Source organism: Pseudomonas sp. 13B_2.1_Bac1 (assembly GCF_025466155.1).
Lineage (GTDB): Bacteria > Pseudomonadota > Gammaproteobacteria > Pseudomonadales > Pseudomonadaceae > Aquipseudomonas > Aquipseudomonas aylmerensis.
This window is the reverse complement of the sequence record NZ_JANLOH010000092.1, coordinates 1-54784: the sequence shown is the minus strand read 5'-3', so window position 1 is coordinate 54784 and position 54784 is coordinate 1. Positions and strand designations below refer to the sequence as shown.

54 protein-coding genes and 1 pseudogene (1 of these 55 cut by a window edge) are annotated in these 54784 nt (G+C 62.7%); 26 read left to right on the top strand and 29 right to left on the bottom strand.

What is annotated here, in order from left to right; genetic code table 11:
- The 4 genes in view from argE to NTD80_RS22885 are tightly spaced (at most 25 nt apart) and all read right to left on the bottom strand, a layout consistent with a single transcriptional unit that may run on beyond the window.
- Positions 1–135, bottom strand: the beginning of a protein-coding gene (gene argE / locus NTD80_RS22900; RefSeq protein WP_262135108.1) for an acetylornithine deacetylase. Its footprint begins 1011 nt before the window's first position; only the first 135 of its 1146 coding nucleotides appear in the window; its start codon is at positions 133–135; its stop codon lies off the left edge, out of view.
- Positions 132–809: a DUF1028 domain-containing protein gene (locus NTD80_RS22895; RefSeq protein WP_106803538.1), complete on the bottom strand. Its 678-nt coding sequence runs from the start codon at positions 807–809 to the stop codon at positions 132–134. The genes argE and NTD80_RS22895 overlap by 4 nt, the downstream gene beginning before the upstream one ends.
- 10 nt (positions 810–819) lie before the next feature.
- Positions 820–1230 carry a RidA family protein gene (locus tag NTD80_RS22890; RefSeq protein WP_010171793.1) on the bottom strand — a complete coding sequence of 137 codons (411 nt, stop codon included), beginning with the start codon at positions 1228–1230 and terminating at the stop codon, positions 820–822.
- Between the two features lie 25 nt (positions 1231–1255).
- The gene (locus tag NTD80_RS22885) at positions 1256–2587 is read right to left on the bottom strand and encodes a flavin-containing monooxygenase (RefSeq protein ID WP_410017429.1); all 1332 of its coding nucleotides are present in this window, start codon (positions 2585–2587) and stop codon (positions 1256–1258) included.
- 216 nt (positions 2588–2803) lie between these two features.
- Between NTD80_RS22885 and NTD80_RS22880 the strand changes: the two genes are divergently transcribed.
- Entirely contained in the window at positions 2804–3238 is a 435-nt protein-coding gene (locus tag NTD80_RS22880; RefSeq protein ID WP_262135105.1) for a GNAT family N-acetyltransferase, read from the top strand.
- Here the strand turns inward: NTD80_RS22880 and NTD80_RS22875 are convergent.
- Entirely contained in the window at positions 3235–3837 is a 603-nt protein-coding gene (locus tag NTD80_RS22875) for a LuxR C-terminal-related transcriptional regulator (protein ID WP_106803541.1), read from the bottom strand. The genes NTD80_RS22880 and NTD80_RS22875 overlap by 4 nt on opposite strands.
- A 114-nt stretch (positions 3838–3951) precedes the next feature.
- On the opposite strand from NTD80_RS22875, the gene NTD80_RS22870 reads away from it, so the two are divergent.
- Positions 3952–5565, top strand: coding sequence for a hybrid sensor histidine kinase/response regulator (locus NTD80_RS22870; RefSeq protein ID WP_262135104.1), 1614 nt, complete (start codon positions 3952–3954; stop codon positions 5563–5565).
- Here NTD80_RS22870 and NTD80_RS22865 read toward each other — a convergent pair.
- Positions 5555–5890: a hypothetical protein gene (locus NTD80_RS22865; RefSeq protein ID WP_262135103.1), complete on the bottom strand. Its 336-nt coding sequence runs from the start codon at positions 5888–5890 to the stop codon at positions 5555–5557. The two genes, NTD80_RS22870 and NTD80_RS22865, sit on opposite strands and share 11 nt — an antisense overlap.
- Positions 5891–6065: 175 nt before the next feature.
- Here NTD80_RS22865 and NTD80_RS22860 point away from each other — a divergent pair, with 175 nt between their 5' ends.
- On the top strand, positions 6066–6536 hold the full coding sequence (locus tag NTD80_RS22860) for a GNAT family N-acetyltransferase (protein WP_213553773.1): 471 nt from the start codon (positions 6066–6068) through the stop codon (positions 6534–6536).
- A gap of 98 nt (positions 6537–6634) precedes the next feature.
- Here the strand turns inward: NTD80_RS22860 and NTD80_RS22855 are convergent, their stop codons facing one another.
- Positions 6635–7564, bottom strand: coding sequence for a LysR family transcriptional regulator (locus NTD80_RS22855; RefSeq protein WP_106803544.1), 930 nt, complete (start codon positions 7562–7564; stop codon positions 6635–6637).
- 117 nt (positions 7565–7681) lie between these two features.
- Between NTD80_RS22855 and NTD80_RS22850 the strand changes: the two genes are divergently transcribed.
- Positions 7682–8896: a cation:dicarboxylate symporter family transporter gene (locus NTD80_RS22850; protein ID WP_262135101.1), complete on the top strand. Its 1215-nt coding sequence runs from the start codon at positions 7682–7684 to the stop codon at positions 8894–8896.
- Between the two features lie 32 nt (positions 8897–8928).
- Here NTD80_RS22850 and NTD80_RS22845 read toward each other — a convergent pair whose 3' ends face one another.
- The 3 genes from NTD80_RS22845 to NTD80_RS22835 all read right to left on the bottom strand — a co-directional run bounded on the left by NTD80_RS22845 (position 8929) and on the right by NTD80_RS22835 (position 12074).
- Positions 8929–10551 (bottom strand): argininosuccinate lyase, encoded by a 1623-nt coding sequence (locus NTD80_RS22845; protein WP_262135100.1) that lies wholly within the window; start codon positions 10549–10551, stop codon positions 8929–8931.
- 450 nt (positions 10552–11001) lie between these two features.
- A complete protein-coding gene (locus NTD80_RS22840; protein ID WP_065907662.1) occupies positions 11002–11469 on the bottom strand; it encodes a copper chaperone PCu(A)C in 468 nt (155 codons plus the stop codon).
- Positions 11469–12074 (bottom strand): SCO family protein, encoded by a 606-nt coding sequence (locus NTD80_RS22835; RefSeq protein WP_065907664.1) that lies wholly within the window; start codon positions 12072–12074, stop codon positions 11469–11471. The genes NTD80_RS22840 and NTD80_RS22835 overlap by 1 nt, the downstream gene beginning before the upstream one ends.
- 164 nt (positions 12075–12238) lie before the next feature.
- Between NTD80_RS22835 and NTD80_RS22830 the strand changes: the two genes are divergently transcribed.
- Both NTD80_RS22830 and NTD80_RS22825 read left to right on the top strand, forming a co-directional pair.
- Positions 12239–12622, top strand: coding sequence for a DUF2946 domain-containing protein (locus NTD80_RS22830; protein WP_065907665.1), 384 nt, complete (start codon positions 12239–12241; stop codon positions 12620–12622).
- 62 nt (positions 12623–12684) lie between these two features.
- A complete protein-coding gene (locus NTD80_RS22825) occupies positions 12685–13230 on the top strand; it encodes a putative natural product biosynthesis protein (protein WP_262135099.1) in 546 nt (181 codons plus the stop codon).
- Here the strand turns inward: NTD80_RS22825 and NTD80_RS22820 are convergent.
- Complete coding sequence (locus NTD80_RS22820) at positions 13205–14107, bottom strand: aromatic alcohol reductase (RefSeq protein WP_262135098.1); 903 nt, start codon at positions 14105–14107, stop codon at positions 13205–13207. The two genes, NTD80_RS22825 and NTD80_RS22820, sit on opposite strands and share 26 nt — an antisense overlap.
- Before the next feature lie 91 nt (positions 14108–14198).
- On the opposite strand from NTD80_RS22820, the gene NTD80_RS22815 reads away from it, so the two are divergent.
- Together NTD80_RS22815 and NTD80_RS22810 are read left to right on the top strand one after the other, a co-directional pair.
- A complete protein-coding gene (locus NTD80_RS22815; RefSeq protein WP_065907670.1) occupies positions 14199–14594 on the top strand; it encodes a winged helix-turn-helix transcriptional regulator in 396 nt (131 codons plus the stop codon).
- Between the two features lie 203 nt (positions 14595–14797).
- Positions 14798–16114, top strand: a complete 1317-nt coding sequence (locus tag NTD80_RS22810; protein ID WP_262135097.1) for an OprD family porin — start codon at positions 14798–14800, stop codon at positions 16112–16114.
- A gap of 4 nt (positions 16115–16118) precedes the next feature.
- Here NTD80_RS22810 and NTD80_RS22805 read toward each other — a convergent pair whose 3' ends face one another.
- The 4 genes and pseudogenes from NTD80_RS22805 to NTD80_RS22790 all read right to left on the bottom strand — a co-directional run bounded on the left by NTD80_RS22805 (position 16119) and on the right by NTD80_RS22790 (position 17979).
- Positions 16119–16397 carry a hypothetical protein gene (locus tag NTD80_RS22805; RefSeq protein WP_410017428.1) on the bottom strand — a complete coding sequence of 93 codons (279 nt, stop codon included), beginning with the start codon at positions 16395–16397 and terminating at the stop codon, positions 16119–16121.
- A gap of 80 nt (positions 16398–16477) precedes the next feature.
- Positions 16478–16585 (bottom strand): annotated as a pseudogene (locus tag NTD80_RS31440) (general stress protein); the annotation flags it as partial.
- Positions 16586–16755: 170 nt separating this feature from the next.
- The gene (locus NTD80_RS22795) at positions 16756–17232 is read right to left on the bottom strand and encodes a hemerythrin domain-containing protein (RefSeq protein WP_262135094.1); all 477 of its coding nucleotides are present in this window, start codon (positions 17230–17232) and stop codon (positions 16756–16758) included.
- A gap of 189 nt (positions 17233–17421) precedes the next feature.
- Complete coding sequence (locus NTD80_RS22790) at positions 17422–17979, bottom strand: ATP-dependent Clp protease proteolytic subunit (RefSeq protein ID WP_262135093.1); 558 nt, start codon at positions 17977–17979, stop codon at positions 17422–17424.
- Positions 17980–18118: 139 nt separating this feature from the next.
- On the opposite strand from NTD80_RS22790, the gene NTD80_RS22785 reads away from it, so the two are divergent.
- Positions 18119–18325 (top strand): PLDc N-terminal domain-containing protein, encoded by a 207-nt coding sequence (locus NTD80_RS22785; protein ID WP_065907680.1) that lies wholly within the window; start codon positions 18119–18121, stop codon positions 18323–18325.
- 61 nt (positions 18326–18386) lie between these two features.
- Here the strand turns inward: NTD80_RS22785 and NTD80_RS22780 are convergent, their stop codons facing one another.
- Positions 18387–18947, bottom strand: a complete 561-nt coding sequence (locus NTD80_RS22780; RefSeq protein WP_262135092.1) for a type 1 glutamine amidotransferase domain-containing protein — start codon at positions 18945–18947, stop codon at positions 18387–18389.
- 30 nt (positions 18948–18977) lie between these two features.
- Positions 18978–19481 carry a DUF4142 domain-containing protein gene (locus tag NTD80_RS22775; protein ID WP_065907683.1) on the bottom strand — a complete coding sequence of 168 codons (504 nt, stop codon included), beginning with the start codon at positions 19479–19481 and terminating at the stop codon, positions 18978–18980.
- A 198-nt stretch (positions 19482–19679) separates the two neighbouring features.
- Between NTD80_RS22775 and NTD80_RS22770 the strand changes: the two genes are divergently transcribed.
- Both NTD80_RS22770 and NTD80_RS22765 read left to right on the top strand, forming a co-directional pair.
- Positions 19680–19904: a hypothetical protein gene (locus NTD80_RS22770; protein ID WP_201145013.1), complete on the top strand. Its 225-nt coding sequence runs from the start codon at positions 19680–19682 to the stop codon at positions 19902–19904.
- A gap of 2 nt (positions 19905–19906) precedes the next feature.
- Positions 19907–20338 (top strand): DNA methylase, encoded by a 432-nt coding sequence (locus NTD80_RS22765; RefSeq protein ID WP_106803554.1) that lies wholly within the window; start codon positions 19907–19909, stop codon positions 20336–20338.
- Positions 20339–20937: 599 nt separating this feature from the next.
- Here the strand turns inward: NTD80_RS22765 and NTD80_RS22760 are convergent.
- Positions 20938–21723, bottom strand: coding sequence for a DeoR/GlpR family DNA-binding transcription regulator (locus NTD80_RS22760; RefSeq protein WP_065907687.1), 786 nt, complete (start codon positions 21721–21723; stop codon positions 20938–20940).
- A 121-nt stretch (positions 21724–21844) separates the two neighbouring features.
- On the opposite strand from NTD80_RS22760, the gene NTD80_RS22755 reads away from it, so the two are divergent.
- Positions 21845–23005, top strand: a complete 1161-nt coding sequence (locus NTD80_RS22755; RefSeq protein ID WP_065907689.1) for an alpha-hydroxy acid oxidase — start codon at positions 21845–21847, stop codon at positions 23003–23005.
- A gap of 192 nt (positions 23006–23197) precedes the next feature.
- Here NTD80_RS22755 and NTD80_RS22750 read toward each other — a convergent pair whose 3' ends face one another.
- Positions 23198–24124, bottom strand: a complete 927-nt coding sequence (locus NTD80_RS22750; RefSeq protein WP_262135091.1) for an alpha/beta hydrolase — start codon at positions 24122–24124, stop codon at positions 23198–23200.
- Positions 24125–24286: 162 nt separating this feature from the next.
- Here NTD80_RS22750 and NTD80_RS22745 point away from each other — a divergent pair, with 162 nt between their 5' ends.
- The 8 genes from NTD80_RS22745 to uvrA all read left to right on the top strand — a co-directional run bounded on the left by NTD80_RS22745 (position 24287) and on the right by uvrA (position 36396).
- Entirely contained in the window at positions 24287–25132 is an 846-nt protein-coding gene (locus NTD80_RS22745) for an SDR family NAD(P)-dependent oxidoreductase (protein WP_262135090.1), read from the top strand.
- Positions 25133–25164: 32 nt separating this feature from the next.
- The gene (locus tag NTD80_RS22740) at positions 25165–25752 is read left to right on the top strand and encodes an NUDIX domain-containing protein (protein ID WP_262135131.1); all 588 of its coding nucleotides are present in this window, start codon (positions 25165–25167) and stop codon (positions 25750–25752) included.
- Positions 25753–26324: 572 nt separating this feature from the next.
- A complete protein-coding gene (gene lexA, locus NTD80_RS22735; RefSeq protein ID WP_213554380.1) occupies positions 26325–26942 on the top strand; it encodes a transcriptional repressor LexA in 618 nt (205 codons plus the stop codon).
- Complete coding sequence (imuA, locus tag NTD80_RS22730; protein WP_065907693.1) at positions 26942–27556, top strand: translesion DNA synthesis-associated protein ImuA; 615 nt, start codon at positions 26942–26944, stop codon at positions 27554–27556. The genes lexA and imuA overlap by 1 nt, the downstream gene beginning before the upstream one ends.
- A gap of 7 nt (positions 27557–27563) precedes the next feature.
- Positions 27564–28976, top strand: coding sequence for a Y-family DNA polymerase (locus NTD80_RS22725; protein ID WP_065907694.1), 1413 nt, complete (start codon positions 27564–27566; stop codon positions 28974–28976).
- A complete protein-coding gene (locus NTD80_RS22720; protein ID WP_262135089.1) occupies positions 28952–32044 on the top strand; it encodes an error-prone DNA polymerase in 3093 nt (1030 codons plus the stop codon). Before NTD80_RS22725 ends, NTD80_RS22720 begins: the two co-directional genes overlap by 25 nt.
- Before the next feature lie 126 nt (positions 32045–32170).
- Entirely contained in the window at positions 32171–33871 is a 1701-nt protein-coding gene (locus NTD80_RS22715; RefSeq protein ID WP_262135088.1) for an ATP-binding protein, read from the top strand.
- Positions 33872–33879: 8 nt separating this feature from the next.
- A complete protein-coding gene (uvrA, locus tag NTD80_RS22710) occupies positions 33880–36396 on the top strand; it encodes an excinuclease ABC subunit UvrA (protein ID WP_262135087.1) in 2517 nt (838 codons plus the stop codon).
- 38 nt (positions 36397–36434) lie between these two features.
- Here the strand turns inward: uvrA and tkt are convergent, their stop codons facing one another.
- Entirely contained in the window at positions 36435–38492 is a 2058-nt protein-coding gene (tkt, locus tag NTD80_RS22705) for a transketolase (protein ID WP_201144997.1), read from the bottom strand.
- A 174-nt stretch (positions 38493–38666) separates the two neighbouring features.
- Here tkt and NTD80_RS22700 point away from each other — a divergent pair, with 174 nt between their 5' ends.
- Positions 38667–38891, top strand: coding sequence for a DUF465 domain-containing protein (locus tag NTD80_RS22700; RefSeq protein WP_065907703.1), 225 nt, complete (start codon positions 38667–38669; stop codon positions 38889–38891).
- A gap of 153 nt (positions 38892–39044) precedes the next feature.
- On the opposite strand, the gene NTD80_RS22695 is transcribed toward NTD80_RS22700, so the two are convergent.
- Positions 39045–40421 carry a VOC family protein gene (locus tag NTD80_RS22695; RefSeq protein ID WP_262135086.1) on the bottom strand — a complete coding sequence of 459 codons (1377 nt, stop codon included), beginning with the start codon at positions 40419–40421 and terminating at the stop codon, positions 39045–39047.
- 289 nt (positions 40422–40710) lie between these two features.
- Between NTD80_RS22695 and NTD80_RS22690 the strand changes: the two genes are divergently transcribed.
- From NTD80_RS22690 to NTD80_RS22680, 3 genes are all read left to right on the top strand, one after another.
- A complete protein-coding gene (locus NTD80_RS22690; RefSeq protein ID WP_262135085.1) occupies positions 40711–42120 on the top strand; it encodes an OprD family porin in 1410 nt (469 codons plus the stop codon).
- 69 nt (positions 42121–42189) lie between these two features.
- Positions 42190–44826, top strand: a complete 2637-nt coding sequence (locus NTD80_RS22685; protein WP_262135084.1) for an MGH1-like glycoside hydrolase domain-containing protein — start codon at positions 42190–42192, stop codon at positions 44824–44826.
- Between the two features lie 211 nt (positions 44827–45037).
- Positions 45038–45631 (top strand): hypothetical protein, encoded by a 594-nt coding sequence (locus NTD80_RS22680; RefSeq protein ID WP_262135083.1) that lies wholly within the window; start codon positions 45038–45040, stop codon positions 45629–45631.
- 62 nt (positions 45632–45693) lie between these two features.
- On the opposite strand, the gene NTD80_RS22675 is transcribed toward NTD80_RS22680, so the two are convergent.
- Positions 45694–46008: an SCP2 sterol-binding domain-containing protein gene (locus tag NTD80_RS22675; RefSeq protein ID WP_262135081.1), complete on the bottom strand. Its 315-nt coding sequence runs from the start codon at positions 46006–46008 to the stop codon at positions 45694–45696.
- A 56-nt stretch (positions 46009–46064) separates the two neighbouring features.
- Positions 46065–46775: a histidine phosphatase family protein gene (locus NTD80_RS22670; RefSeq protein WP_065907710.1), complete on the bottom strand. Its 711-nt coding sequence runs from the start codon at positions 46773–46775 to the stop codon at positions 46065–46067.
- A gap of 193 nt (positions 46776–46968) precedes the next feature.
- Here NTD80_RS22670 and sohB point away from each other — a divergent pair, with 193 nt between their 5' ends.
- Positions 46969–47994, top strand: a complete 1026-nt coding sequence (gene sohB / locus NTD80_RS22665) for a protease SohB (protein ID WP_064451952.1) — start codon at positions 46969–46971, stop codon at positions 47992–47994.
- A gap of 114 nt (positions 47995–48108) precedes the next feature.
- On the opposite strand, the gene NTD80_RS22660 is transcribed toward sohB, so the two are convergent.
- Together NTD80_RS22660 and NTD80_RS22655 are read right to left on the bottom strand one after the other, a co-directional pair.
- Positions 48109–49641 (bottom strand): MFS transporter, encoded by a 1533-nt coding sequence (locus NTD80_RS22660; RefSeq protein WP_262135079.1) that lies wholly within the window; start codon positions 49639–49641, stop codon positions 48109–48111.
- On the bottom strand, positions 49638–50123 hold the full coding sequence (locus NTD80_RS22655) for a GlcG/HbpS family heme-binding protein (RefSeq protein WP_410017427.1): 486 nt from the start codon (positions 50121–50123) through the stop codon (positions 49638–49640). Before NTD80_RS22655 ends, NTD80_RS22660 begins: the two co-directional genes overlap by 4 nt.
- A gap of 103 nt (positions 50124–50226) precedes the next feature.
- Here NTD80_RS22655 and NTD80_RS22650 point away from each other — a divergent pair, with 103 nt between their 5' ends.
- Positions 50227–51123, top strand: coding sequence for a LysR family transcriptional regulator (locus NTD80_RS22650; protein ID WP_262135078.1), 897 nt, complete (start codon positions 50227–50229; stop codon positions 51121–51123).
- Here NTD80_RS22650 and dhaL read toward each other — a convergent pair.
- From dhaL to NTD80_RS22630, 4 genes are all read right to left on the bottom strand, one after another.
- The gene (gene dhaL, locus NTD80_RS22645; RefSeq protein ID WP_120448870.1) at positions 51080–51727 is read right to left on the bottom strand and encodes a dihydroxyacetone kinase subunit DhaL; all 648 of its coding nucleotides are present in this window, start codon (positions 51725–51727) and stop codon (positions 51080–51082) included. The two genes, NTD80_RS22650 and dhaL, sit on opposite strands and share 44 nt — an antisense overlap.
- A 3-nt stretch (positions 51728–51730) precedes the next feature.
- On the bottom strand, positions 51731–52732 hold the full coding sequence (locus NTD80_RS22640; protein ID WP_065907721.1) for a dihydroxyacetone kinase subunit DhaK: 1002 nt from the start codon (positions 52730–52732) through the stop codon (positions 51731–51733).
- A 69-nt stretch (positions 52733–52801) separates the two neighbouring features.
- Positions 52802–53917 carry an MDR/zinc-dependent alcohol dehydrogenase-like family protein gene (locus tag NTD80_RS22635; protein ID WP_065907723.1) on the bottom strand — a complete coding sequence of 372 codons (1116 nt, stop codon included), beginning with the start codon at positions 53915–53917 and terminating at the stop codon, positions 52802–52804.
- A 26-nt stretch (positions 53918–53943) separates the two neighbouring features.
- The gene (locus tag NTD80_RS22630) at positions 53944–54699 is read right to left on the bottom strand and encodes an SDR family oxidoreductase (protein ID WP_262135077.1); all 756 of its coding nucleotides are present in this window, start codon (positions 54697–54699) and stop codon (positions 53944–53946) included.
- Positions 54700–54784 lie beyond the last annotated feature (85 nt).

Genomic DNA, 54784 nt, shown 5'->3' with positions numbered 1-54784 from the left:
GTTGTAGATCCGCTCGCTGGCCACGCCGAAGCTCGCCAGGTAATCGTGCACAAACTCGATCAACTGCAGGTTGGATTCGCGGCTGGTGGTGTCGAACCCCACCAGTGTGCGCAGCAACGCCTGGCTCTGGCTCATCGCTCGTCTCCGGCCACGCCGTAGCCGGGCGAACGGTCGGGGGCGAGGGCGCGGTCGATGTAGTCCTGCACTTGCGGGCGGTACGCGTCCCAGAGTTTTTGCAGCGCGCCGATTGGCGCTTCATCCGCCCAATCGACCCGCAGGTTGATGATCGGCCAGGTCAGTTCGCCCACCACCACCAGCGCGGCGGAGTGCACCGGGCCGGCTTCGCCACCGGCGGCGATGGCGGCGTGCATGGCGGCCAGGAGTCGGTCCGCCAACTGCCCTTCGGCCTGTTCAAAGGCGGTGACCATCGCGTCGATCACCGCGCGGTCGGCGAGCATATTGCCGGCTGCCACGCATTGCTCGCCCGACACGGCGTTGTGGGTGCCGAGGGTTTCGCTGCCGCTGAAATGCACGCTGCGGCCCAGGTGATCAATGGCCGTGAGCTGTCGGTACTGGCTGTAGCCATTGCGCGTCAACGCGGTGTCGATGGCCTCGGCAGGGGCGAGGCCTTGTTCGAGCAAATCGAGCACGTCCGGGCCCAGCGCCGGCAGCGTGATGTTCTGGGTCGACACCGCACCCACGCCGGGGCGCAGCCACGGGCAACGGGCACCCACGGCAATGCTTGAGGAACTGATGGCAATGCCCAACTGGCCGGTGTCGGCGCATCGGGCGACGATGGAAAACGTCATGGGCAGCTCCTTATTCGGGAATAACCGCGATTACATCGATTTCCATCAGCCACTGTGGCTGGCCCAGGGCCGAGACGACCAGCCCGGTGGAGATCGGGAACACGCCCTTGAGCCACTTGCCGACTTCCTGGTACACCGGCTCGCGGTAACGCGGGTCGATCAGGTAAGTGGTGGTCTTGACGATATGGCTGAGGTCGCTGCCGGCTTCTTCGAGCAGTTGCTTGACGTTGCGCATGGCCTGTTCGGCCTGGGCGCGCGGGTCGCCGAGCCCGACCAGGTTACCGTCGAAATCGGTGCCGACCTGGCCGCGCACGTACACGGTATTGCCGGCGCGCACGGCCTGGCACAGGTCATTGTCCAGGCTCTGGTTGGGGTAGGTTTCCTTGGTGTTGAACATGCGGATGCGAGTGTGGGTAGGCATCTGGAAAACTCCGAAAAATAAGGGGTCAGGCGCTGACAGGTGTTTTGTGAGCCACCGGGGCGGCGTCGCGGTATTCGAGGTATTGGCGCTGGATGGCGATGTGGTCGGCCACGTACTTGGCGTCGTGCCACACGCCCCAGATAAACGACGAGCCGCGACGTGACTGCCAGGGCAAGCCAAGGAAGTAGATTCCGGCTTCGCTGGACACGCCGCGCTGGTGTTGCGGCTTGCCGGCAGCGTCGAATGCGTCGACTTGCAGCCAGCTGTAATCCACGGCAAACCCGGTGGCCCAGATGATCGAGGTGATGCCGGCCTTGGCCAGGTCCAGTTCCAGGATCGGCTGGCGGATGCAGTCTGCATCGGGGAAGACACGGCGCGCCTCAGGTTCCAGCGGCAGGTCCAGGCCGTTGCGCTCGATATAGGCATCGGCCGCGTCCAGCAGGGCCAGGTAATTCTCGTCACCGCGCGCCAGGTTCTCGACCAGATTGGGCTGGAAGGTGGCGACACTGCCGTCGAAGGCTTGGGTCAAGCCAACCAGGGTCATGCCTTGCTGGGCCAACTCGCGAAAATCGATGGTCTTGCCGCCATGGGCGCCGCTCACCGCGATGGTCACGTGCTCGCGGCCAGGCTTCATCGCCGCCTGGTCCCACTCGCCCAGCACGCCCAGCCACCAGCAGAAATCACGGTTGCGGTAAGCGCGCGGCGGGCGGTCGTGGGCGCCGACCGAGAGGTACACCTGGCGACCGGAGCGCTGCAGTTCATCGGCGATCTGTACACCGGACGAGCCGGCGCCCACCACCAGCACGGCGCCGGCCGGCAGTTGCGCGGGGTTGCGGTAGTCGGCGGAATGCAACTGGTGCAGGGCGGTGTCTTTGGGCGCAATCGCCGGGATCACCGGCTTCTGGAATGGCCCGGTCGCGGCCACCACGCGGTTGGCTTCGATCACGCCTTCGCTGGTGTGCACGGTGAAGCCTGGGCGGCCGACATTGCGCACCACCGAGGTCACGTCCACGCCGGTACGGATCGGCGCGTTGAATTTGCGTGCATAGGCCTCGAAGTAATCCGCCACCCGTTCTTTTGGCGCAAAGCCATCGGCGGCGACGTCATCGAATTCCAGGCCAGGGAAGCGGTCGTGCCAGGCCGGCCCGTTGGCGACCAGCGAATCCCAGCGCCCGGTGCGCCAGCGCTCGGCAATCCGGCTGCGTTCCAGCACCAGGTGGGGCACGCCTTGCTTGCTCAAATGCTCGCTCATGGCCACGCCAGCCTGACCGGCTCCCACCACCAGGGTGTCTATTGTTGTTATCGCTACAGTCATGTGTCTGTCCTTCCGTAATGCAGTTGGATTCAGCTCGGGCATGACTTCAAGGCTAGGGGGAGGGCGGTTATTAATAAAATATTATTAAGCTGGGAAGTGAGCATAAATATCGGATGCAGAGCCGTCGCCCGCGGCGTTACCGGGCCTCCTCCTTTGGATGTGGGAGCGGGCTTGCCTGCGATTGCAATCTGCCCGGCGATAGCGTTCCATCTGACTCACCGACAGCGCGGGCACGCCCGCTTCCACAAGGTTTTCGCCATGCCTGACATTCGCGTCATGACCGCGTCCGACTACGACGCCGTGCTGACCCTCATGCAAAACACCCCCGGCATCTCCCTGCGTGATGCCGACTCCCGCGAGGCCACCGAGCGCTACCTGGCGCGCAACCCCGGGATGAGTTTTGTCGCGCAAATCGAAGGCCAATTGATCGCGTGCGTCATGTGCGGCCACGACGGGCGTCGCGGGTATCTGCAGCACTTGCTGGTGCTGCCGGACTACCGTCGCCAGGGCCTCGCGCAGGCGTTGACCCGGCGCTGCCTTGAGGCGCTGGAACAGTTGGGTATCCACAAATGCCACCTCGACGTGTTCAAGACCAACACCCACGCCGCCCAGTATTGGCAAGGCCAGGGCTGGAAACTGCGTACCGATATCGACCGGTATTCCTTCACGCGCGCGGGCAATGAAAACGCCTAGAACTCGCCGGAATACTTCACCGCTGCCGCTGCCCGCGAGGGTACATCCAAGGTGCGCAGCAGCGACGACACATGGATGCGCACGGTAAACGGCGAGATATCCAGGGCCTTGGCGATTTCCTTGTTGGTCTTGCCCTGGGCGATCAGGCGCAGCACTTCCTGCTGGCGGGTGGTGAGGGTGTGGGTGTCGAGGGGCAACAGGCCGGAGGGCGCGAACTTGACCAGCACCTCGCCTTCGCGGATCGCCAGCAGCGCCTGGCCGATCTCGTCGGGGGCGATGTTCTTGCCGATAAACCCGTCGGCGCCCAGGGCCATCACTTGATCGATCAGCGCCGGGTCATCGACCATCGACACCACGACCAGGGTGGTGCGCCGCAGTCGCTGGCGCAGCTCGACCAGCTGGCTCATGCAGGTCAGGCCGGGAAAGCGCAGGTCGAGGATCAGCGTATCGACGTCGTGGCCGTCGCCGATCAGCGCGAGCACCGTGTCCAGGTCGCCGGCCTCTTGCACCACGGCTTCGGGCAGCAAGCGCTGTACGGTGCGCCGCATGCCTTCACGGAACATCGGATGGTCGTCGGCGATGATGATGCGATCGGTCATGGCGTGCTCCTCCCTGGGCCAAGGTTGTGCGCTGGCATGCTACCTTACCACCGCGCCCAGGGTCTGCCCGGGGTGCATGATGGATTTGTTGACTGCCGCACAAGGACGTACCCCATGAGTCTTGAGACCAACTCCGAACTCGACCAGGCCAACCTGCGCATCGTGGTGGCCGCCATTGCTATCGTGTATATCGGCGCGCTGGGCTTCCTGCCCGGACAGTCGCTGGACACCTACCTGCCGGTAATCCTGTACATCGTGCTGTTCCTGCTGGCCTCCATCGTCTTGCGCCAGGTCATCGCGCGGTGGCCCGGGCATTACCCGGCGCGGCGGATTTTCGGCATGCTCCACGACTACACCGGCACCTCGTTCGGCATGATCATCGGCGGTGAAGCGGCGTTGCCGCTGTATGCGGTGATGGTGTGGGTCAACCTGGGCAACGGCATGCGCTATGGCTCGCGCTACCTGGCGATTGCCACGGCATTGGCGTTGCTGGCGCTGTTGGTGGTGTACCGGCTCACGCCGGTATGGCAGGCGCAGCCCTTCATGGTGCTGATGCTGATGATCACCAGCACGGTGATCCCGGTGTACGCGCATATCCTCCTGGAGCGCACGCGCAAGGCGTCCGAACAAGCCATCGCAGCCAACCTGGAAAAGTCCCGGTTCCTGGCCCAGGCCAGTCATGACCTGCGCCAGCCCATCCACTCCATCGGCCTGTTCACTGCGTGCCTGCGCGAAGCCAGGCTCGGCGATGAAGAGCGGCGGCTGGTGGACAACATCGACCGTTCGCTGCTCAACGTGTCGCAGTTGTTCCGCTCGATCCTCGACCTCTACACCCTCGACAACGGCCGCCTGTTGCCCAAATACCAGGCGATCCACCTGGGTGAATTCCTCGCTGATCTGGTGCGCCAGAACGCCGAGGCGGCGCGTTGGGCCGGCGTGGAATTGCGCCTGCGGCCTTGCGCATACTGGGTGCTGGTCGACCCGGCGCTGTTGGCGACCATGGTGCAGAACGTACTGTCCAACTGCTTCAAATACGGTGCGCACCGTCCCGTGTTGATTGGCGTGCGCATTCGTGACGGTGGCTTGGCGGTGGAGGTGCATGACCGGGGTCGGGGGATTGCCGAGGAGCATCTGTCAAAGGTCTTCGAAGAGTTTTATCGGGTACGCCACCTGCGTGACAAAGACGTCGAAGGCGTCGGCCTTGGGCTATCCATCGTCAAGCGCCTGGGGCAGTTGATGGGGGTACACGTGAGCCTGCGTTCACGGGTTGGCCATGGCACGTCCGTGAGCCTCTACGGCCTGACCCTCGCCACCGCACCGCGTGCACCGGCCGCCCGCGACGAAACACGCCAGGCGGGCCTGCTGACCGGTTTGAAAGTGTGCCTGGTGGAAGATGATCACAACGTCCTGCTCGCCACCCAGGCGCTGCTGGAGCGTTGGGGCTGCGTGGTCCAGGCCGAATCATCGGGACGCGACCTGGTCAGCGATTGCGACATCATCGTCGCCGACTACGACCTGGGGAATCATGCCACCGGCATCGAATGCATCGATGCCCTGCGCGAGCAACGCGGCTGGGCGGTCCCGGCCCTGATTCTCACCGGGCACGATGTGGAGAAAATCCAGGCCGCCTTGCACGACCGTCAGATCGCCATTCTCTCCAAGCCCGTGCGTCCCGCTGAACTGCGCGGCACCCTGCGGGACTTGAGCCAGGAGACGGTTACTGGGTGAACCCTTGCAGTGCGTTGCCGCGTGCGCCCTTGGGCTGGCAGTAAGCGGCGGGCTTCATCAAGCCAAAACTGGCCACCGTGAACAAGCCACCGCTGGCGCCGCTGGGCACCGAGCAGTTGTACTCGCCGGAGGCAGCGCTGGCGATGTAGTAGGTGGTCATCGAATCGCTGCGCACATTGGAAATACGCTTGACCGGTTCGCCCAGGTTGGTTTCCGACAGGGTCTTGAGGTGGTCTTCGCTGGGCTTGACGTTGCTGCAGCCGGCGACGCCGATGATCAGGGCGCCGAGCAGGGTGAGACGGATAATGGGGGCGTGCAGTTTCATGGTGATTCTTCCTTGGGGTTGTTATGGTTTTTCCAACGCACAACGAACCCGCGCGCAATGAATGCGCGGTGCCTGGGGAACGTTGGAAGTGGCGGCGAATATAGCGCCGCCGGGGGAAGCGGTCGATTAGCACAAGTGTGCTAGTGGCACGATGATTTCATGCAGGGAGATGCACATGCTGGAGATACAACGCGCGACCCCGGAGCACGCCCAGGTGGCGTTCGACATCCGCTTGCGGGCCATTCGCAGCCAATGCATCGGCGCCTATACGTGCGAGCAAATGCTGCTGTGGACGCGGGGAAAAGCCGAGGACGGCTACGACGCCCTGATGGATCAACCGTTTTACCTGGGCTGGGTCAACGGCGAGGCGGTAGCCACCGGAATGCTCGACCCGCGCAATAACGAAGTGGGCGCGCTGTTCGTGTTGCCCGATTACACCGGCCACGGTTATGGCAAGGCGATGCTGGCGTTTCTGGAAGACTTGGCACGCGAGCTCGACATGACCGCATTGGTCCTGGACTCGACGTTGAATGCGGCGAGTTTCTATCGGGCGTGTGGGTACGTGGGGGACGAGCAGGCGATTTACCATTCGCCGTCCGGTTTGCAGCTGGCATGTATCCCGATGACCAAACAGCTCAGCCCCTGACACCACACTTTGTCGGGGGCGGCTTGCCGGCAAGCAAGCCGGATGACCGACCGCTATCTATGTCTATTACGTGCCGCGCCAGGTAGGTGCAACGCTGTTTAGTGTGGATTGAGCGCCTGCTTGCGATACACCCCGGCCAATTCCCGCGCCAGCCCGATAAAGTTCTGCAGCGGCGCCGATGGATTGAATGTGCGCCGCACCAGGGTAATCGGCGCCAGCAGCTTCGGCCGCGCGTCCTTGATCCGGCAATACACCACGCTTTCGCGGTGTACGTCGCGCATCGACGCAGGGACTACCGAGATGCCTTCGCCGGCGGCCACCAGGCTGAGGTTGGTGAGCATTCGTTCCACTTCAAAGGCGATTTTCGGTTCGAAGCCGCCGTTCTGGCAGGCCTTGATCAGGTTGGCGTACATGCCGGGCGCGCCGGGGCGGCGCACGAGGATGAAGCGTTCATCCTTGAGCGCGTCGAGCGCGATGTCGGTGCCGGGGGCTTTCAGCAATGGGTGGCCGGTGGGCAGCGCCAGCAGCATTTCTTCGTTGAGCAGGCGGTGGAAAGTCAGGCTTTGGTGAGTGCTGACCGGCGCGCGGAGGATGCCGATGTCGATGCGCTTTTCGACGCTGTCCTCGGTCACTTCCCGGGCGCTGCCTTCGTTGATCGACAGTTCCACGCCGGGGTAGCGCTCGCGGTACGCGCGGATGATCCGGGGGATCAGCGGGTGGGCGGCGGCGGAGCTGGTGAAGCCGATCACCAGCGTGCCCTCGATGCCCTGGGCGGCGCGGGACGCCTTGAGCGAGCCTTGTTCGACACGGGCGAGGATGATCCGCGCTTCATCGAGAAACACCAGGCCACCGGCCGTCAGGTCGACGCCCTTGGGGTGGCGCTTGAACAGGTCGAAGCCCAGCTCTTGCTCGAGCGCGCGGATCTGCTGGCTGAGGGGCGGTTGCTGCATGTTCAGGCGCGCAGCGGCACGGGTGAAATGTCGCTCTTCAGCCACCATGATGAAATAGCGTAAATGGCGAAGTTCCATGGTGGTATATCCCGTGACAAGACTTTATTATTTGCGGCCGGCAGCGGCCAGGCGCCCAATATGCCGAAAGCGGCGCGCAGCGACAATAACAATAAATAAAAACAGGCTGGAGTACCGATGCCGACCCGATACGCCAAGAACGCCACCCTGCCTATTTTGATTGCCATCGCACTTGGCATGACGCTGGGCCTGGTGTCTCCGAGCCTGGCGGTTGAAATGAAAGTGTTGAGTGATGGTTTCATCAAGTGCGTCGGCTTATTGATGCCGTTCCTGTTGTTTGTATTGGTGTCCACCGGTGTTGCCGGCATCAAGCGCGCGCCGCAGCACCGCCATGTCGTAGGGCGCATCATTGTGTATTTCCAGTTGATGTCGTGTGCCGCGCTGATGCTGGGCATGGCCACGGGCTGGGTGTTCAACCTCGAGCCCAGCGCGGTCTCGACGCCGCCGTTACCACCCGAAAGCTTCCTGCATGAACTGTCGCTGCTGTCGGCGTCCTCCACGTTGTACCGCGTGTTTACCCAGAGCCTGGTGCTGCAAGTGATGTTCGCCGCCGTGCTCTGCGGGCTGCTGCTGGGGCGCGGCAGCAGCCTCGGCAATCGCTGCCTGGGCTGGCTGGAGGCGGGCGTCCAAGGGGTGTTTTTCGTACTGCGGATAATCTTGAAGTTTGCCCCGCTGGCGGCGTTTGGGGCGATGGCGTTTGTGGTGGGTAAATATGGGGTTAGTTCGGTCTTGCCGCTGTTGAAGTTCGTCCTGGTTATATACCTGGTGAGTGCGTTATTTGTGGTCGTGGTATTGGCCTTTATTACGCGTTTAGTTGGAATAAAGCTCACACGTTTGATTGGTTATTTGAAAGAAGAGTTATTGCTGGTGACATTCACCGGTTCTTCCGTGGCGGCACTTCCCGGTTGCGTGGATAAACTCGAAGCCCTGGGCTGCGATCGCCAATTAGTGCGCCTGGTGTTGACCACCGGCTACACCTTCAACCTGGCCGGGACCAACCTGTACCTGACTACCGCAATCATGTTCCTGGCGCATATGGCCGGGGTCGAGATTGCCCTGCCGGAGCTGCTCGCGGTGCTGGTGATCTGCCTGGTGACGTCACTGGGTTCCACCAGTGTGGCGGGGTCGGCGCTGTTCACTTTGATCGCCACTTTGAACATCCTGCAACTGGTCCCTCTGGAAGGAGTGGGCCTGCTGTTGGGAGTGGAGCGCTTGATGAAGTGCCGCTCGCTGACCAATGTGCTGGGCAATTGCGTGGCGTGCCTGGCGATTTGCGGGTGGCAGAAGTCGATTGATCGTGAGGTGTTGAAACAGGCACTGCCCACCCAGTAGGAGCCGGCAAGCCGACTCCTGCTGGTGAGGGGTCAGCCTTTGGTATTGGCCAGTTTGTCGAAGGCCTTGTCGAGGTTGCCTTCTGCACTTTGCAGCTTCTCACGCCGCTCCTTCAGCCACTGCTGATCCGCTTCCAGCGTCTTGCGCGCCTCCACCAGCATGCGCTTGACCTCCTGCGGCTGCGGGCCGCCGGTGCCTTTGCGGGTTTGGACCATGGTAGTCGGCGACAACGCCGCGCGAAAACCGGCCTCGTCCAGCGGCAAGGTGTTGGGAGTCCACTTGTACTTGTCCGCCGCCTGGCTATACAGCTTTTGTGCATCGGCGTAGGCGAAGGTCTTCGGCGTGGTGCCGTTGCTGCGTGCTTCGGTGACGATCAGCGAGGCAAAGCTGTGACCAATACGGAACGGCACCTTGTATTGACGCTCCAGGGTGTCGGCCAGCTCCATCGACGTGGTCCACTCCGATTCCAGTTCTTCCAGGGCCCGCTGTGGGTTGATCTGCAGCGCGTCGAGCACTGCGTCCATGGCCTGGAACATCTCCTTGGTCGAGCGGAACACGCCCAGTGAGTCGAACGCGAACTTGTAGTCGGTCATGCCGGTGGTGACGTTATGCGCGCGCAAGGTCACGGCCTGGGCCAGGCCGACCACGTCCGAGGCGGTCTCCCGCGCCCGCATCAGCAAGCCTGGGTTGCGTTTTTGCGGCATGGCGCTGCTGGTATAGGTGGCCTCTTCATCGAGCAGCAGCCACGGGCGGATCTGGTGATACTGGGTGTGGATGTCGCCGATCATGGCGCCGACGCGAATCGCCGAGGAGGACGCCAGGTTGGCTGCTTCGATCGGGATGTCGTAGGTCGACACCTGGCTCGAATCCAGCGAGTTCTCGCGCACGCCATCAAACCCCAGCAGTTCGGCCAGGCGCTCGCGGTTCAGCGGGTAGGCCGAGTTTGCCAACACTGCGGTGCCCATCGGGCTCTTGTTCAAGCGTGCGTACAGTTCGCGGATGCGCTGGCCATCGCGGTCAAACGCGGCTTCGAAGGCCAGCAGGTAGTGGGCATAGCTGATCGGCATGGCCTGCACGCCGTTGGTGTAGGCGGGCACCAGGGTGTCGACGTTCTTGTCGGCAATGTTCAGCAGGCGCAGGCGCGTGGCGTTGAGTGCCTCGCTGTAGGCCAGCACCTGGCTGCGCAACGCGGCCAGGCGGTAGGTAGCGAGCATGTCCTGGCGGCTGCGCCCGGAGTGGATCAGCGAGGCCTCGGGACCGATCTTGTCGGTCATGATCTTTTCCAGTTGCAGCACGTCGCTGGGGCGCGTGCCGCCGGGCTGATCGGCCTGGGCAATGGCGTAGCGCACACCGCCGGCGATCTTCTGGCCCATGTCCGGCTTGACGATGCCTTCTTCGGTGAGCATCACGATCGAGGCTTTGTTGATGCGATTCAGCCAGGCGAATTGCGTCTGGGTCGGATCGGCCTTGGCCTTGTGTTCGGTTTGCGAGCTGTCGGGCGTGGCGCCGACTTTCGCCGCCTGGGCCGCGCATTGTTCGGTGGTGGTACACGGCAATTCGCCGGTGTTGGCCGCCTGGGCGCCGAAGCTGTTGAAGAGGGCGAAGGCCACCGCCAGAGGCAGCAGGCTTTTCAGGGCGCGGGGGGATGTGTTCACAGGAGTACCCGATTTATTTTTGGAATTGGGGGCCAGCCGGGCGCAGGGCACAGGCGGCAGGATCAGGCTATCGGGTCTGTTTGCAGATTGAAAATATATAGTAAGTGTTGAAGGCAGAGGTTTTAGGTATGGCGTTGCGAGGGTTTGCGGGGAATGAAGGGGGGTTGTTGTGGTGAATGAGGTTGTTGTAGGGAGAGGGCTGCTGTGTTGAATAAGATTGTTGTGGTGAGTGGGGGGCTGTTGTGTTGAATAAGATCGTTGTGGTGAGCGGGGGCTATTGTGGTGAGCGGGCTTGCCCCGCGTTGGGGCGCGCAGCGGCCCCAGGCATGCACTGCGGTTCTTCAGGTGGATTTGGGTTGTCAGGTTTCAGGGCTGCTGCGCAACCCAACGCGGGGCAAGCCCGCTCGCCACAAAAACCTGGTGCTGTCCAGAAATCCCAGCGGCAACAGATCAATGCATCTTGCTATGGTCCATCCCATCCAGGCCGCGTGCGGTGGCCTTGACTTCAATGGCTTGTTTCTCACCCTTGGCGTTTTTCACCGTGAGGGTCAGCGGCACCTGGTCGCCTTCCTTGATCTGGCTGGTCAGGCCCATCAGCATCACGTGATAACCATCCGGATCGAGCTTGACGGCCTTGCCCGCCGGCAGGGCGACGGAATCCACCGGGCCCATGCGCATCACGTCATCCTTCATGCTCATTTCATGGATCTGCACGTCCTTGGCCGCAGGCGTTGCGACGCTCAGCAACTGGCTGTCGCTGTCGGCGGTCAGGGTCATGAACGCGCCGCTGGACGGCTGGCCCGGCACCGAGGCGCGTACCCATGCGTCGGTGACCAGTACCTGGGCGCTGGCGTGCGCTGCGAGGCCCAGCAGGGACAGGCCGATCAGGGTGCGCTTGAGGTGTTGAACGGCAGTCATTAGCAGACCTCCATGACGGTGAGCAGGTCTTCTGCGCACTCTTTAGCGTTAAGGGATGCCTGCAGGCCCAGGCGCAGGTTGCCGCGTGTGTCGAACACGAAACTGGTGGCCGTGTGAGACAGCGTGTAGGTGTCGCCGGCGGGGATCTTTTCATAAAAGATCCCGAACTCCTTGGCGGCCACGGCGATTTCTTCCGGAGTGCCATACAGCGCTTCGAAGCTGGGGTCGAAGGCTTTTACGTACTTGTCGAGAATCTCCGGGGTGTCGCGCTCCGGGTCCAGGGTGATAAAGATCACCTGCATGATCTCGCCGTCGCGGCCCATCAGCTTCTTGGCCTGGGCGGCGCGGGCGAGGGTGGTCGGGCACACGGCCGGGCACTGGGTGAAGCCGAAGAACACCACCGGCATCAGGCCACGGTAGGAGCTGAGGGTGACGGTGTCGCCCTCGGTGTTCTTGAGCTTGAAGGTGCGGCCCATGATCTTGTCGCTCAAGTCCTTGCCGTACTTGAAGTTCAACCTGGGGCTGTTGTCACAACCGGCCAGCAGGCCCAGACCCAGCAGGCCCATGCCGGTCAGGACCTTGCGGCGGGTAAATAACGTACTCATCAACTGTGCATCCTGTGAAACGCCTGCATTGCTCTGGATCTACACATCAGGCTTTGAGGGCGCCAAGTCTACCAACCCTGGGAAGCGCACGTAATCTGCGACGTTCTGCCACAGGGGCATGCCGTGCTTCATCCTTGTGCGGCTCTGATGGTAGAGTCGCCGCCATGAAATCGAGCCATCCCGCCCGTCCGCTGATCGTCTGGACCCTGTACTTCTGCGTGCTGATGAACCTGTTCGCGTGCGGTTTGGGGCATGGCCAGATGCTCGGCCAGCAACTCAACGGGATCGGCGGGGCGTTCTGTTCGGTGGACGGTAGCCAGGCGCCACTTTCCGACAAAGGGTTGGGCAGCCCGTCTTCCAGCAACATCTCGAACTACTTTGCCTGCCCGGTGTGCAACGCCGTCACCGTTGCGCTGGTGTTCCTGATCGGTCTCGCCTGGCTGTTGGGCCTGGCGCAAACCCCGCGTCCGGCGCATGAGCGGCGCAACAAGGCGCCACCGCGTTATTCCTGGCCCTCGGCCAACCCCCGCGCTTCCCCGACTTTCTGACGTGTGCCTTGGGCTCCCTGCAACCAGGGGGCGTTCTATCGTCACGACTGAGAGTGCGTTTCATGAACCACCTGTTGCCTGCCGGCGCCAGCCGCCTGGTGCGCAAGGCGTCGCGTCGCCTGCGCGCGGAACCTGTGCAGCCTGACTACCCGAGCAATTCCCGTTGTTTCGTACACCTGGATGCGCGCCTGTTGCCGTATTGGCACAGCGTGTTCGACATCTGCCCGGCGCTGCTCAAGCTCGACCCACCCGAGGGCCTGAACCTGTTTCGCAGCTTCATGACCTGGGCTTACCGCAACCAGCCGGCGCAGGACTGGACCTATCACCTGAACATCGGTCGCTGGCTGCTGGGCTCGCCGTATCGCACGCAGATCGACGATGAGCCGATCGAAGCCTTCATGGCCGCCGCCGCAGCGCGCTGGATCAATACCGACGACAGCCCGGCACAGGGTGTGATCCTGGCCTGGCAAGGTTCGACCGTACTGGAGTGGAAGGGCACCCCGCGAGCGACCGTCGAGCCACCGCGCACGCCGGAGCCGGCGGGGGACTTTGTCTGGGGCTCATTGGGCACGCGGGGCGAATTCAGCGGCTGGTTGCCGGTGCCGTAAGGTGCTGGCGAATCCACGCGTCGACGTCGGTCACGGCGATGCCGTGCCGGGCGTTGAACGTGACGGCGGGGTCCCAGGCCACGCCGTTGCCCTGGGCGAACACCGCGCGGTACTTCTTCAGGTTGTCGTCGGGGCTGCTGGCGAGGTCGGCCAGTAGCGCCGACACCGACCAGGGTTCGCGCTGGAGCTGGATGCCCAAGGCGGCGTCGACGGTGTCGGCCAACTGCCCGTAAGTCAGGGTGTCGCCAGCGGTGTACACCACCTGGTTGGCGATGGCGGGTTCAGCGAGCACGATCTGCGCCGTCAACCGGCCGATGTCCTCGGGCGTGGTGACGGTGACGGCTGTGTCCCAGTCGCCCAGGGCATGCACGGTGTTTTGCGTGAGGTCGACCACGCCAAACGACGGCTCGAACAGAAAGCTGGTGAACATCCCGGTGGAGATGATCAGCCACTGGGTGGTCTGTTGGGCGCGCAGCAGATCGCGCACGTCCAGTTGCTCGTCGAACAGGTCCTGCGGGCTGCCACGGCCGATCACGTCGTAGTCCACGCCAAATTGCCACGGCACATAGCGCTTGACCCCACTGCGGATCGCCGCCTGTGCCAACTTGCGTTGGGTGCCTGGGCCTGCGGCAAATCCGATGCAACTGATCACCGTGTCGAACGGCGCGAACAGCGCGGCGAGCGTGTCCTGGCTATCGTTCTGCAGATCGCCGGCCAATGGCTCGACGCCCAGCTCACTCAAGCCATTCGCGGTAGCCGACTGCGCACGCAACAGCACGGCGATGCGGGTGCCCTGCGGCGCCAGGGCGACCAGTTCGCGCAGCACGGCCATGCCCAGTTCACCGGCACCGAGCACCAGGATGGAAGGGGAAGTCATAGGGTTCTCCGTCAACAGTGAAAGTCGTGGCATGCTTGCAGAATTAAACGCCGCGCATAAGAAGGCACACGCGTGATACCGAGAGCCCCCCATGGATAACGACGAAATCATCCGCCGCTCGCAGGCCGCCTGCGACGCCCTCAGCGCCGACGATGACGGCCTCAAGCGCGAGGTGTTGAGCCACGCCGGCAACCGCTGGTCATTGGGCATCGTGCACGTGCTCGGTGTGTCCGGTCGCCTGCGCCATGCCGAGATCGGTCGACGTATGACGGGCGTCACCCAGCGCATGTTGACTCGCACCTTGCGCCAGTTGGAACGCGACGGCCTGGTGCTGCGCCATGACTTTCAGGAAGTGCCGCCAAGGGTCGAATACGCGCTGTCGCCCCTCGGCACGCAGTTGTTGGTGCACATGATTCCGCTGTGGACCTGGGTGGTGGAAAACGGCGAGGCGTTTCGCCAGGCGCGGGAGCAGTTTGATCAGGCTTGATCGGGAAACAGCCGGGCAGACGCGAGCGGAGGCAGGCCTGGATTGTTACGCAAACTGAAAAAGTGATTGGCGATTTTGGCGGCTGTTTCTGTGCCGCTCAACTCTATACCGTGCGCGCTCCCGTGGAATGCGGCACCGACCCGACTGACAAAGAACAGGGTTGGGCCGTGACGGGGTCGCCTCAATCACTTCTCGGAGCCTTCATGAAGCACACCACTTGCCTGGCGCTCGCCGTGTCCATCGGCGCGGCGCAGCAGGCGGCTGCCGCCGGTTTTATCGATGACAGCAAAGCCAGCCTCGACCTGCGCAATTTCTATTACAACCAGGACACCCGCAATGCCAGGGGCGCCTCGGACAAGGAGTGGGGCCAGGCCTTCATGTTCAACTACCAGTCCGGCTTCACCGAGGGCGTGGTCGGCCTGGGCCTGGACCTGCAACAATGGTATGGCCTGCGCCTGGATGCGTCGGGCCGCGCCGGCAAGGCCGGTGCAGACAACACCCCTGGCAGCGTTTTCCCCCTGGACGACGGCAAGGCTGCACATGACTTCAGCAAGACTGGCGTCACCGGCAAAATGCGCATCGCCCAGACTCAACTGAAAGTCGGCAGCCTGATGCCCAAGCTGCCGGTGCTGACCACCGAAGACGGGCGCCTGCTGCCCCAGACCTTTCGTGGCTATCAGCTGGATTCCAAGGACTTCAAGGATTTCAACCTGGTGGCCGGCAAGCTTGAGCAGGTTGTCGACCGCAATTCCAGCAACGGCCAGGGCATGTCGATTGCCGGCGCCAATGACCCAATCAAAGGCAAGTCCAGCAACCAGTTCTATTACGGCGGGGTTGATTACAGCGTCACCAAGCAGCTGCAGCTGCAGTACTACTACGCCAACCTGGAGAATTTCTACCAGCAGCACTTCCTCGGCCTGGTGCACAACTGGCAGTTGCCGGTGGGGCAGTTCAAGAGCGACCTGCGCTATTTCTACAGCACCGCTGATGGCAAGAATGGCAGCGCGGCGGGGCGCAACGAAGGGTATGTCAGCTCGGGTTACTACGCGCCGGGCATCAACACAGGCAAGGTCGACAACCGCTTGTGGAGCGCACTGTTCACCTATGGTCTGAGCGGGCACGCGTTGAGCCTTGGCTACCAGAAAACCACGGGCGAAAGTGACTTCCCGCATATCAACCAAGGTCAGGGCCGCTCGCTCTACCTGATCACCAATTCGCAGTCACTCAAGTTCGTGAATGCCGGCGAGCAGGCGACGGTGGGCAGCTATGCCTATGACTTTGCCGGCCTGGGCATTCCTGGCCTGCGTTCCAGCGTGACCTATATTCACGGCAGCCATATCCGTACCGCAGGCCGCGATAACAGCGAATGGGAACGCGACCTGCGCCTGGATTATGTGATTCCCAACGGCACGTTGAAGGGCTTGGGGTTTACCTGGCGCAGTGCGGTGCTGCGCGGGAATGACACCGCAGACAAAGATGAAACGCGCCTGATTGTCAGCTACAGCATCCCGCTGATGTAAAGCGTCAACTGCCGGTATGCGCGGTTTTCTTTTTCGTCGCCTTGCTGCTGGGCTGTTTGTGCGGCGCAGGGCTCGGCGAGGCTTTTTCCTTGGGAGCAGTCTCAGTTTTTTTGTCGCTGTCTGAGGGGCTGCTGGGGTAGGTGCCCGGAGGCAGGGCGGAGCCGGCGGCGCTGCTGTCGCTCAGCGTATTCGGTGATGGCGCGGTGTCATCGCCGAAGGCGGCGAAGGCCGGACTGACCAGCAGGGCCGACAGGCCGACGATAAGCAAAATCCTTTGGGACATTCTGGTCTTCATGACGCGATCCCCTTGTTGCTCTGATCATGACTGAAGCCCGAAAAATCCGGGCTCCAGTACTGCTTCAATCAAGACTTCTTGCCGCCGCCGGAGCTGTGCGCCCCGCCTTTTTTGCCGGCTTCAGAAGCCTTTTCGCGGTCATTGGCAAAGTTGCCGCCCGAACCTTGACCGCCGCTTTTTTTCTGCGTGTCGTGCTTGGCTTTGCCGCCTGCACCCGTGGTGGTTTTTCCGCTGGTAGCCATTTTCAAATCCCTCATCAATGAGTGAATCAATGGTGTCGCTTAATTGGGAATACTCAACCGAAAGCAAAGTTTGAAAAAGTTCGCCGCCATGCGACGAATGGACGTCACGCCGCGAGCGGCTTGGCGCCCATGGATTTCTTGTGCGCCGCTTTCATCGCTTCCATTTCAGCGCCGAGTTCTTCCAGCACTGCCTTGCCCAGCAGCTTTCTGGCCTGGGGGAACATCTCGGTTTCCTCTTCTTCGATGTGGTGTTCCAGCAGTTCCTTGACCACTTTGACGCGCCCGGAGAACTCGGTGGTGGATGGCTCGGTCTGCTTCAGGTCGGGCAGCACCAGGGCGTCGACCGTGCGGTGCTCTTCCTTGGCTTCGTGGTACATGATGTCTTGTTCCTTGCCGCCGGCTTTGCGGAAGGCCGGGTAGAGGATCTCTTCCTCGAGCTTGGTGTGCAGGCTGATCTCCATCTCGAGTTTGGCCAGCAGCTCGGTGCGCTTCTTGACGCCGCGTTCGGTGGACTCGCTCAGTTGGGTCAGCAACGTCTTGACGCGTTCATGGTCAGCCTTGAGAAGGTCGATGGCATTCATGGTGGAACCTCACGGATAGCAAGCGGGCGCGTCGAAGTGCGCGCCTCGTCCGGTAGGTAGTGCATCAGTTATACCAACTTGAACGTATTTATAAATACGTTATTAATCAGTCGTTTATGTCATGAGCGTGAGTATGGCGGTCGTGCAGCTTGCATGGTCGTGCAAGGTTTGGGTTGCATTACGCCGTCCCTAGCCGCCGCTGACTTTCCAATGCTTGATGTCTTCAGCGAACACCACCTGCTTGACCTCATGGGCAATTCTGTAGGCGAGCGATTCGTGCGCGGCAATGACCTTTTCCTCGGCTGACAGGCACTTGAAGATATCCAGCTGGGTGTCGGCCTGGGACGTCTCCAGTTCATAGATTTTCACGTAGCGGGCGAGGTCGTTATCCAGGCTCGACAGGTACTCGCGCAGCCGTTGGTGGTCCACCGAACTCTGGCTGAAGTACCAGTTCATCGGATGGATCAGAAAGCGTGAATGCGGCGTGGTGATACGCCGGTTCGCTGCCAGGAACATGATGATGCCCATGGATTCGATATTGCCCGCGTTGATCGCGCAGAGCGGCACCGGCAGCGCCTTGAGGAAGGTGTAGAGGGTAAACCCGAAGTTGGTGCTGCCGCCGGTGGTCGACAGGTTCAGCAGCAGCGAACTGGCGCCTTCGTCGATCGCATCCAGGCAGCAGTCGCGAAAACGCTCGGTGGTGCCCTGGTCGATCTGGCAATGAAAGTGGATAACATGCTCGGTCATCCTGAACCTCCGGAATTCAGTGCAAGAGGGGTGACTGAGGTTGAGTCTAGAAGGTTGCTCGCGATGTGCCCGGGTGCAAATCGGATGGAACCCTCGGGCCAGATGCTTGACCTAATGCATAGACCTCAGGAGGTGAACCATGCAAATAGAATATATCTGGATCGCGTTGGCGGTGATTTTGCTGCTGTTGGAATTGTGGGCGATCAACGTCGTATTGCGCAGCACCGGTGGCTGGGAGACCAAGGGGCTGTGGGTGGTAGTGCTGATTTTCGTGCCGCTGTTGGGGCTGATTGCCTGGGCGATGTTTGGTCCCAAGCGAGAGATGGCGCAGCAGCGCAGAAGCTAAGGTCCATAGGTAAAAAAAACAGGCGCCGAGAGGCGCCTGTTTGCGTTTCAGCCAATCGCTATCAACCCGCCAGGGCCTTGGCGATGGCTTGGTTGAATGCCGGCAAGTCATCCGGTGTACGCGAGGTAATCAAGGTCCAGCCATTGGCCTTGCACTCCTTGACCTCGGCATCCACCCAGCCGGCCGCACCGGCGTTTTCCAGGTCGATGCGCACGCTTTTGTAGGAGGTCAGCGTCTTGCCCTTGATCACGCCGGCGTCGATCAGCGCCCATGGGCCGTGACAGATCGCGGCCACGGTCTTGCCGGCCTTGACGAAGTCGTTGATCACCCGCAGCGCCGCTGCATCCTGGCGCAGGGTGTCGGCGTTGACGGTGCCGCCGGGGATGACCAGCGCATCGAATTCGCTGCTGGCCACGTCCGACAGTTGCACGTCGGATTCCACCGTCTTGTCTTTCTCGGTATCGCCGACAAACGTCTGGGTAGTGCCGCCCTTGCTGGATGCATGGGTTACGGTGGCGCCGAACCCGCGCAGCGCTTCCAGCGGCTTGACCAGCTCGTCGCGCTCGATGCCGGTGTTGGAGGTGATGATCAGGATGTGCTTGCCGTTGAGTTGCGCGCTCATGGTCGAGTGTCTCCTTGGGTCAGGGGTAGATTAATGGTCGTGTTTGGCTTGCAGTTCCTTGGCCATTTTCAAATGGGCTTCAAGGGTCGGCAGGGTCTTGGTGGCGAAGGCTTTCAGCTCGGCGTTGTCCGAGGAAGCGGCTTCTTTCTGGAACAGTTCGACAGTTTTTTCATGGGCCGCCACCTGGTTGTTGGCGTAGGCCTTGTCGAACGATTCATCGCGCAGTTCGAGGATGGCTTTCTTGGCCTTGTCGGTCAGCGCGGCATCGTCCGGCACTTCGATATCGAGTTTTTTCGCCAGGGCTGCCAGTTCCTGGTTGGCCTTGGTGTGGTCGGTGACCATGTGCTGGGCAAAGGTTTTCACATCGGCCGAGCTGCTTTTTTCGAGGGCGAGTTTTCCGGCCTCGACTTCAGTGATGCCGCCTTGTGCCGCGTCTTCTACGAAGCTGTTGGACGTCGCGGCCATGGCCGTGGAAATCGAGCCGGCAACCAGCACGAAAGTCAGGCCCATTTGTTTGATCAGTTGCGTGGTCATGGTGGATCTCCTTGAACATGGCGGGATGCCGTTACCTGAGTGTTGAGCCGGCCCGACTGCAAAAGGTTTAAATTAATTCGCGCTTTTCTCACCAGCGGGCATGGCCGGCAAATTCCTTGAACTATCGAAATCCGTTGGCCTCTGCTGCACAGGTGCGTGCGATTTTCTTGCACGCCTTCAACTGCCAGGAGAGACACCGTGACCGATCACAAGACCGCCGATAAAACCCCTGAACCCATCAGCTCCGAACAGGCGCAGAAAGGTGCTGGCACCGCCGCCAAGGGCGAGACGCTGGAGCGCCCGAATCCCAAGACTGAAACCGTCGATAAGGTGCTCACGCCGACCTCGATCAAGGACACCGAGCGTCAGACCGATGCGATCAACGAGCAGGCCGCCAAGGCCGAGCGCAAGCTGGGCCACTGAAAATGGCCAAGGCAATTTCCGCGTCGGAACTGGGGATTGATCTCAAGCCTGCGGATGACGCCAGCTTGTTCAAATGGTTTGTCGCCAGTTTCCTGATGGGCAAGCGCATCCAGGCGCCCATCGCGGCACAGGCCTATAAGGTGATCGTCGAAGAGCAGGGCCGCGACACGCCTCGCAAGTTGCAGCACTGCACATCGCGTGAGCTGGTCTCGATGCTCGGGCGTGCGCATTACGTGCGTTATGACGAGAGCACCGCGCAGCGCCTGCTCGACCTCAGTGCCAAGCTCAACGCCGAATACGCTGGCAAGATCACCCACATGCGCAGTGCCAGCAAAGACCGCCAGGCGTTCGAAAAACGCCTGGGGGAATTTGACGGCGTGGGGCCCAAGACCATTGAGATTTTCATGCGCGATGCGGCTGCGGTGCTGTTTTGACCCTGCTTTTTAATTGCAGCATGGGGCTGCTGTGACAGATGTGCTGCGGCCTTTTTGTGGTGACTTTTTTGTGGCAAGCCGGCTTTTTGTGGTGAGCGGGCTTGCCCCGCGTTGGGGCGCGAAGCGGCCCTGATCCAGCCAGCGCATTTCTTTCAGGTAAAACGCAGTTGCAGGTTTTGGGACTGCTGCGCAGCCCAACGCGGGGCAAGCCCGCTCACCACAAGGGGCCTCGATTGTTACCTCCTCAGCACTTCGCGGCCTATGAGTTTTCGCGGCGAGCGACCTGTGTTGGCAAGCAGTTTGATTGTGGCAAGCCCGCTCTAGTGGCAAGCAAATTAGTTGTGGAAGGCCCGCTTTTTGTGGTGAGCGGGCTTGCCCCGCGTTGGGGCGCGAAGCGGCCCTGACCCAGCCAGCGCATTCTTTCAGGTAAAACGCGGTTGCAGGTTTTGGGGCTGCTGCGCAGCCCAACGCGGGGCAAGCCCGCTCACCACAAGGGGGCCTCGATTGTTACCTCTTCAGCACTTCGCGGCCTATGAGTTTTCGCGGCGAGCGATCTTTGTTGGCAAACCCGCTCACCCCCAAAAGCTGTTCGCCACAGGTCACTCGACCTCCACCTGCAGCACTTCCAGGCCTAACCGTTGGTACGCTTCGACGCTCGGCACGTGCCACTCGGTGATCAATGTGTGGATACGCTCACACGGCCCCACCACAAACGGCTCCACCGCACCGAGCTTGTCGGCCATGGTCACCGCGACCACGTGCGAGGCGCTGTCGAGCAGGGCTTGTTTGACCGCCACTTCATCAAAATGCAGCGAGCTGATACCCACCTGTGGATGCAGTGCGCATACGCCGGTGAACAGCAGGTCGGCCTTGACGCTCTGGATCAGGCGTACGGCGTCCTGGCCCGTGGTGGACAAGGTCGCCGGGTTGAGTTGGCCACCGGCCAGGATCACCTTCACTTCGGGATGATCGGCCAGCGCGATGGCGATCATCGGCGACGGCGTGACTACGGTCAGGCGGATCGAGCGCGGCAACGACTGGGCAATCTGCAGTGTGGTGGAGCCGGAATCGAACAACACGATCTGGCCGTCTTCCACCAGGTTGGCGGCCCGGTGAGCAAGGTGACGCTTGGCGTCGTTGGTCTCGCCGACCCGGGTGAAGAAGTCCTTGCCGGTGTCCTTGGGACGGGGCAGGGCGCCACCGTGCACGCGTTGCAGAAGGCCAGCAGCCGCGAGTTCGCCGAGGTCGCGGCGGATGGTGTCCTGGGACACGGCGAAATGCTCCACCAGGTCGGCGGCGGTGACTTTGCCATCGCGCTCGAGCAGCAACAGGATCTTTTGTTTGCGCAACGAAGGCAGGTCAATGGCTTGATGAGTGGTGTGCATGTTTTTGCGCTTTTCTGCGGGTTTATGCGAGATTAGTCTTCTGCCGATGTAAACACAATGGCTGGTTGCGCAGCCGATGGGCGGTTACTCTCTGTGTTCAGTTCAGGGAGAGGTGACCTAGATGTCGTTGATTACAACCATCGAAGATTTACGCAAGCTGGCGCAAAAACGTGTCCCACGGATGTTCTACGATTACGCCGATTCCGGCTCCTGGACTGAGAGCACCTACCGGGCGAATGAAAGCGATTTTGCGCGGATCAAATTCCGCCAGCGGGTCGCGCGCAATATTGATGAGCGCTCGATCCGCGCCCGCATGATCGGCCAGGACATGGCCATGCCGGTCGCCCTCGCACCCACCGGCCTGGCCGGTATGCAGCATGCCGATGGCGAGATTCTCACCGCTCGCGCCGCCGCCGCGTTTGGCCTGCGCTACACCTTGTCGACCATGAGCATCTGCTCGCTGGAAGATATCGCCGAACACGTCGGCCAGCCATTCTGGTTCCAACTGTATGTGATGCGTGATCGCGCGTTTGTCGAGCAATTGATCGAGCGCGCCAAGGCCGCTGGCGTGGATGCGCTGGTGCTGACCCTGGACCTGCAGATCCTCGGCCAACGCCACAAGGATTTGATCAACGGACTGTCGGCGCCGCCCAAGCTGACCCTGCCGAATATCCTCAACATGGCGACCAAACCGCGCTGGGTAATGGGCATGCTCGGCACCCAGCGGCGCGGCTTCGGCAATATTGTCGGGCATGTGAAGGGTGTGGCGGACATGAGTTCGTTGTCGTCGTGGACCGCCCAGCAATTCGACCCGCGCCTGAGCTGGGACGATGTGGAGTGGATCAAGAAGTGCTGGGGCGGCAAGCTGATCATCAAGGGCATCCTCGATGTGGAGGATGCGCGCCTGGCGGCGAATTCCGGTGCCGATGCACTGGTGGTGAGCAACCACGGTGGCCGTCAGCTGGACGGTGCGCCGTCGAGCATCAGCCAGTTGCCGGCGATTGTCGACGCGGTAGGCGAGCGCATCGAAGTGTGGCTCGACGGCGGCATTCGCTCCGGCCAGGACGTGCTCAAGGCGATGGCATTGGGCGCCAAGGGCACCATGATCGGTCGCCCGCACTTGTATGGCCTGGGCGCGATGGGCGAGGCGGGCGTGACCAAGGCACTCCAGATCATTGCGCGTGAGCTGGACGTGTCGATGGCGTTGTGCGGCTATAACGATATACGCGATGTGAATCGCGAGATTTTGTTGCCCGGTACATTTCCCGAAAACGTTTACTGAGCAAAAAAATCGTAAAAAAATAAAAAGAGTTGTCCACGAAAACCGTGGGTATCTCTGTGGATAACTTTGCGAAGGCCCGGCAGGGTTGGTGATTTAACCCTCGGTTAATATTTGATCAACTTTCGACGCGGGCCAGTATGGGCAGGGTTTGCGCTTGACACGCAAGCGCGAACCCAGTGCCGAAAAGCGCTTTTATGAGTCGCCGTTGCGCGCTGTGGAGTGGGTGACAACCTGCGGCGGCATCTTCGCTTGCATCAGGCTGTCGAGAGCCTGGCCATAATTGCGACCGGCCAGGCTCATGCTGTTGTTGTGCGTGGCGCCGGGCACCAGCAACAGCCGTTTGGGTTCCTGGGCGGCTTCGAACAACTGCTGGCTGAAACGCGGCGGCACGTATTGATCGGCCAGCCCGTGGACCACCAGCAGGGGCATATGGATAGCGGCGATCTTGTCGATGGAATCGAACTTCTGCGACAGCAGCCAGCGTACCGGCAACGAGGTATTCGCCACCGCCGTGGCCACATCCGCCAGGGAGGTGAAGGTCGATTCAATCACCAGCCCGCGCACCGGCAACGGCGTTTGCTTGCCCAGTTCGGTGGCCAGGTCGATGGCCACCGCGCCGCCCAGGGAATGTCCGTAGATCAGGCGTTTGCTGGGGTCCGGTTGCAGCACCTGGAAACGTTCCCACGCGATACGGGCATCTTCGTACACGGTGGTTTCCGATGGCAGCTCGCCGTGGCTTTGGCCAAACCCGCGATAGTCGATGGCCAGCACCGAATAGCCGAGGGCGTGCAACTGCTCAATGCGAAACAGCTGCCCGGTCAGGTTCCAGCGTACGCCGTGCAGGTAGAGGATCGCCGGCGCGTCGGCCTTGGCCGCCGGGTACCACCAACCATGGATGTTCTGCCCGGACTTGAAACTGGCGGGTTTGAGTTCGAACTCCTGCACTGCCTTGGGCAAACCGCTGTACCAGCTGGCAGTCCCCGGCTCTATGCGAAACACCAGCTCGCGCTCCTTGTGTTGCAGCACGGCGCACCCCACCGGCAGGCCGACGATCAGCAGCGCCATGCACAGCAGGGGAAACCAGCGCAGGCCCAGGCGAGACAGAAAACGAGAAGACATGAAGGTTCCAGGACAAAGGTGAAGCACGGGTTTTACCAGATGGCCCGCGCAGGCAGGAATTAATTCGACAGCCGTCCACGGCGATTGCTTGCAAAGTGTTACAGCATTGAATTACCCCTGCACCGGTTGGTAGGGTGGGCGGCTACACAGGAGAGCAAGCACATGGATTTCACAGGCAAAACCGCGATTGTCACCGGCGGCGCCCGCGGGTTGGGGCTCAGTTATGCACGGGCGCTGGCCTTAGGCGGGGCGCGGGTGGTGATCAGCGACATTGGTGCCGACCCGGTAGGCGCCGGCAACGACGTCACGGTGGTCGAGGCGGCGGCCAGGACCTTGCAGGCCGAAGGCTTGCAGGTGATCGGTCACGCGGGTGACCTGTCCACCGAAGAAGGCAGCCGGCAACTGATCGCCTCGGCCATCGAGGCGTTCGGGCAGCTCGATATCCTCATCCACAATGCCGGTTGGGTCGGTTACCAGAACATTGCCGACCTGGATGCCGCGTTCCTGCAGCGCGCCATGGACATCAACCTCTACGCGCCGCTGTGGCTGTGCAAGCACGCGTGGCCACACCTGCTGCGATCCGCCGCGCCGCGCATCATCCTCACCACGTCCGACCGCGCGATGTATGCGCAGTACGAGCAGACCGGCCTGGTGGCCTACAGCGCCGGCAAGATGGCGCAACTGGGGATCATGAACGCGTTGAGCCATGAGGGCGCCGAGGCCGGGATCCGCGTCAACGCGATTTCGCCGGTGGCCAAGACGCGCATGTGGGGTGTCACCGAGGAGCCTGACGAACTCAAGCCGGAGTGGGTGACGCCGGGCGTGGTCTTCCTGGCCTCCGCGCAGTGCGAGGACACGGGCTACATCCTGCGTGCCAGCAATGGCCAATTCACTGCCACGCGCTTCACTGAAAACCCCGGCGTGGAGTACCCGCGCAATCTCGCCCGGATCAAGGCGGACAGCGCCGAAGCTGTCGCCGCCGCGTGGCCTCGCATCAAACAGGCGTGAACCCGATGACTCCCTTGAGCAAAGACCTGACCATGGACAACAGCCCCGTTCGCATCACGGCCGAAGAGACCCTTTCGGACAACTGGTACATCCTGAAGAAATACAGCTTCGACCTGCGTCGCCGTGATGGCAGCTGGCAGGCCCAGACCCGTGAGGTGTATGACCGGGGCAATGGCGCGACGATCCTGCTGTACAACCGCGAACAGCGCACGGTGCTGCTGATTCGCCAGTTCCGCATGCCGACGTTCGTCAACGATTACCCCGGCTACTTGATCGAGACGGCGGCCGGGCTGCTGGACAATGCCAGCCCCGAGGAGCGCATTCGGCTGGAAGCGGAGGAAGAGACCGGCTACCGCGTGGGGCAGGTGGAGAAGGTCTATGCGGCGTTCATGAGCCCAGGGTCGGTGACTGAGCGGATTCACTTCTTTATCGGCGAATATCAGCCGGGTGACCGGATGGGGGATGGCGGCGGGCTGGAAGAAGAGGGCGAGGATATCGAAGTGTTAGAGCTGGTATTCGAACAGGCGCTGGCGATGGTGCAGGCCGGGGAGATTGTGGATGGGAAGACCATCCTGCTACTGCAGCACCTGGAGTTGCGGATGTTGAAAGAGGGCTGGTGAGGCGGTGAGCTTTCCACTTCTTCAGTAACATGGCGGTCGTGGAATTGTTCGGTGTTGCCTGTCGAACTCGGTTGAAACTGTGGGAGCGGGCTTGCTCGCGAAAGCGGTGGGTCAGTTGCTGGAGAGGGTGGCTGGTCTGGCGCCTTCGCGGGCAAGCCCGCTCCCACATTTGGGGTGTATTCCAAGGTTGGAATCGGGTTGTGCCGTCCGCTCAAATGCCGGTGCAGCCCCCCGAATCCCAGCCCGAACAGCGATCAAAACTGTGGGAGCGGGCTTGCTCGCGAAAGCGGTGGGTCAGTTGCTGGAGAAGGTGGCTGGTCTGGCGAATTCGCGAGCAAGCCCGCTCCCACATTTGGGGTGTATTCCAAGGTTAGAGTCGGGTTGTGTCGCCTGCTCAAATGCCGGTGCAGCACCCCAGATTTCAGCCCAAACAGCAATCAAAACTGTGGGAGCGGGCTTGCCCGCGAAAGCGGTGGGTCAGTCGCTGGAGTGGGTGACTGATCCGGCGCCTTCTCGAACAATCCCACCTTCAGACTGGCGGCTATTGTCAGAAAATTCCCACAGGAGTACAAATGTACTCCATGACGACTCTCACTCCCCGCCGTACCGCCATCCTGACCTTTATCCGCGACCGTATCGCGCAGCAAGGCCAGCCTCCGAGCCTCGCCGAGATCGCCGAGGCGTTTGGCTTCGCCTCTCGCAGCGTGGCGCGTAAACACGTGCTGGCCCTGACCGAAGCCGGTTTTATCGAGGTCAACCCCAACCAGGCCCGTGGTATTCGCCTGCTCAACCAACCGGCACGCCCCGAGTGGCTGGACATTCCGGTCCTCGGTCGAGTCGCCGCGGGCTCGCCCATCGGTGCCGATGCCGACGTGCACAGCCGCCTGCAACTCGACCCCGCCACCTTCGCGAAAACCCCGGACTATCTGTTGCGGGTGCAGGGCGACTCGATGATCGAGGATGGCATTCTCGACGGTGACCTGGTGGGCGTACGGCGCAGTGCCGAGGCCTTGAATGGGCAGATTGTGGTGGCGCGCCTGGACGGCGAAGTCACCATCAAGCGCTTCGAACGTCACGGCGAGCATGTGCGCTTGCTGCCGCGCAATCCTGCGTATCAACCTATCGTGGTCGGGCCCGATCAGGACCTGGCCATCGAAGGGGTGTTTTGCGGCCTGGTGAGGCAAGGCTGATGGGCGCCGTGGTTGCGTTGGATACGCTGTTCAATGGCGGCCGTGTCTGGAAGGGCCGACCTGCCGCGCCTCCGGCCAGCGTGCAGCCCACCGGGCTGGCGGCGTTGGATGCGGTGTTGCCGACGGGCGGCTGGCCGGAGTCGGCCTTGAGCGAAATCCTCATGGCCAAGGAAGGTGTGGGCGAGCTGCAGCTGGTGCTGCCGACCCTGGCGCGGCTGTCGGCGGCGGGCGAGCGCATTGTGCTGGTGGCGCCGCCCTACACGCCGTATCCGCATGCCTGGCAGAACGCCGGAGTGGATTTGCGTCAGCTCTCGGTGATCCAGGCCGAGGAACGCGATGCCCTGTGGGCCGTGGAGCAATGCCTGCGCTCCGGCAGTTGCGGCGCGGTGCTGTGCTGGCCGCGCAAGGCAGATGATCGCGCGCTGCGCCGCTTGCAGGTGGCGGCGGAAACCGGGCAGACCCTGGCATTTGCCTGGCGTGCCTTGAGTGAGGCGGTCAACGCCTCGCCCGCCGCCTTGCGCCTGGTCGTCGAAGCCAGGCCGGCGCAGGTGCGGGTGCTCAAATGCCGGGGCGGCCTGGCCCACCCGGCACCGATTGCACTGGCGGGGCACTGAGGTTGCCATGCGCTGGGTGTGTATTGTCTTCCCGCAATTGGCGCTGGACGGGGTGCAGCGCCTGTATCCCGAACCGGATCAACCGCTGGCGCTGCTGGCCGGCACGCCGCAGCGTCGCGTGCTGCAGACCGTCAATGACGCTGCGCGCGCCTTGGGCCTGCGCCCGGGCCAATCCCTGACGGCCGCGCATGCGCTGGCCAAGACCTTCACCTGCGCCGAATACGACCCGGCTGAAATAGAACGCTGGCAACAGTTCCTCGCCGCCTGGGCCTACCGCTTCAGCTCCCAGGTCAGTGTGTATTACCCACGCGCCTTGCTGTTCGAGATCGAGTCGAGCCTGGGGCTGTTCGGGCCGTGGGCGCAGTTCGAGGCACGCTTGCGCACGGAACTGACCGAGCTGGGTTTTCGCCACCGTATCGTCGCTGCGCCCAACCCGGCGGCGGCGCGGGTGCTGGCGAATATCTACGATGGCCTGGCCGTCAACGATGAGGGGTTGATGCAGGCCCTGGCGCCGCTGCCCATCGACCGCGCCGGCTTCGACCCTGCGGCGGCCACCGCCTTGTCGCGCATGGGCCTGCGCAGCCTGGCCCAGGTGCAGGCGCTGCCCCGGCATACCCTGGCGCGGCGCTTTGACGCCAGCCTGCTCAAGCACCTGGATGCGTTGAGCGGGCAGCGGCCCTTGGCGCTGGCGTTCTATCAGCCGCCGGACCAGTTCGATGTGCGCATCGAGTTGAATTTCGACGTGCAATCCCACCAGGCCTTGCTATTTCCATTGCGCCGCTTGACCGGCGACCTGTCCGCCTTCCTTTGCGGCCGCGACAGTGGCGTGCAGCGCTTCGACCTGCACCTGGAACATGCCCAGGCGCCCGACAGTGTGATCAAGGTCGGCCTGCTGAGTGCCGAGCGCGAGCCGGCGATGCTCTTCGAGCTGGCCCGCGGGCGCCTGGAGCAAGTGCAAGTGACGTCACCGGTGCGCGGTTTTCGCCTGGTGGCCCAGGATTTGCCGGTCTTCGTCCCGCAACGCCAGGACCTGTTCGATGACCGTCCGCAGCAGACCTTGCCGTGGGAGCAACTGCGCGAACGCTTGCGTGCGCGCCTGGGGGATGACGCGGTGCAAGGCCTGCGTTTTCACGCCGATCATCGCCCCGAGTGCGCCTGGCAAGCAGCGGCTGACAGTCGCGCATGCCCGACCTTGAGCAAGGTGCAACGCCCGGGCTGGCTGCTCAACGAACCGACGTTGCTGGCTGAGCAGGCGGTGCACATCCTGATGGGCCCGGAACGCATCGAGTCCGGCTGGTGGGATGGCGCCGATATTCGCCGCGATTACTACCTGATCCAGACCCGTGCCGGCCAGCAAGGCTGGGCCTATCGCACCGTGGGACAAAGCGATGGGTTGTGGCTGCAAGGCTGGTTCGCATGAGTTACGCCGAGCTGCATTGCCTGTCCAACTTCAGCTTCCAGCGCGGTGCCTCCAGTGCGCTGGAGTTGTTCGAGCGGGCCAAGCGCGAGGGCTACAGCGCCCTGGCGATTACCGACGAGTGCACCTTGTCGGGCATCGTGCGCGCCTGGCAGGCGGCCAAGGCGGTGGAGTTGCCGCTGATCATCGGCAGCGAGATGCGCATCGAGAACGGCCCGAAACTGGTGTTGCTGGTGGAAGACCTCAGCGGCTACCAGCACCTGTGCCGGCTGATTACCCTGGCGCGGCGCCGGGCCGAAAAGGGCCAGTACCGACTTCTGCTGGAAGACTTCGAACAACCGCTGCCCGGCCTGCTGGCGCTGTGGGTCGCCGACGACCAGGACACCCAGGCCTCGGTCCAATGGCTGCGCCGCACCTTTGCCGAGCGCCTGTGGCTGGCGGTGCACCTGCACTGCGGCCAGGACGATGCACGCCACCTGGAGCAACGCCTGCAACTGGCTGCCAGCCTGCAGATCCCGGCAGTGGCCTGCGGCGATGTGCACATGCATGCGCGCGGTCGCCGCGCCCTGCAGGACACCATGACCGCCATCCGCCATCACGTGCCGGTGGCCGAAGCCGGCACGCGCCTGCACCCTAACGGCGAGCGGCATTTGCGCAGCCTCGATGCCCTGGCCGCGCTGTACCCGCCAGCGCTGCGCGATGAAACCCTGAACATCGCGCGCCGCTGCACCTTTGACTTGAGCCAGCTGCGCTATCACTACCCGCGCGAGCTGGTGCCCGAGGGCCATGACGCCAGGTCCTGGTTGCGCAGCGTGACCGAAGAAGGCATCGCCCAGCGCTGGCCGCACGGGGTGGACGCCAAGACCTTGCAGCAGATCAATCACGAGCTGCAATTGATCAGCGACCTGGGCTACGAAAGTTACTTCCTCACGGTGCACGATATCGTGCGCTTCGCCCGCAGCCGTTCGATCCTGTGCCAGGGCCGGGGCTCGGCGGCCAACTCGGCGGTGTGTTTTGCCCTGGGCATCACCGAGATCGACCCGAGCCTGACCGACATGCTGTTCGAGCGTTTCCTGTCCAAGGAGCGCAACGAGCCGCCGGACATCGACGTCGACTTCGAACACGAACGCCGCGAAGAAGTGCTGCAGTACGTGTTCCAGCGCTACGGTCGCACTCGCGCGGCGCTGACGGCGGTGGTCAGCAGTTACCACGCGGCCGGCGCGGTGCGCGATGTGGCCAAGGCCCTGGGCTTGCCGCCGGACCAGATCAACGCCCTGGCCGAATGCTGCGGGCGCTGGAGCGATGACGCGCCGCCACTGGAGCGCCTGCGCGAAGGTGGTTTCGACCCGCACAGCCCGATCCTGCGCCGCGTGCTCACCCTCACGCAGCAACTGATCGGCTTCCCCCGGCACTTGTCCCAGCACCCTGGCGGCTTCGTGATTTCCGAGTACCCGCTGGACACCCTGGTACCGGTGGAAAACGCCGCCATGGCCGAGCGCACCATCATCCAGTGGGACAAGGACGACCTCGACGCCGTCGGCCTGCTCAAGGTGGATATCCTGGCGCTGGGCATGCTCAGCGCGATCCGCCGCTGTTTCGATCTGCTGCGCCGTCATCGCAATCGCGACCTGGCCCTGGCGACGATCCCCAAGGAAGACCCGGCCACCTACGCGATGATCAGCAAGGCCGACACCATCGGCGTGTTCCAGATCGAGTCGCGGGCGCAGATGTCGATGTTGCCAAGGCTCAAGCCAAAGACCTTTTATGACCTGGTGATCGAAGTCGCGATTGTGCGACCGGGGCCGATCCAGGGCGGTATGGTGCATCCGTACCTGCGGCGGCGAAACAAGGAAGAGCCGGAAACCTACCCGTCGCCGCAGCTGGAAGCGGTGCTCAAACGCACCCTGGGCATCCCGTTGTTCCAGGAGCAGGTGATGCAGATTGCCATGGTCGCCGCCGACTACGGCCCCGGCGAGGCCGACCAGCTACGCCGTTCGATGGCCGCCTGGAAACGCCACGGCGGCCTGGAACCGCATCAGCAGCGCCTGCGTACCGGCATGCTCAAGAATGGCTACAGCGAGGCGTTTGCCGCGCAGATTTTCGAGCAGATCAAGGGCTTTGGCAGCTATGGCTTTCCCGAGTCCCATGCGGCCAGTTTTGCCTTGCTGACCTACGCCAGTTGCTGGCTCAAATGCCATGAGCCGGCGGCCTTCGCCTGCGCGCTGATCAACAGCTGGCCGATGGGTTTCTACAGCCCGGACCAGATCCTGCAGGACGCGCGACGCCATCGCTTGCAGGTCCGTGCGGTGGACGTGCTGGCCAGTGACTGGGATTGCAGCCTGGAGCCGAGCGACGGCGAACAGCCGGCGATTCGCCTGGGCTTGCGCATGATCTCGGGGTTTCGCGAAGAGGATGCGCGGCGCATCGAGGCGGCGCGCCAGCGTCGGGCCTTCAGTGACATCGCCGACCTGGACGATCGCGCCGGGCTGGATCCCCGCGCCCAGGCCTTGCTGGCGGATTCCGGGGCCTTGCGCGCCCTGGCCGGCAACCGGCACAAGGCGCGCTGGGACGTGGCCGGGGTGCATAAACAGTTGGGGTTGTTCGCCGGTTTGCCGAGCCCCGACGAGGCGCAGGTGGAGCTGCCAGCACCCACGGTGGGCGAGGACCTGCACGCCGATTACGCCACCGTCGGCACGACTCTCGGCCCGCATCCCTTGGCGCTGCTGCGCGCGGAGCTGCGTAGACGACGCTGTCGCAGCTCGCAGGAATTGCTTGCGGTGGAGCATGGACGCAACGTCAGCATCGCCGGGCTGGTCACCGGTCGCCAGCGTCCTGGCACCGCCAGTGGCGTCACATTCGTCACCCTGGAAGATGAGTTCGGCAACCTCAATGTGGTGGTCTGGCGCGACCTGGCCGAGCGCCAGCGCCAGGCCCTGGTCGGCTCGCGGCTGCTCAAGGTGGACGGGCGCTGGGAAGCGGTGGGCGAAGTCCGGCACCTGATTGCCGGGCGCCTGACCGACCTGACGCCGCTGCTGGAGGGGATCACGGTGCGGAGCCGGGATTTTCACTGAGGGGGAGTTGCCGCCGCCGCTGCGGATACGTTATATGCAATGAAACGTTTCACGGCTGCCGGGCTCCAAGGTTTTATCACGGCTATCGCCCCACCCATTCACCCATCCGTTCGCCAAGAGCCCACCATGCAGTTTTTATCCAATACCCACGGTTGTGAAGGTTGGGGCGGTGAAATGGCCCAGCGGATCCGCGCCTTCGACTGGTCTTCGACCGAGCTTGGGCCGATTGAGAAATGGCCTTGCAGCCTGAGCAGCAGCGTGCAGATGCTGCTGGCCTCGCCCATGCCGATGGTGATGCTGTGGGGAGCGGCGGGCTACATGATTTACAACGACAGCTATTCGGTGTTTGCCGGCGGCCGGCATCCCTACCTGCTGGGCACGGCGGTGGAACTGGGCTGGCCTGAGGTCGCCGATTTCAACCGGCATGTGCTGGATACGTGCCTGGCGGGCGGCACCTTGTCCTACCGCAATTTTCCGTTGGAGTTGCTGCGTAACGGCGTGCCGGAAGAGGTCTGGATGGACCTGACCTACAGCCCCATCGCCGATGACCACCAGCAACCTGCCGGGGTCCTGGTGATCGTGAACGAGACCACCGAGCACGTGAAATCCGAACGAGTGCGCCAGGAACTCACGCATAACCTGGAGCAACGCGTCGCCGCCGAAGTGCAGGCGCGTTCCGCCGCCGAAGAGCAACTGCGCCAAGCGCAAAAGCTCGAAGCCATCGGCGGACTGACCGGCGGCGTCGCCCACGACTTCAACAACCTTTTGCAAGTGATCGCCGGCAACCTGCACCTGCTGGCCCGTCATGAGCCGGACAATCCCCAGGTACAGCGCCGCGTCACGGCGGCCATTGCGGCGGTGGAGCGGGGCGCCAAGCTGTCCTCGCAACTGCTCGCCTTCGCGCGGCGCCAACCGTTGTCGCCGGCGGTGTACAACCCGCAGCGCATCTACGCAGGCCTGGGCGAGCTGCTGCAGCGCGCGCTGGGCGAGACCATCCATATCGACGTGCAATTGCCCCAGGATTCCTGGTGCATCAATGTCGACCGCAACCAGTTGGAAAACGCGCTGCTCAACCTGGCGATCAATGCCCGTGATGCCATGCAGGGCGAGGGCGTGATTCGCATCACCGGCGAAAATATCATTCTCAACCCTGCCGAGTGCGTGGGTAAAAGCATCAAGCCGGGCGAGTATGTGCGCCTGGCGGTCACGGATATCGGCGTGGGCATGCCGCCGGCGATCCTGGCGCGGGTGTTCGAACCGTTCTTCACCACCAAGCGCAGTGGCCACGGCACCGGCCTTGGCTTGAGCATGGTGTTCGGCTTCGTGCGCCAGAGCGGCGGGCATGTCGACGTGTGGAGCGAAGAGGGCAAGGGCACCGTGGTGCAGATGTATTTCCCGCGCAACCTGGGTGAAGAGAGCCAGGACACCCACGCCGAACCGGTGCTGCCGGCCAACGGGCATGAGACGGTGCTGGTGGTCGAAGACAACGAAGACGTGCGCGTGACGGTCGTCGAGCTGCTCGAGCAGGCGGGCTACACCGTACTCACCGCCGAAGACGGCGACCAGGCGATGCACATGCTGCAGTCGGGCGTGCTGCCCGATCTGATCTTCACCGATGTCGTGATGCCCGGCCGGGTCAAGAGCACCGACCTGGCCAACTGGGCCCGCGCCCAGGAGCCACCGATCGCGGTGCTGTTCACCTCCGGGCACACCCGCGACATTCTTTCCGGGAATCACCTGCTGAGCCCCGACATTCATCTGCTGAGCAAGCCCTACAGCCCCGAAGCCCTGGCGCAACGGGTGCGCAGCGTGCTCACCGCTCGATAAGGTTGACCATGACTTCACAGCGCGACATCCCCGCCCTCACTGCCCAGCGACCAGGCTTCGTCCGGGTGCGCGGCGCCCGCGAACACAACCTGCAGAACGTCGATGTGGACATCCCGCGCGATGCCTTGGTGGTGTTCACCGGCGTGTCCGGCTCGGGCAAGTCGTCGCTGGCGTTTTCCACGGTGTATGCCGAGGCCCAGCGGCGTTATTTCGAATCGGTGGCGCCGTATGCGCGGCGACTGATCGATCAGGTCGGCGTGCCGGATGTGGACTCCATCGAAGGCCTGCCTCCGGCCGTGGCCCTGCAACAGCAGCGCGGCACGCCGAGCGCGCGGTCCTCGGTGGGCAGCGTCACGACCTTGTCGAGCCTGATCCGCATGCTGTACTCGCGCGCCGGCAGCTATCCGGCGGGCCAGGCGATGCTGTATGCCGAGGATTTCTCACCGAATCTGCCGCAGGGCGCGTGCCCGCAATGCCATGGCCTGGGTCGGGTGTACGAGGTAACCGAGGCGCTGATGGTGCCGGACCCTTCGTTGACCATCCGCCAGCGCGCCGTGGCGTCGTGGCCGCTGGCGTGGCAGGGCCAGAACCTGCGCGACATCCTGGTGACCCTCGGCTATGACGTCGACATTCCATGGCGCGACCTGCCGAAAAAGCAGCGCGACTGGATCCTCTTCACCGAAGAAACCCCCACCGTGCCGGTGTACGCCGGCTTCACCCCACAGCAGACCCGCGAGGCGTTGAAACGCAAACTGGAGCCGAGTTACCAGGGCACGTTCAGCGGCGCGCGGCGCTATATCCTGCACACCTTCACCCATACCCAAAGCGCGCTGATGAAAAAACGCGTGTCACAGTTCATGCAGGGCAGTGCCTGCCCGCTGTGCGAAGGCAAGCGCCTGACCAAGGCCGCGCTGTCGGTGAAGTTTGCCGGGCTGGATATCGGTGAATTGTCGCAACGTTCGCTGACCCAGCTGGCCGAAGTGCTGCGCCCGGTAGCGGCGGGGCAGGACACGATGAAGCTGTCGGTGGAAAAGCGCCTGGCCGCCCAGCGCATTGCCCAGGATTTGCTCGAACGCGTGAGTACCTTGACCGACTTGGGGCTGGGTTATCTGTCCCTGGAGCGCAGCACGCCGACGTTGTCGTCCGGCGAGTTGCAGCGCCTGCGCCTGGCCACGCAACTGGGCTCGCAGTTGTTCGGTGTGATCTATGTGCTGGACGAACCCTCGGCGGGCTTGCACCCGGCGGATGGCGAAGCACTGTTCACTGCGCTGGATCGCTTGAAGGCGGCGGGCAATTCGCTGTTTGTGGTGGAACACGACCTGGAAACCATGCGCCGCGCCGACTGGCTGATCGACGTCGGCCCGGCGGCCGGCGAGCATGGCGGCCACGTGCTGTACAGCGGGCCACCGGCGGGTTTGGCCAAGGTCGAGGCCTCGCAGACCCGTGACTACCTGTTCGCCGCACGGCGCCCGTCGAGCGCAGCGCAACGCCAGCCCAGCGGCTGGTTGCAGCTTGAAGGCGTGACGCGCAATAACCTCAAGGACCTGGCGGTGGAGTTTCCGCTGGGCTGTTTCACGGCGGTGACGGGCATCTCCGGCTCGGGCAAATCCAGCCTGGTCAGCCAGGCATTGCTGGAGCTGGTGAGTGGCGGCCTCGGCAGCCGGGTGGAGACCGACGAGGAGCCAAGCCTGGAAGACGATGCACCGCAAACCAGCGGCGGGCGCATCAGTGCCGGGCTGGAGCAGATCCGCCGCCTGGTGCAGGTCGACCAGAAACCCATCGGCCGCACGCCGCGTTCCAACCTGGCGACCTACACCGGATTGTTCGACCACGTGCGCAAACTGTTCGCGGCCACTCCGGCGGCGAAGAAACGCCATTACGATGCCGGGCAGTTCTCCTTCAATGTCGCCAAGGGCCGTTGCCCGAACTGCGAAGGCGAGGGTTTTGTCAGCGTTGAATTGCTGTTCATGCCCAGCGTGTACGCGCCATGCCCGACCTGCCACGGCGCGCGCTACAACCCCGAGACCTTGGCGATCGAATGGCAAGGCCTGAGCATCGCCCAGGTGCTGGGGCTCACGGTAGAACAGGCGGTAGAGGTGTTTGCCGAGGAGCCTGGCGTACTGCGCTCATTGCAAGTACTGCGCGATATCGGCCTGGGCTACCTGCGCCTGGGCCAGCCGGCGACCGAGCTGTCGGGGGGTGAAGCGCAGCGCATCAAGCTAGCCACCGAGCTGCAACGCAATGCGCGCGGCGCCACGTTATATGTGCTGGATGAGCCGACAACCGGCTTGCACCCACGGGATGTCGACCGCCTGCTGAGCCAGTTGAACCATCTGGTGGACGCGGGGCATACGGTGGTCGTGGTGGAGCATGAAATGCGCGTGGTGGCCCAGAGTGACTGGGTGATTGATATCGGGCCCGGGGCCGGGGATTTGGGCGGCAAGGTGGTTGCCAGCGGCACGCCGCAGAAGGTCGCGAAAAGCAGGAAAAGCCGCACCGCCGCCTTCCTTGCCAAGGAGCTCTGACCCCCTGTAGGCGCCCGGCAAGCCGGGCGCCTTGCGTGTCAGGCTTGCTGGATCTGTTGCTTGGCCTGCTTCACCACATTCTCCACGGTAAAGCCAAACTTCTCCTGCAGCTTCGCCAACGGCGCCGACGCGCCGAAGCTGTTCATCACTACCTTGGCGCCGGTCTGGCCGACATAGCGGTCCCAACCCAGCGGGCCTGCCTGTTCGACCACGACGCGTGCTTTCACGGCGGGCGGCAATACACTGTCGCGGTAGGCCTGGTCCTGCTCTTCAAACAGTTCCCAGCTCGGCATCGAGACCACTTGCGCGGCGATCCCCTCAGCCTTGAGCTGCTCATAGGCCGCCACCGCCAGGCTGACTTCGCTGCCCGTCGCCAACAGCAGGACTTTGGGCTGCTCAGCCCCGGCCAGCACATACGCGCCCTTGGCCGCTCCGGATGCAGGCGCGTACTTTGACCGATCCAGCGTCGGCAGCGGCTGGCGCGACAACACCACGCAACTCGGACGATGGGTTTGTGCCAGGGCGACTTTCCACAGTTCGAGGGTTTCATTCGCATCGCCTGGGCGCAGGGTGAGCAACCCCGGTGTGGCGCGCAGTTGGGTCAAATGCTCGATGGGCTGGTGCGTCGGCCCGTCCTCGCCGACGCCAATCGAGTCGTGGGTGAACACGAACACCACCGGTAGCTCCATGATCGCTGCCAGGCGGATCGGCGGTTTCATGTAGTCACTGAACACCAGGAACGTCGAGGTGTACGGCCGCAGATAAGACAGCGCCATGCCATTGGCAATCGCGCCCATCGCATGCTCGCGGATGCCGAAATGCAGGTTGCGCCCGCTGTAGTCGTCGGCGCTGAAACGTCCGGCACCGTCGAAGGTGAGGTTGGTCTTGGTCGAGGGCGACAAGTCCGCCGAGCCACCGAGCAACCACGGGATCTGCTGGGCGAACGCGTTCAGCACTTCACCACCGGCGGCGCGGCTGGCTACTCCCTTGGCATCGGTGTCGAAGCTGGGCAAGCCGTCCTGCCAATGCTCGGGCATTTCACCGGCGCGCATGCGCTGCAGTTCATCGGCCAGCTCCGGCTCATATTGCTCCAGGTGCGTCAGGTGCTGCTTCCAGGCGTCATACAGTGGCCGGCTGCGCTCCAGCAGCGCATCACGCAGCACTGTGCGCGCTTCATCGGGCACCAGGAAACTGGAATCCTGCGGCCAGCCGTACGCGGCCTTGGTCAGGCGGATTTCCTCGTCGCCCAACGGCTCGCCATGCGCGGCGGCAGTGTTGTGCTTGTGGGGCGAGCCGTAGCCGATCACGCTGTCGACCACGATCAGGGTCGGTGCGCCGGTGTTGGCCTTGAAGGTCTCCAGGGCGGTGCTCAAGGCCTGCAAGTCATTTGCGTCGGTCACGTGCAAGGTGTGCCAGCCATAGGCCTGGAAGCGCTTGATCACGTCTTCGCTGAAGGCCAGTTCGGTATGGCCTTCGATGCTGATGGTGTTGTTGTCGTAGATCCAGCACAGGTTATCCAGCTTCAAGTGCCCGGCCATCGAGGCGGCTTCGCTGCTGATGCCTTCCATCATGTCGCCGTCACCGCACAGGGTGTAGACGTTGTAGTCGAACAACACCTTGCCATCGCGGTTGAAGCGTTGGCCCAGCCAGCGTTCGGCCATGGCCATGCCGACACTGTTGGCGCAGCCCTGGCCGAGGGGGCCGGTGGTGGTTTCCACGCCGGTGGTCATGCGGTACTCGGGATGGCCCGGGGTCTTGGAGCTCATTTGCCGGAACTGCTTGATGTCGTCCAGGCTGATCGCCGGTTGCCCCGAGCGCTTGCCATGCGCATCGATCTCGACCACGCCGGCCAGGTGCAACAGCGAATACAGCAGCATCGACGCATGCCCCACCGATAGCACGAAGCGGTCGCGGTTGGGCCAGTCGGGATGGTCCGGGTGGTAGCGCAGGAAGCGGCTCCACAACGTATACCCCACCGGCGCCAGGCCCATGGGCGTCCCCGGATGGCCGGAATTGGCCTTCTGCACAGCGTCCATGGCCAGGGTGCGAATAGTATTGATGCATTGGGTGTCGACAGCAGTGGCAGCGTGAGTCATGAAACCGGTCTCCCTCAGGGTGCGATCTACAGTGGAGGGCAGGGCACGGCAAAGGTTTGATCGCATCGCCGGCGTTGCGACGAACGGGGATGGTTTGACCCCGGACATGACAAGACCCCTTGGAATGGGCTAGCTTCAAGGCTGTAGCCATTGATCAACTTGCGGAGGTACGCCATGCCAGTGAAACACGACCTATACCAGGACTTGGGTTTTACCAAGGAAGTCGTTCACGAACGCAGGGCCAGCGACAAACGCCTGGACTCGCTGTTCAGTCAATACGACGCAGCCGACGCCGCGGTGCTGAAGGCGGAGTCTGCCAGTGCCAGCGATGAGGACGTGGAGAAGCTGAAGAAGAAACGCTTGTTGGTCAAAGATGAGATCGTGGGGCGGCTGGGATAAGCCGTGCGCTTGCAACGAAACGGTAATTTTTGTTCAGAATTGTCTGAGGGACATCTTCCACTTCGCTGCTTATGATGCCGACCGCCCACCCGGCTCTGGGGACTGTTGCGGCGCCAGGACGGCGCTGGTGAGCCGGGTGGGCACTCGGTCTTTTTATCCCAGCAGCGCGCGGGTGCAGTCATCGATAGAGCGCTTCTGCGTCTCGCCGTACAGCTGCAATTCATCGATTGTCTGGCGCCCCAGCGCCTTCTCGAACTCGGCCTTGTTCGAATTGGCTGCGTAGTGGCTCTGCGCCGCGTCCCCCAGGTTTGACTGAAATATCCCCGCCGCACTCACTGGCAGGAAATCCTCGTACACCAACGGTTCCACGTCCACATGACCGGCCGCGATCAGCGCTGGCAGCGTACGCGGCTGATCAGCGTGGCCGCGTGCCGCCAGGCCCTTGTCCGTGGCGAAGTAGCGGAAGTACGCCAGGTCGTGTTCGCGCATCTGCGCGTGGTCATCCGGGAAGGCCTGGAAGTGTTGCTCCATCAATTGCATATAGCGTGCGGCGTTGCCCTCATTGGGGAAAGCGCCGAGTGCGTCGCGAGCGGCGTTCAGCAGTTGGTCGTACAGCGCACGGCCCTTGGGGGTGAGGGCGACGCCGCGTTGTTCGATTTCACCGAAGCGCGCGCTGTGACTGCCTTGGGCGTCGGTGAAGGCGATGGGTTCGTCGAGGGCCTTGAAGCTGGTCTGGCGCAGCAGGATCGGGCAACGGCGGCGGGGTGGGCCTTCGATCACGGCCTTGGGGGTGATGCCCTTGCCGGGCATGGCGGCCTGCACCTGGTCGATGTCCAGCGTGCGCGGGGTCAGGTGGTTGATGTGCGGGCCCTTGAAGGCCACTACGTCGGCGATCAGGCGGTGCTGGTCGCTGAGTTGCTGGTACTGCGCGGCGGTGACGGTGGCGGTGTGGTGCCAGCGAAAGGTCTCCAGGGCCTGGCGGATGAAGGCCTGCGCATCGTTGGCGTCGAGGCCGCCGTCCTGCTCCGCTTGTTCGATCAGTGCGAGGGCGCCGGGGGTAAAGATCGCCCGCTTGGCCAGGGCCGCTTCGGCGAAGGCGCGCAGCTCAGGACTTTCGATCAGCTCCAGGCGCAGCAGCGAGGTGAATACGCGAAACGGGCTGGTTTGCAGCGCGCTTTCATGTACCGCGCGAAACGCCGTGGAATGCACCGGCACGCCGGCGGGCGTCAGGTCGTAGTAGCCCACCGGTTGCATGCCCATCACCGCAAACAGGCGGCTGATGGTCGCCAGCTCCGCAGCAGTGCCCAGGCGGATGGCGCCGTGACGCTCCTGGTCCAGGCGCTGGATTTCCCCGGTGCGCTGCAGCTGTTGCGCCAGGGCCGGTTCGCGCTCGAATACGCGGGTATTGGTCTCGGCCACCAGCTCCATCAGCGCCCCATACAGCGGAACTTCATCTCGGTACATATCGGACATGGCCTTGGAAAAGCCCTTGCGGATCTCGTCGGGGCTGACATGTGCGCTGGTGTGCATAGAAAAATTCCTGATGGCTTTGCCGATGAAGGTGACCGTTCGCTGGATTTTGTTGAGCTGCAGGTGAGGTTGCAAACGAAGATTCCTCTGGACTTCATTCTGCAAATGAATGAGATGACGCGAATATGACAAAAAACGGCCGGCTGGAAATTTCATTTTTCCGAGCCTTTCCTAACTAATTCTTCACGGAGTCAGCCCCGTCCGCCATGAAAGAATCGTCACGTTTGCAAGGATGAAAACGTCGTTTCGCACATCGCACACATAAAAATATGTTTAGGGGCCGTCGTTAATGAAAATTTCTACACTGGCGTTATCCATCACCGCCGCCGTTCTTGCACAACACGCATTGGCTGATGATTTCGGGCTCGGTTCGCTGGGCACGGGCAACGGTCACAGCGGCTTTCTCGAAGACAGCCACGCCGCCGTCAGTTCGCGGACCATGTACTACAGCGCGGATAACCGCTCGGGGACCAACAACGATCTGCGTGAAGCCGCGACATTGCTGCGCTTTGACTATAAATCCGGCTACACCCAAGGCACCCTGGGTGTCGGTTTCGACGTCATGGCCTTCGGCGCGCTGCGCCTGGACGGCGGCGATGGCCACACCGCAGGCCCTGGCCTGTCGGGTAATGGCAACAGTTTCTTCCCGACCAAGAACAACGGCACCGAGCCGGCCGATTCCTTTGGTCGTGCGGCCGGTAACGTGAAGTTCCGCATTTCCCAGACCGAGTTGCACGTCGGGGGTGGCTTGGCGCCGGTGTTGCCGATCCTGGTCTCCAACGACAGCCGCGTGGCACCGCAGACCTTTGACGGTGGCATCCTCACCTCCAGCGACATTCCCAACGTGACGTTCACCGGTGGTGAATTGAACCGCGCCGAAGGCCGTGCCTCCAGCAACTCCACAGGCTTGAGCGTTGCCGGTGGCCAGCGCGACAGCGACAGCTTCAAGTTCGGTGGGTTGGACTACAAGCCGTTTGGTTCTTCCGACAACGTCGTCGCGAAAAACCTGACGTTGCAGTACTACTACGCCCAACTGCAAGACTTCTACAAACAGAACTACTTCGGCCTGGTCCACGTGCTGCCGCTGGGCAATGACCAGTCGTTCAAGACCGACCTGCGCTACTTCGACAGCACCAGCGACGGCAAGAACGGCGAGAGCGGCTACCAGTTCAACAACAACGGCGGTTACGCCAAGCACGCCAACGAAGTCGACAACAAAACCTACAGTGCCGCCTTCACCTACCAGTTGGGCGGCAGCAGCCTGATGCTGGGCCACATTGGCGTGGGTGACGATGGCGGTTTTGTCTGGGTCAACCAGGGCAGCATCGCCGACCCGCACGCGCAAGGCGCCGGCGGCAGCGACTTCTACCTGTTCACCGACGCCGTGGTCGGCCAGTTCTCGCGTGCCGGCGAGCAGGTCAACTTCGGTCAGTACTCGTATGACTTCAAGGCTTATGTACCGGGCCTGAAGGCGTCCGTGGCGTACCTGGACGGCTCGGACATCAAGTCGAAGGTGGCCGGTGGTCCGGACCAGAAAGAAAACGAAACCGACTTCCGCCTGGACTACGTTGTGCAGGCCGGTCCTCTGAAAGGCTTCGGTACCACCTTCCGTACCGGTACCTACCACGGCAAAAACACCGGCACCGCCGGCCAGGACCAGACGCGCCTGATCTTCAACTACACGTACGCGATCTTCTAAGTCTTCATGTGCACCCGGGCGTCATTGGGTTCTACACTGCTCCTCACCTGGTAGGCGATGGAGGACCCAATGACGGCCACACCCAACACCCGAATACTGGACACGATTGAAGGCCAACGCCAGGCGACGCCGGATGCCGAACGTTGGCGCGAGTGGGGCCCCTATCTGAGCGAACGCCAATGGGGCACGGTGCGCGAAGACTACAGCGCCGATGGCGATGCCTGGACCTACTTCCCCCATGAACATGCACGCAGCCGCGCCTACCGCTGGGGCGAAGATGGGCTTGCCGGCTTCAGTGACAAGGCGCAACGCTGGTGCCTGGGCCTGGCCTTGTGGAACGAGCGCGACACGATCCTCAAGGAACGCCTGTTCGGCCTGAATAACGCCGAGGGCAACCACGGTGAAGACGTCAAGGAACTGTACTTTTTCGTCGATGGCGTACCGAGCCATGCCTACATGCGCATGCTCTACAAATACCCGCACGCAGCCTTTCCCTACGCTGACCTGACCGCCGAGAACGGGCGCCGCGGGTTGGACGATGCCGAGTATGAAATCCTCGATACCGGCGTGTTCGAAGACAACCGTTACTGCGACATCAGCGTCGAATACGCCAAGCACGCGCCCGACGACATCTTCATGCGCGTCACCGTCCACAACCGCTCCGAACAGCCAACCCGCTTGCAGGTATTGCCGCAACTGTGGGCGCGCAATGACTGGAGCTGGACCTTCGACGCGCCCAAGCCAGCGTTGACGCTGGACACTGATCGGGTACTGGCCCGGCATCACGAACTCGACGATCGCCATCTCAGCGCCTGGGGCCAGGAGGGGGTGGAATGGCTGTTCTGCGAAAACCAGACCAACTTTCCCAAGCTCGACGGGCAACCGACTGCGGGGCCGTTCAAGGATGGCATCAACGATTACGTGGTGGACGGCGTTGCCACGGCGATTCGCCGCGACGCCGGCACCAAGGTCGCCGCGCGGTTTAGCCTCGAACTCGCAGGCCTTGAGCATAAAACCCTGTACCTGCGTTTTGCCCCGACGGACGCGCCCGAGGTCAATGCGCGCAAGCTGTTCGACTTGCGCCGCCAGGAGACGGATGAGTTCTACGCCGCCTTGCAGCACGGCATCGCCGATGACGACGCGCGCAATGTGCAGCGCCAGGCGCTGGCCGGATTGCTGTGGTCCAAGCAGCTGTACTATTTTGATGTGAACCAGTGGCTCGACGGAGACCCGGCCCAGCCTGCGCCGCCGCCCGAACGCCTGCATTTTCGCAATACCCATTGGCGGCACCTGTCCAACTTCGACATTCTCTCCATGCCCGACACCTGGGAATACCCGTGGTACGCCTCCTGGGACCAGGGCTTCCAGGCCGTGGCCTTTGCGCTGATTGATCCCGGGTATGCCAAGCAACAATTGCTGCTGCTGGTAAAAGACCGGTTCATGCACCCCAATGGCCAGCTGCCGGCCTATGAGTGGCGGTTCGATGATGCCAATCCGCCGGTGCATGCCTGGGCCAGTTGGCGTGTGTATCAGCAGGACAAGGCGCTGACCGGCGTCGGCGATATGGATTTCCTCGAGCGAATCTTCCACAAGCTGCTGCTGAATTTTTCCTGGTGGGTCAACCGCAAGGACGCCGAGGGGCGCAACCTGTTCCAGGGCGGTTTCCTCGGCCTGGACAATATCGCCTTGTTCGACCGCTCGGCCGCGTTGCCGCCGGGCTATCAACTGGACCAGGCCGACGGTACGGCGTGGGTCGCAGCATATGCACTGGACCTGATGCGCATCGGGCTGGAGTTGGCCAAGCGCAACGTCGTCTATGTCGATATCGCGGTGAAGTTCTTCGAGCATTTCCTCTATATCGCCGGCGCGATCAACCGGGTCGATGACAGCGCCGAAGGGCTGTGGGACGAGCAGGACCGGTTTTTCTACGACGTGCTGCACCGTCCCGATGGCCAGAGCGAGCCGGTACGCCTGCGTTCGATTGTCGGCCTGATGCCTTTGTTCGCGGTGCTGGTGCTGGAGCAGCGCGAGCATGAGGGCCTTGAAGGTCTGCGCGAGCGCCTGCTGGGCTTCATGCACCACCGACCGGACCTGGCCAAGCTGGTGTCGCGCTGGAACGAACCGGGGCAGGGCAATCGCCTGTTGCTGGCTTTGTTGCGGGGCGAGCGCACCAAGGACTTGCTGCGGCGCATGCTCGATGACAACGAGTTTCTCTCGGCGTTTGGTGTGCGCTCCTTGTCCAAGGCCTTCGCCGAGCAGCCGCTGGGGCTGAAGATGAATGGCGACACCTTGTGCGCGCGCTACCAGCCTGGCGAATCCGATTCGCGCCTTTACGGCGGCAACTCCAACTGGCGCGGGCCGCTGTGGATGCCGGTGAACTACATGCTGATCGAATCGCTGCGCGAGTTTCACCGCTACTACGCGGATAACTTCTCCGTGGAGTACCCGACGGGCAGCGGTTATCTGGCGTCCCTTGAAGAAGTGGCCGACAGCCTCAGTCAACGTCTCACGCGCTTGTTTTTGCGCGATGAAGATGGCCTGCGCCCTTCGATGGCGGGCTATGCGCAATTGGAAGCAGACCCGGCCAGTCGCGACCTGGTGTTGTTCCATGAGTATTTCCATGGCGAAACCGGGCGGGGGTTGGGGGCGTCGCACCAGACGGGGTGGAGTGCGTTGGTGGCGTTGCTGCTGCAGCCGAAAATCTAGGCTGCGCCACTGATCTGCTTTTCTGTGGGAGCTGGCTTGCCTGCGATGGCGTCGGCACTGCCTGCATCAAGGTTGTCGGGTCCACCGCTTCCGCAGGCCAGCCAGTGCCCACATTGAAACTCCATGGCTTGCGAAATGGCAGGCAAAAATCCCGCCACCGAAAGGTCTGAATCAGGTAAATTCGCCACCCCTTCAGACAAGGATGTAGACGATGGCGAATGTTATCGCGCGGGTTTGCAGTGCAGGCCTATTGGGGGCACTGCTGATCACCTGCGCAATGTTGATCACTTCACTGTATCCCCGGGAAAGCGCTGCGGCGCCGCTGATGATGCATTGCCGCGATTGCGAGAAAGGTGACGACACCTTCGATGCGACAAAATGGTTCAGCAGCGGCATGTACCGCCTTGAAACGGATATTGTTCCCAACCCGATGCGGACGATGACTCGCACTCATCCGGTGGTCTTCAAAGCCAAGGACAATGACCAACTGGTCGAGGCCGCGCTGCGTGGAATCGGCGATGTGCTCCCATCCTTCGATCCCCGCGCGTTTGAAGCACAGTGGCCCGTGTTAACCAAGCGCGTACGTTACAGCTACAGCTTTTTTATGCTGCCCGATGAACCCCGGGACCTCTATGACATGTACTTGCAAGTGGGCAAATACAAGCTGGTGATCGTGGTTGGGCTTGACGTGAATACCGGTGAAATCACCGCCGAGTATGAAGGGCGTGTGATTCGTGAAAACGATGGTAATGACCCTGCGTACATGGACACGTTCGAAGAAATGGATGACGCCAACACCCGCTGACCGGGAGGCTGGCTGAACGAAAAATCCCGCCGAAAGGCGGGATTTTTTTGAGCGCGGGCTTATCAGGCCGGGAACAGCTCGCTCAGTTTCATGGCCAGCATCATGTCGCCTTCGGTGCGCAGCTTGCCGCTCATGAAGGCCTGCATGCCGTCGGTGTCGCCGCTGACGATGCCTTCCATGGTTTCGCCGTCGGTGACCAGGGTCACTTGGGCGTCAGGGTTTTCGCCTTCCAGCAGTTCGCAGGTTTTGTTCTTGACCACCAGCGAGAAGTTCTGGGTGTCGTCGATACGGAAACCGAACACCAGGTCCAGGCCGTCAGCAGCGGCTGGGTTGAATTTGGCTTTCATTGCTTCTACAGCTTTGGCTACGTCAGTCATGGTTTCGATCCTTTAGGGTAGAGTCCAGTGACCTTGGGGTCACGGTTGGCCGCAGTTCATCGGAACGTGATGAGCTGCGGCGCCTTCAACAGTTGCAAGTGGGTATGACTGTTGAAGGAAGCCAGTGCCACCTCGCGACCACGGAATTTCAGCTGGTTGAGCGAGGTGTTAACAATTTGCCAGTTCAGTTCGAAGGCCTGGGCCGCCGGCATTCGGGTTATCAGGTGGAGCAGGGCGGTGATGGTGCCGCCGGAGGTGAACACTGCAATCTTCTGTGCGTTGTCCGCCGCTTCCAGAATGCGTTGCAGGCCACCCTGGACCCGTTCGACGAAGCCCAGCCAGCTTTCCAGGCCCGGCGGATCATAGGTGCCGGCCAGCCAGCGCTCGATGATCAGGGCGAAGATGCGCTGGAATTCGCTGCGGTTCTGCGCGGCGTTGCGCAGGATCTCCAGGGCTTCGGGTTCGGTGGTGAGCAGGTCGGGAAGCAGGGCGCGGATAATCGCGTCGGCGTCGAATTCGTTGAAGGCGCTGTCGATTTCCAGAGCCGGTACCGGCAGGCCGAGGGCGCTGTACTGATCGAAGGCGGCCGTGGCGGTGTGCTGCTGGCGGCGCAGGTCGCCCGCCACGCAGCGGTCGAACACCAGGCCCAGGTCCGCCAGGTGGCGCCCGAGCACTTGCGCTTGTTCCACGCCGACGGGCGACAGGACGTCATAGTCGTCTGCACCGAAGGAGGCCTGGCCATGTCGAATCAGATAGATGCTGCCCACGTCCGTTTTCCCGGTACGTTGAAAGTCTGGCGAGGTTATGAGGATGCCAGGGAGCTGTCAATGAAAAAACATACGCTTGTTTTAAAAGCTCGTTAGAGGCCGCTTACTGGCGGTTTGATCACTGGCCCGAACGCGGTGCCGCCGGTATGCTGGGGCAATCCGCGCCTGGCGCACTGCACTTGTAAGGAGTCACATGGATTTTTTGGCCGAATACGCGAGTTTCCTGGCGAAGACCGTCACCCTGGTGGTCGCTATTCTGGTGGTATTGATCAGCTTCGCGGCGCTGCGCAGCAAAGGCCGTCGCAAATCCGCCGGACAGCTGCAGGTCAGCAAACTGAATGATTTCTACAAGGGCCTGCGCGAGCGCCTGGAGTCGAGCCTGCTCGACAAGGACCAGCTCAAGGCCCTGCGCAAGTCCGAGAGCAAGACCGAAAAGAAGAAAGGCAAGAAGAAACCCGAGGCCAAGCCACGGGTGTTCGTGCTGGATTTCGACGGCGACATCAAGGCCTCGGCCACCGAGAGCCTGCGCCACGAAATCACTGCCTTGCTGAGCCTGGCCACCCCGAAGGACGAAGTGGTGCTGCGCCTGGAAAGCGGCGGCGGCATGGTCCACAGCTATGGCCTGGCGTCGTCGCAACTGGCGCGTATCCGTCAGGCGGGCGTGCCATTGACCGTGTGCATCGACAAGGTCGCGGCCAGCGGCGGCTACATGATGGCGTGCATCGGCGAGAAGATCATCAGCGCACCGTTCGCGATCCTCGGCTCCATCGGCGTGGTGGCGCAGTTGCCCAACGTCAATCGCCTGCTGAAGAAACACGACATCGACTTTGAAGTACTGACCGCCGGTGAGTACAAGCGCACCCTCACGGTGTTTGGCGAAAACACCGAGAAGGGCCGCGAGAAGTTCCAGGAAGATCTGGACATCACCCATCAACTGTTCAAGAACTTCGTCTCGCGCTATCGCCCGCAATTGGCGATTGATGAGGTGGCGACCGGAGAAGTGTGGCTGGGTGTTGCAGCGTTGGACAAGCAACTGGTCGACGAGCTGCAGACCAGCGACGAATACCTGGCTACCAAGGCCAAGACCGCCGAGGTATTCCACCTGCACTACGCCGAGCGCAAGAGCCTGCAAGAGCGAGTGGGCCTGGCGGCAAGCGGCTCGGTGGACCGTGTGCTGCTGACCTGGTGGAGCCGGTTGACCCAGCAGCGTTTCTGGTAACGCCGAAATTTGGGTAATTCCCCTGTGGGAGCGGGCTTGCCCGCGATAGCGATGTACCAGTCGATACCTCTACCGACTGAACTGGCGCCATCGCGGGCAAGCCCGCTCCCACATTCAGTTCTGCGTTAGCACGCGGGCCTGTTGCACCACAGGAATCGGCTTTCGCATCAGCATCCCCACCACCAACGCGCCCAGCAGGCCCAACAACCCTGCCACCCACAGCACCGCGCCGAACCCGCCGACAAACGCCTGCCGCGCCAGTGGTTGTGCCACCGCCCGTGCCGTCTGCGGCAACAAGCCCATCGCCGCCGGCATGTCCCCGGCCACCACCCGCGAGGCAATTCCCGCTAGCTGCGCCTGCCACTGGCTGTCGAGACTCGCACGCAGCAGTTGCTCGCTGTGGCTGCTCAGCAATGCCCCGTACACGCCAATCGCCAGCATGATCGCGCTGAAACGCATGGTAGTGCTCATGCCCGAGGCCATGCCGGCACGGTCTCGTGGCACGCAGGCCATGATGTTTTTTTGCGTGTCGCCATTCAGCAGGCCCGCTCCGGCGCCCGTGACCGCAATGGCCAGGGCGAAGGGCAGGTAACCACCGATGTTCACCGCCCAGGCGCTCAGCAAATTGCCGCTGCCGACCAACGCGAGTCCCGTCGCCATCATCGTCGACGGGGTAAAACGGCTGGCCAGGCGTGCGCCAATCCTTGGGCAGATCAACATCGTCAGGGCAAAGGGCAGCATGCCCAGCCCTGAAGCAATCGCGGAAAAGCCCAGGCCGTTCTGCAGGTAGAACGGCAGCAGCGTCATCATCACCTGGGCGCAGCCGGCATAGGCAAACATCCCCAGCAGCGCGCCGATGAAGCGCGGATGCCGGAACAGTTGCAGGTCGACCATCGGCCGTTGTTGCAGGCGTTCGACGAGGACAAATGCAGCCAGCAAGGCTGCGCCGCCCAGTAGCCGCGCATAGGTCAGCGGGTTGTCCCAGCCGATGCGGTTGGCCTCGATCAGGCCCCAGATCAAACACAGCAAGCTTGCGCTGAAGGTCAGGCTGCCCCACGGGTCGAGGCGTGCAGACTGTGTGTCACGCGACTCTGGAATGGCGCGCAGCACCAGGCTCATCAACACCAGGCCCACGGGCAGGTTGAGGTAGAAGATCCAGCGCCAGCCCAGGTATTCGGTGATCAGGCCGCCCAGCGTCGGCGCGGCGGTCATCGCCACGCCCATGCAGGCGCCCCAGAAGGCCCAGGCCTTGGCGCGCTCGACCTCGTCGTGGAAGGTGTGGCCGATGGAGGCCAGCGCCGAGGTCAACAGCAGGGCTGCGCCGACACCTTTGACGGCCCGCGCGATATCCAGCCACAGCGCAGTGGGCGCCGCGCCGCAGCCGAGAGAGGCCAGGATGAAAATCCCCAGGCCCCAGACCAGGGTCTTCTTGCGACCAAAGCGGTCGGCGATGCTGCCGGCTGGCAACAGCAGGGCGGCGAACGCGAGCATGTAGGCGCTGACCACCCATTCGATATCGGCAAAGTTCGCCCCCAGGTCGCGGGCGATGCTCGGCAGGGTCACGGCGACGATGTTGGTGTCGAGCACAATCAGCGAACAGACCCCGGAGGCGGTCAGCAAGGTAAACCGTGGGCTGGCGGTGCTCATGGCTGCACCGCCGCCAGCGCCGCCTGGGCAATCTGTTCATCGTGGGCCGGGGTGTCGGCGCTGATGCCGAGGGCGCCCACGACCTGGCCTTCGAGGATGATCGGCAGCGCGCCTTTCATCATCAGCAGGCCGGCTGTGACGGCCGCCGGGCGCCCACCGTTGATGGCATTTTCGAGGTCGGCCGAAGGCCGTTTGAACAGCGCCGAGGTGCGCGCCTTGCCTTGGGCCAACTCGATCCCGGCGACTACCGGCGCACCGTCCATGCGCGTGGTGAGAATCGGCCAGCCGCCGTCGTCGACAATTGCCAGCGCGCAGGGCCAACCGTTATCCGCGGCGACTTTACGTGCCTGCGCCGCAATCTGCTGGGCCGTGGCCAGGGGCAGTGTTGCCTTGTGGGCAACGCTGGCGGGTGGTTCGTTCGCCATCGCCGCGGGGGCGAGGCTCAGGCCGGTCAATACCAGTACCAGCGATTTGACTAACATAAGCGGGTCTCTCTACTGTGAGCGTGCGCCTAGCTTATCTTCGGTCCACCGTAGCTTTATTAGGTGCCAGTGTGATCTTCATTACCTTTGAGCTAATCCTGCGATGGAAATACGTCATTTCCGCTATTTCCTGGCGGTTGCCCGGCACCGAAACTTCACCCGCGCGGCGGAGCAGTTGGGCATTGCACCGCCGACGCTGAGTCGGCAAATCCAGGACATGGAGGCGACCCTGGGCACGCGCCTGTTTGTCCGCCAGCAACGCGAAGTCAGCCTCACCGAGGCGGGTGCGGCGCTGTTGATCGAGGCCGAGGCGACCGTGCGCCAGTTCGAGTTCGCCCAGCGCAATGCCCAGCGCGCCGGCCGTGGCGAGATCGGTCATATCGAATTGGGCTATGTGGCGTCGGCGGTGTATTCGGGCCTGTTGCAGCGGCAAATCCAGGCGTTCAGCCAGGTATTTCCGGATGTCAGCGTGAACGTGCGCGAATGTGCGATGGCGTCGTTGCCTGGCGCGGTAGCGGATGGACGTGTCGATATCGGCTATATCCGCTCGCCCATGACCCTGCCGGAGGGTGTCGAGGCGGTACGCCTGGACAGTGAAGGGTTTGTATTGGCGCTGCCGCAGGACTCCTGGCTGCTGGGGCTGAAGGCCATCGGTTGCGAGCACCTGCAAAACGAGACGTTCATCTTGCCGGAGCAAATCAGCGGTACCTTGCAGGTGGCGGCGCAAGGCGGCTATGCACTGCGCCTCGGGCCGCAGCCCGGCGGATTGGTGGCGGTGGTGGCGCTGGTGTCACTCGGGCAGGGCGTGGCGGTGGTGCCGGCGTCAATGGTCGGGCATGTGAGTTTGCCAGGCGTGGTGTACCGCAGCATCCAGGGCAGTGACGCGTCGTCGTGGCTGTCGCTGATTCACCGGCGCTTCGAAAAAGCGCCGGCGGTGGCGCGGTACATCCAGCAGGTCAAGCAGACAGTCGCGGCTGTACCGAATCGGCCAGGCGCGTAAGGATCAGGCAGCACGACACGGCCCCGGCATCCAGCACGCCGAGGGAGCGTTCGCCCAGGCGACTGGCGCGGCCGATCTTCGCCACCAGGTCCTTGGTCGAATCGCGGCCCTGTGATGCGGCGGCTTTCATCGCGTCCAGTGCGTCGCTGAAGGCGGCCCCCGAGGCATGCGCCCGCTCAAAGGCTTCGACGGCCGGGATCAAGGTATCCATCAGGCACTTGTCGCCCACACCCGCTTCGGTAATGTCCTGCAACGAGGTCAAGCCGCCGCGCAGCAAATGAGCAAAGGTTGCGGCGTCGATGTCGTCGCTGTTGCGCACTTCATCGGCCATGCCAATGAACAGGCTGCCGTACAGTGGGCCCATGGAGCCGCCGATGCCTTCCATCAGGCTGAGGGTCAGTTCGTCGAGTGCTTCGGCCAGGGTCAGTTGGCGGCCTTCGATGGTGCGCCCGCAATGGGCGAACCCCTTGGCCATGTTGATGCCATGGTCGCCATCGCCAATGGCACCGTCGACTTCGCTGAGGTATTCGCGGTTGGCCACGATCACGCTGACCAGGTCGGCGACGATGGCGCTGCCGTCACGGGTGGAAAAATGCTGGCTCATGGTTCACTCCGCCTGGGTCATGCCGATGGAACGGCAGGGTTGGTCGATCAGGGTTTTCAACTCGGCGTCGAGGCCGAGCAAGGTCAGGGTCACGCCCATCATCTCAAGGGACGTGAAGTAGTTGCCGACATAGCAGCGGTGAATCTTCAAGCCTTTGGCCTTGAGCTGTTTTTCGACCTCGGCATAGAAAATATACAACTCCATGACCGGCGTGGCGCCCAGGCCCGAGACCAGCACCACCACGCTGTCGTCCTGGCTGAAGTCACGGTCGGCGAGGATCGGCGCGAGCATGCGTTCGGCCATGGCTGCGGCCGGTTCGATCGGAACCACTTCGATACCCGGTTCGCCATGATGGCCGATGCCCAGTTCCATCTGGCCGTCGGGGATCTGGAAGTTCGGCTTGCCCACTGCGGCAATGGTGCACGGTGTGAGGCCGATACCAATCGAGCGGCAGTGGTCGACGGTTTTCTGCGCGACCCGGATCACCCCGTCCAGGTCGTAGTGCTGGGCCGCAGCGGCGCCGCCGATCTTCCACATGAAGATCTCCCCGGCCACGCCACGGCGCTTGGCAATGTCGGCCTTGGGCGCGGATGCCACGTCATCGTTGGCGACCACGGTGCGGATACGCATGTCTTTGCTGGCGGCCATTTTCATCGCCAGCTTCACGTTCATGTTATCGCCGGCATAGTTGCCGTAGAGGCAGGCTACGCCGGCGCCCTGGTCAGCGGCGCGGAACGCGTCGAAAAAACTCTTGGCGGTGGGCGAGGAGAAGATCTCGCCGACGGCTACCGCATCCACCAGGCCTGGGCCGACATAACCGAGAAAGGCCGGTTCATGCCCCGAGCCGCCGCCGGTGACAATGCCGACGCTGCCTTGGGCCGAAGGCCTGGCCTTGACGATGACCCGAGGGTTGGCCTCGTATTGGCGCAGTTCGGGGTGCGCGACCAGAATACCGCGCAGCATGTCCTCGACCACTTGGTCCGGATCGTTGATGACTCGATTCATAACGCGGGTTCCTGTGCTCTTGTTCTAGTGGGCAACATGGATCAACACCAGGGCGTGTTCGCCTGTGGGTCAGGGTTCCAGGACTACCTTCAGCGATTTGTCGCCGCGCTCCATCACTGCGAACGCTTCCTTGAAGTCTGCCAGCGCAAACTTGTGGGTCACCACGTCGCGCATGTCGATCTTGCGGTTGCCGATGAAGTCGATGGCGCGCGGGTACATGTACGGGCCCAGGTGCGAGCCCAGCACGTCCAGTTCCTTGCGGTCGCCAATGATCGACCAGTCCACCGTGGCTTCGTCATTGAACACGCTGAACTCGACGAAACGCCCCAGCTTGCGCAGCATCGCCAGGCCCTGGTTCACGGCCTTGTGGTGCCCGGTGGCCTCGATGTAAATGTCGCAACCGTAGCCCTCGGTGATCTCGCGGATCTTCGCCAGTACATCGACCTCGGCCGGGTTCCACACCTCGTCGGCGCCCATGCGCAAGGCAAGGGCAGCGCGTTCGGGCTTCATGTCCAGCACGATGAGCTTTTTCGGATTGCGCATGCGCACCGCGCCGATGATCCCCAGGCCCAGGGTGCCCGCACCTGCGACCACCACCACATCGTCGAAATCCACATTCGCGCGTTCCGCCGCGTGCAGCGAACACGCCAACGGTTCGATCAGTATTGCTTCGTCGGGGGCGATGGAGTCTGGCACTTTGTGGATGATGCCTTCCTTGGTAAAGATCATGTACTGGGCCATGGCGCCCTGCACATTGTTCTGGAAGCCATAGAGGTCATGCTTCTGGCACATCCAGTATTGGCCGTGGTTGCAGAAGCGACAGCCCCAGCACGGCACGATCTGCTCGGAGATCACCCGGTCGCCGACCGCCACGCCACGTTTCTCCGCGCCAGGGCCCAGGGCAACCACACGGCAGACGAATTCATGGCCGGGAATCATCGGCGGTTTCACATAGCGGGGTTGCTCGGCGTCACCCCAGAACGAGGGGGCGCCGCGATAGGTCTTGATATCGCCCATGCAGATGCCGCACAGCTCGACTTTGGTAAGAATCTCGTCGGGGCCGGGCGTGGGCACGTCGACGGTTTCCAGGCGGTAATCTTCAGGGCCGTGACAGACCACGGCCTGCATGGTTTTCGGGATGACCGGTGACAGTTGTTCGGGGGTGCGTTCGGTGACGGTGGACATGACAAAACCTCACGACAAAAAATGAATTACTGAATGCTGTAGCCGCCGTCGATCACCATGTTGGCGCCGGTGACCATCTGCGCGGCGTCGCTGAGCAGGTACAACGCCAGCCCGGCGATTTCCTCCGGCTGGGCAAAACGGCCCGCCGGGATCTGCAATTTGGCTTTTTCGCCGACTTCACCGGCCCAGGCTTTTTTGCCCAGCGCGGTCTCGACGATGGTCGGGGAGATGGCGTTGACGTTGATGTGCGGCGCCCATTCCATCGCCAATACCTTGGTCATGCCGACAATGGCCGCTTTGCTCGCGCAGTAGGCGACGTGGCGGTCCAGGCCAATCACGGCAGCCTGCGAAGCAAGGTTGACGATGCGCCCGCCGCCGTTGGCGAGCATGTGCTTGGCGCAGGCCTGGGCGACAAAAAAGCTCGCCTTGAGGTTGATGTCCAGGGTGGTGTCCCACGCGCTTTCGCTGACATCAATAGCCTTGTCCAGGAGCGCCACGCCGGCGCTGTTGATCAGGTAATCAAGGCGTTGGAAGTGTTCGAATACGCTATCGACGGTGGTTTGTATCTGGCCGATCTGGCTGAGATCAACGGCAATGCCCAAGTGCCCGGCGCCTAGGCTGGCGGCCACTTCAGCCACGGCGGGGGCGCGGTCGAGCAACGCCACGCGGGCGCCGCGTTCCGCCAGCAGGGTGGCGCAGGCCAGGCCGATCCCGGCGGCGCCACCGGTGATCACTGCGCACCGGCCGGTGAGGTCGAAGGCTTGGTTCCAGAATCCAGACATGCATGACTCCTCTATCGAAAGCGCTGGAGATCCAATGTGGGAGCTGGGGTGGCGGGGGTGGGGGGGGGTGCGGGTCCGGTGTTGT

What these genes read in the sequence shown, in the direction of transcription:
- NTD80_RS22895 (WP_106803538.1), bottom strand. Translation starts at nt 809, where the DNA reads ATGACGTTTTCCATCGTCGCCCGATGCGCCGACACCGGCCAGTTGGGC.
- NTD80_RS22890 (WP_010171793.1), bottom strand. Translation starts at nt 1,230, where the DNA reads ATGCCTACCCACACTCGCATCCGCATGTTCAACACCAAGGAAACCTAC.
- NTD80_RS22885 (WP_410017429.1), bottom strand. Translation starts at nt 2,587, where the DNA reads ATGCCCGAGCTGAATCCAACTGCATTACGGAAGGACAGACACATGACT.
- NTD80_RS22880 (WP_262135105.1), top strand. Translation starts at nt 2,804, where the DNA reads ATGCCTGACATTCGCGTCATGACCGCGTCCGACTACGACGCCGTGCTG.
- NTD80_RS22875 (WP_106803541.1), bottom strand. Translation starts at nt 3,837, where the DNA reads ATGACCGATCGCATCATCATCGCCGACGACCATCCGATGTTCCGTGAA.
- NTD80_RS22870 (WP_262135104.1), top strand. Translation starts at nt 3,952, where the DNA reads ATGAGTCTTGAGACCAACTCCGAACTCGACCAGGCCAACCTGCGCATC.
- NTD80_RS22865 (WP_262135103.1), bottom strand. Translation starts at nt 5,890, where the DNA reads ATGAAACTGCACGCCCCCATTATCCGTCTCACCCTGCTCGGCGCCCTG.
- NTD80_RS22860 (WP_213553773.1), top strand. Translation starts at nt 6,066, where the DNA reads ATGCTGGAGATACAACGCGCGACCCCGGAGCACGCCCAGGTGGCGTTC.
- NTD80_RS22855 (WP_106803544.1), bottom strand. Translation starts at nt 7,564, where the DNA reads ATGGAACTTCGCCATTTACGCTATTTCATCATGGTGGCTGAAGAGCGA.
- NTD80_RS22850 (WP_262135101.1), top strand. Translation starts at nt 7,682, where the DNA reads ATGCCGACCCGATACGCCAAGAACGCCACCCTGCCTATTTTGATTGCC.
- NTD80_RS22840 (WP_065907662.1), bottom strand. Translation starts at nt 11,469, where the DNA reads ATGACTGCCGTTCAACACCTCAAGCGCACCCTGATCGGCCTGTCCCTG.
- NTD80_RS22835 (WP_065907664.1), bottom strand. Translation starts at nt 12,074, where the DNA reads ATGAGTACGTTATTTACCCGCCGCAAGGTCCTGACCGGCATGGGCCTG.
- NTD80_RS22830 (WP_065907665.1), top strand. Translation starts at nt 12,239, where the DNA reads ATGAAATCGAGCCATCCCGCCCGTCCGCTGATCGTCTGGACCCTGTAC.
- NTD80_RS22825 (WP_262135099.1), top strand. Translation starts at nt 12,685, where the DNA reads ATGAACCACCTGTTGCCTGCCGGCGCCAGCCGCCTGGTGCGCAAGGCG.
- NTD80_RS22820 (WP_262135098.1), bottom strand. Translation starts at nt 14,107, where the DNA reads ATGACTTCCCCTTCCATCCTGGTGCTCGGTGCCGGTGAACTGGGCATG.
- NTD80_RS22815 (WP_065907670.1), top strand. Translation starts at nt 14,199, where the DNA reads ATGGATAACGACGAAATCATCCGCCGCTCGCAGGCCGCCTGCGACGCC.
- NTD80_RS22810 (WP_262135097.1), top strand. Translation starts at nt 14,798, where the DNA reads ATGAAGCACACCACTTGCCTGGCGCTCGCCGTGTCCATCGGCGCGGCG.
- NTD80_RS22805 (WP_410017428.1), bottom strand. Translation starts at nt 16,397, where the DNA reads ATGTCCCAAAGGATTTTGCTTATCGTCGGCCTGTCGGCCCTGCTGGTC.
- NTD80_RS22795 (WP_262135094.1), bottom strand. Translation starts at nt 17,232, where the DNA reads ATGAATGCCATCGACCTTCTCAAGGCTGACCATGAACGCGTCAAGACG.
- NTD80_RS22790 (WP_262135093.1), bottom strand. Translation starts at nt 17,979, where the DNA reads ATGACCGAGCATGTTATCCACTTTCATTGCCAGATCGACCAGGGCACC.
- NTD80_RS22785 (WP_065907680.1), top strand. Translation starts at nt 18,119, where the DNA reads ATGCAAATAGAATATATCTGGATCGCGTTGGCGGTGATTTTGCTGCTG.
- NTD80_RS22780 (WP_262135092.1), bottom strand. Translation starts at nt 18,947, where the DNA reads ATGAGCGCGCAACTCAACGGCAAGCACATCCTGATCATCACCTCCAAC.
- NTD80_RS22775 (WP_065907683.1), bottom strand. Translation starts at nt 19,481, where the DNA reads ATGACCACGCAACTGATCAAACAAATGGGCCTGACTTTCGTGCTGGTT.
- NTD80_RS22765 (WP_106803554.1), top strand. Translation starts at nt 19,907, where the DNA reads ATGGCCAAGGCAATTTCCGCGTCGGAACTGGGGATTGATCTCAAGCCT.
- NTD80_RS22760 (WP_065907687.1), bottom strand. Translation starts at nt 21,723, where the DNA reads ATGCACACCACTCATCAAGCCATTGACCTGCCTTCGTTGCGCAAACAA.
- NTD80_RS22755 (WP_065907689.1), top strand. Translation starts at nt 21,845, where the DNA reads ATGTCGTTGATTACAACCATCGAAGATTTACGCAAGCTGGCGCAAAAA.
- NTD80_RS22750 (WP_262135091.1), bottom strand. Translation starts at nt 24,124, where the DNA reads ATGTCTTCTCGTTTTCTGTCTCGCCTGGGCCTGCGCTGGTTTCCCCTG.
- NTD80_RS22745 (WP_262135090.1), top strand. Translation starts at nt 24,287, where the DNA reads ATGGATTTCACAGGCAAAACCGCGATTGTCACCGGCGGCGCCCGCGGG.
- NTD80_RS22740 (WP_262135131.1), top strand. Translation starts at nt 25,165, where the DNA reads ATGGACAACAGCCCCGTTCGCATCACGGCCGAAGAGACCCTTTCGGAC.
- lexA (WP_213554380.1), top strand. Translation starts at nt 26,325, where the DNA reads ATGTACTCCATGACGACTCTCACTCCCCGCCGTACCGCCATCCTGACC.
- imuA (WP_065907693.1), top strand. Translation starts at nt 26,942, where the DNA reads ATGGGCGCCGTGGTTGCGTTGGATACGCTGTTCAATGGCGGCCGTGTC.
- NTD80_RS22725 (WP_065907694.1), top strand. Translation starts at nt 27,564, where the DNA reads ATGCGCTGGGTGTGTATTGTCTTCCCGCAATTGGCGCTGGACGGGGTG.
- NTD80_RS22715 (WP_262135088.1), top strand. Translation starts at nt 32,171, where the DNA reads ATGCAGTTTTTATCCAATACCCACGGTTGTGAAGGTTGGGGCGGTGAA.
- uvrA (WP_262135087.1), top strand. Translation starts at nt 33,880, where the DNA reads ATGACTTCACAGCGCGACATCCCCGCCCTCACTGCCCAGCGACCAGGC.
- tkt (WP_201144997.1), bottom strand. Translation starts at nt 38,492, where the DNA reads ATGACTCACGCTGCCACTGCTGTCGACACCCAATGCATCAATACTATT.
- NTD80_RS22700 (WP_065907703.1), top strand. Translation starts at nt 38,667, where the DNA reads ATGCCAGTGAAACACGACCTATACCAGGACTTGGGTTTTACCAAGGAA.
- NTD80_RS22695 (WP_262135086.1), bottom strand. Translation starts at nt 40,421, where the DNA reads ATGCACACCAGCGCACATGTCAGCCCCGACGAGATCCGCAAGGGCTTT.
- NTD80_RS22690 (WP_262135085.1), top strand. Translation starts at nt 40,711, where the DNA reads ATGAAAATTTCTACACTGGCGTTATCCATCACCGCCGCCGTTCTTGCA.
- NTD80_RS22685 (WP_262135084.1), top strand. Translation starts at nt 42,190, where the DNA reads ATGACGGCCACACCCAACACCCGAATACTGGACACGATTGAAGGCCAA.
- NTD80_RS22680 (WP_262135083.1), top strand. Translation starts at nt 45,038, where the DNA reads ATGGCGAATGTTATCGCGCGGGTTTGCAGTGCAGGCCTATTGGGGGCA.
- NTD80_RS22675 (WP_262135081.1), bottom strand. Translation starts at nt 46,008, where the DNA reads ATGACTGACGTAGCCAAAGCTGTAGAAGCAATGAAAGCCAAATTCAAC.
- sohB (WP_064451952.1), top strand. Translation starts at nt 46,969, where the DNA reads ATGGATTTTTTGGCCGAATACGCGAGTTTCCTGGCGAAGACCGTCACC.
- NTD80_RS22660 (WP_262135079.1), bottom strand. Translation starts at nt 49,641, where the DNA reads ATGAGCACCGCCAGCCCACGGTTTACCTTGCTGACCGCCTCCGGGGTC.
- NTD80_RS22655 (WP_410017427.1), bottom strand. Translation starts at nt 50,123, where the DNA reads ATGTTAGTCAAATCGCTGGTACTGGTATTGACCGGCCTGAGCCTCGCC.
- NTD80_RS22650 (WP_262135078.1), top strand. Translation starts at nt 50,227, where the DNA reads ATGGAAATACGTCATTTCCGCTATTTCCTGGCGGTTGCCCGGCACCGA.
- dhaL (WP_120448870.1), bottom strand. Translation starts at nt 51,727, where the DNA reads ATGAGCCAGCATTTTTCCACCCGTGACGGCAGCGCCATCGTCGCCGAC.
- NTD80_RS22640 (WP_065907721.1), bottom strand. Translation starts at nt 52,732, where the DNA reads ATGAATCGAGTCATCAACGATCCGGACCAAGTGGTCGAGGACATGCTG.
- NTD80_RS22635 (WP_065907723.1), bottom strand. Translation starts at nt 53,917, where the DNA reads ATGTCCACCGTCACCGAACGCACCCCCGAACAACTGTCACCGGTCATC.
- NTD80_RS22630 (WP_262135077.1), bottom strand. Translation starts at nt 54,699, where the DNA reads ATGTCTGGATTCTGGAACCAAGCCTTCGACCTCACCGGCCGGTGCGCA.